Below are 57,671 nucleotides of genomic sequence, written 5' to 3'. Positions count from 1 at the left end.
CCCGCGCCCAGGAGGCCGGCGGTGCCGAGCTGTCCCCCGCGGAGAAGGCGGCCACCCGCGAGGAGCACCTCAAGCTCGCCGAGGGTGCGCTGGTGCGGGCCGACGACCTGGTCGCCGGGTACGTGCCCGGGGTCAACATCCTGCGGGGGTGCGACTTCTACCTGCAGGACGGCGAGCTGGTCGGGATCATCGGTCCCAACGGCGCCGGCAAGTCCACCCTGCTGAAGACCCTCTTCGGGCTCATCCCGGTGCGGTCGGGCGCGGTCACCCTGCGTGGGGAGAACATCACCTCGGCCCCGGCCCACAAGCTGGTGCAGCTGGGTGTGGGCTACGTGCCGCAGAACAACAACGTCTTCCCGTCGCTGACCATCTCCGAGAACATGCAGATGGGCGTGTACCTGCGACCCAAGACGTTCAAGGAGCGGTTCGACTACGTCATCGACCTGTTCCCGCTGCTGGGCGAGCGGCGCAACGGCAAGGCCGGTGCGCTGTCCGGCGGTGAGCGCCAGATGGTGGCGATGGGCCGGGCGCTGATGATGGACCCGTCGGTGCTGCTGCTCGACGAGCCGTCGGCCGGCCTCTCGCCGGCCTACCAGGACGAGGTGTTCATCCGCTGCCGGCGGATCAACGCCACCGGCGTCTCGATCATCATGGTCGAGCAGAACGCCCGTCGCTGCCTGCAGATCTGCGACCGCGGCTACGTCCTGGACCAGGGGCGGAACGCCTACACCGACACCGGCAAGTCGCTGATGAACGACCCCAAGGTGATCGAGCTGTACCTGGGCACCCTCGCCAAGGCCCAATAGCAACCCTGTTCCACCCGGTACGACGCCGGTCGTCCCCACGCGGGGCGGCCGGCGTCGTGCTGTCATGGGGCGGTGACCCGCGAGCAGCTGCTGGCCCGCTACCGCGAGCTCGTCCTCGGCCGGCTCCCGGCCCGCGCCCGGGAGCAGCGGTGGGTGGTCACCGCCGACCACTGCTTCGGCCGGATCGTCCTCGACCACGCCGTCGGCGGCCGCTGGTACGACGTGCTGGACCGCCGCCGCTCCCCCGCCTTCGCGCAGCTGGACGACGACCGGCTGGCCGCCGCGGTCGCCCTGGCCGAGCGGATCGACGCCGAGGGCGACCCCCTGCTGCGCGAGCTGGACCGGCAGAGCCTGGTCTGGCGCGGGAAGCCCACTAAGGCCTCCACGGCGCCCACGGCGTGACCGGCCTCGCCGTCGTCCACCTGGTCCTGGTCGCCGCCTACGCGGGCTTCCAGTGGACCGTGCGGGTCCGCCGGGTACGAGCGCTCCCACCAGCAGCGGATCACCCGGGTGGTCGGCCCGCTGTTCGTCGGCCAGGGCGTGACCACCCTCTGGCTGCTGGTGCTGGCGGCGCGCGGCGACGCCCCCGCCCTGCCCGTGCTGGCCGGCGCGGTCTGCCTCGCCGTCGTCCTCGTGGTGACCGCGCTGGGCGCCGTCCCGCTGCACCGGGTGCTGGACGCCGGCTGGGACGCCGCAGCCCACCACCGGTTGCTCCGGGTCGACTCCGTCCGGGTCGCGGCCGCCTCGCTGGGCGTGCTGGCCGCCGCCTGGCTGGTGCTGGGCTGAGACGCGGGACGGCCCGGCTCCCCCGCGAAGGGGGAACCGGGCCGTCGTCTGCGTGCAGGTGGTGCGGTGGTGCTCCTACGTGACCGAGGTCAGCGCAGTGTCGGACTCAGCGCTCAGCGCTGGGGCCCGATGCCCTGGGCGTTCAGACCCTGGATGATCCGCGACGACTCCTCGAAGCCGATCACCACGATGGCGTCGGGGTTGAAGTCGACCATGCGCTGGATCTCCGAGTCGAAGTTCGCAGCCTGCGGGTCGTAGGTGATCGCCTGGATGTTGTCCTCGGACAGACCGTCGCTGACCAGGTTGTTGACGGTGTTCTCCGACAGACCCGTGCCGTACGGGTCGTTGGTGGCCAGGATGCCGATCGTGTTGTTGCCGTCCTGGCCGATCAGGTCGGCCAGGGCGCGGGCCTGCAGCGTGTCCGGGGGCGCGGTGCGGAAGTACAGCCCCTGGTCGTTGTAGGTCGTGAACTGGTCGGAGGTGTTCGCCGGGGAGAACTCCAGGACGCCGGCACCGGTGATGGTGTCGATGACCGTGAGGCTCACGCCCGAGGACGCCGCACCGATGATCGCGTTGACGCCGGACTGCAGCAGGCGGTCCACGGTCTGGGTGGCGGTGTCGGTCGAGGCGTCACCCGAGTCACCGGTCACGAGCTGGACCGGCTGGCCCAGCACGCCACCGGCGGCGTTGATGTCGTTGATCGCCAGCTGGACGCCGGCGACCTCCGGCGGGCCGAGGAAGGCCAGGTTGCCGGTCTCGGGCAGCAGCGTGCCGATGACCAGCGGGGCGCCGGTGGCGCCGGCGGGGGCGTAGGCCGGGCCCTCGTCGGTGGTGGCGTTGGCCTCGTCACCGGCGATGACGTACTGGTTGTCGGCCGGGTCGATCGCGTTGTCCTCGCCGAACTGCAGGATGCCGAAGCTGGCCTGGGCCGGCTCGCCGGCGTCGGTGAAGCTCAGCGGACCGGTGATGCCGTCGTAGTCGACGTTGCCGGCCGCGTTGATGATCGCGAGGCAGCCCGCGAAGTCGGTGCAGGCGTCGCCGCCCACGGTGATCCCGTTGACGTAGGGACCGAAGGTGGTCGCCTGGTTGGTGCCCGCGGCCTGCGCCGCCAGCGCCGTGATGATCACGGCGTCGTAGGACTCACCGGCGTAGTTGTAGTCCTGCAGGTCGGGGTTGATCTCCAGCAGCCGGTCGGTGAAGTCACCGGCCAGCTCGGTGAGGGGCGTGGTGCCCTTCATGCCGGCCAGGGCACCCTGCTCGGTGAAGTCGGCGCCCAGGGCGTTGCCCATGTTGCCGTCGGTGCCGTAGATGTTGACCTGCTTGGTGCCGCTGTCGCTGTCGCTGGCCGCGGCGTCGTCGCTGTCGCTGCCGCCGCCACAGGCGGTTGCAGCGAGCAGGACGGCACCGGACACGGCGACAGCGCGGGCGAAGGTGCCAGTGCGCATCAAGTGACTCCCAGTGTGGTGGTTCATCGCTCGACCGGAGCCACCGAGGCGCAGGAGCACCCCGACCTGTCCGGTCAGTGGCAGGAACCTAACCGGGAACCGGGACGCGATCGGACTCTGCGACCGCACCGTGATGTGGTTGTGACCTCGGCAACCGCCACGACACACACCGGCCCCGTCTCCACCACCCGGGACGACCCGGAGGATCCCGGGCCCACCCGGGTCAGGAGGTCGCGGGCTCCGCCGGGCCGGCCTCGCCGCTCATGACCAGCTGCGCCAACGCCTTCATCGACGTGCGCTCGTTCATCGCCGTCCGCTGGATCCAGCGGAACGCCTCGGCCTCGGTGATCCCGCGGTCGGCCATCAGCTTGCCCTTGGCCTGCTCGACCACCTTGCGGGCCTCCAGGCGCTCCTTGAGGTCACCGACCTCGGCGTCCAGCGCCGTCATCTCGGCGAACCGGCCCACCGCGACCTCGATCGCCGGCACCAGGTCCGCCTTGGAGAACGGCTTCACCAGGTAGGCCATCGCCCCGGCGTCCCGCGCCCGCTCGACCAGCTCCCGCTGGGAGAAGGCGGTCAGCACGATCACCGGCGCGATCCGCGACGCCGCGATCTGCTCCGCCGCCGACAACCCGTCCAGCACCGGCATCTGCACGTCCAGCACCACCAGGTCCGGACGCAGCTCACGGGCCTGGTCGACCGCGGCCTGGCCGTCGCCGACCTCGCCGACGACGACGTAGCCCTCCTCCTCCAGCATCTCCTTGAGGTCGAGGCGGATCAGTGCCTCGTCCTCGGCGATGAGGACCCGGGTCGGCTCGTTGGTCACCCGGTCACCCTATCGAGACAGCACCACCGCTGCCCGTACGCTCCCCGGAGAGCCCCCGTACCCCAACTGGCAGAGGGAGCGGATTCAAAACCCGCACAGTGTCCGTTCGAATCGGACCGGGGGCACGGTGCGCATTGTCGCCCTGCGGGCTCCCACCGCGGCCACGTGCCGGTGCGGGCTGCGACGAGCCCTCCGCTGCGGCTCCGGCGGGAGGACTTCGTCCTCCGCACCGTCGGCGCAGGGCGCTGCGCGCAGTCCGTCCAGGTCGGGTCACCTCGAGCGCCTCCTCGGGGAGGTCTCCTTCGTCGACCTCCCGTCGTCGGCGCGGCTTCGCCCTGCGGTGGGGCGTTCTGCCGGGGCTCTACGGTTGGGGTGTGACGGGACACATGACACCTGAGGAGTTCCGGCGCTACGGGCACGAGGTCGTGGACTGGGTGGCGGACCACATGGGGCGGGTGGAGTCGCTGCCGGTGCGGTCGCAGGTGGCGCCGGGGGATGTGCGGGCCGCGCTGCCGGCGTCGGCGCCCGAGCAGGGCGAGCCGATCGCCGACGTGCTCGCCGACCTGGACCGGATCGTCGTCCCGGGGCTGACGCACTGGCAGCACCCCGGGTTCTTCGGGTACTTCCCCGCCAACACGTCAGGGCCCTCTGTCCTCGGTGACCTGGTCAGCTCCGCGCTGGGCGTGCAGGGCATGTCCTGGGTGACCAGCCCGGCCTGCACCGAGCTCGAGCAGCACGTCATGGACTGGTTCGTCGAGCTGCTCGGCCTGCCGGAGTCCTTCACCCACGGCAGCACCGGCGGCGGCGTCGTCCAGGACTCCAGCTCCGGGGCCAACCTGGTGGCCCTGCTGGCCGCCCTGCACCGGGCCACCGGCGGGCGCACCGTCCGCAGCGGCGTCGAGCCCGGCGCCATGACCGTCTACGTCTCCGCCCAGACGCACTCCAGCATGGAGAAGGCCGCCCGCATCGCCGGCCTGGGCTCCGACGCCGTCCGGGTCGTCCCCGTCGACGGCGACCTGGCCATGCGGCCCGAGGAGCTGGCCCGCCGGATCGACTCCGACGTCGCCCGCGGGTTCACCCCCGTCATGGTGTGCGCCACCTCCGGCACCACCTCCACCGGCGCGTTCGACCCGCTGGACGCCCTCGGCCCGATCTGCCGGGACCGCGGCGTGTGGCTGCACGTCGACGCCGCCTGGGCCGGGGTGTCGGCCGTCGCCCCCGAGCTGCGCCCCCTGCAGGCCGGGGTGGAGTGGGCCGACAGCTACACCACCGACGCGCACAAGTGGCTGCTCACCGGCTTCGACGCCACGCTGTTCTGGACCGCCGACCGGGCCGCGCTCACCGGCGCCCTCGCGATCCTCCCCGAGTACCTGCGCAACGCGGCCACCGACAGCGGCACGGTCGTGGACTACCGGGACTGGCAGATCGAGCTGGGCCGCCGGTTCCGCGCGCTCAAGCTGTGGTTCGTCGTCCGCTGGTACGGCGCCGAGGGCCTGCGCGAGCACGTCCGCGGAGCCGTCGCCCTCGCCCAGGAGCTGGCCGGTTGGGTCGGGGCCGACGACCGGTTCGACGTCGTCGCGCCGCACCCGCTCTCGCTGGTCTGCCTCAAGCCCCGCTGGGCGCGCGGGGTGGACGCCGACGTCGCGACCATGACCCTGCTGGAGCGGCTCAACGACGGCGGCGAGGTGTTCCTGACCCACACCTCGATCTCCGGGGAGGTCGTGCTGCGGGTGGCCCTCGGCGCCCCGGCGACGCAGCGCCGGCACGTCGAGCGGCTGTGGACGCTGCTCCGCGAGGCGCACGACTGGCTGGCGAACGACTTCGCCGAGGCCGCCGCCACCGCCGAGGCCGCGGCCGCCGAGGCCCGGGCGGCACGCGCGGCCGCCGCAGCGGAGGCGCAGGCCGCCCAGGAGGTCGAGGCAGCCCCGGAGGCCGAGCCCGCCGACCCGGTCGAGTTCAGCACCGTCCCCAAGGCCGTCGAGGCCGAGCGGGACGAGGAGACCTCAGCCGTCGAGTGACCGGATGAGGCCCTCCTGGGCCACGGTCGCCACGTGGGTGCCGTCCGCGGCCCAGATCTGGCCCAGGTTCATCGCCCGGCCCGACGCGGCGGCCGGGCTGTCGGTCTCGTAGAGGAACCACTGGTCGGCGCGGACCGGCCGGTGGAACCAGACCGCGTGGTCCAGCGAGGCGCCCACGTGCTCGCCGCCCCACCCGCCGCCGATCCGGGCCAGCCCCGCCGACAGCAGTGTCAGGTCCGACACGAACGTCAGCGCGGCGGCGTGCACCCCGGGGTCGTCGGGCAGCCGGCCGGTCACCCGGAACCAGGTGTGGCTCTGGGTGTGCGGCGGGGTCTTCGGCGCCGGGTCGAACGGGTCCTCGAGGAAGCGCTGCTCGACCACCCGGGCGAACGCCCGGGCACCCGTGGCCCGCCCCGGGTGCGCGGCGCTGACCTCGTCGATGCCGGGCAGCGACTCGGCGGGGGGCACCTGCGGCATGGGCAGCGAATGCTCGACGACCGGGGCCTCCCCCGCGGTGAAGTCCGCCGTCAGCGCGAAGACGGCGACGTCCTCGCCCTTGCGGGTCTGCCGGCCGACGACGCGGCGCGTGGAGAACGACCGGCCCTCGCGGATCCGGTCGACCTCGTAGCGCAGCTCCTCGTGCGGGTCGCCCGGGCGCAGGAAGTAGGAGTGCAGCGAGTGCACCCCCCGGCCGTCGGGGACCGTGCGGGTGGCCGCGGTGAGCGCCTGGGCGGCGACCTGACCGCCGAACACCCGCTGCAGCGGGCTGCTCGGCGTCCGGCCCACGTACAGGTCGGTGGACCGCTCCTCGAGGTCGAGGACCTCGAGGAGGGCCGCCGCCGGGGACTCACTCACGCATGCGTACCGATCTCGTGGACGCGGATCAGGTTGGTCGAGCCCTGCACGTTCGGCGGGGAGCCGGCGACGACGATCACGCGGTCGCCCTCCTTGAGCCGGCCGATCGACAGCAGGGAGAAGTCGACCTGGCCGACCATGTCGTCGGTGTGCCCGACCTGCGGCACCAGGAAGGTCTCCACGCCCCACGACAGCGCCATCCGGCTGCGCACCCGGGGGTCGGTGGTGAAGGCCAGGATCGGCAGCCGGGTGTGCAGCGCGGCCAGCCGGCGGACCGTGTCACCGGTCATCGTGAAGGCGGCGAGCGCGTCGACGTCGAGGGCCTCGCCGATCTCGCGGGCGGCCTTGACGATCGCCCCGGACCGCGAGCGGGACTGGCGCACCAGCGCGGGCACCCGGACCTCGTCGGTCTCGACCGCGTCGATGATCCGCTCCATGGTGCGGACGGCGGCGATCGGGAACTTGCCCACCGAGGTCTCCCCCGACAGCATCACCGCGTCGGCGCCGTCGAGCACCGCGTTGGCGACGTCGGAGGCCTCCGCCCGGGTCGGCCGCGAGGAGTTGATCATCGACTCGAGCATCTGGGTGGCCACGATGACCGGCTTGTTGCGCTCGCGGGCGGCCTGCACGGCGCGCTTCTGCACCATCGGGACCTGCTCCAGCGGCAGCTCCACGCCCAGGTCGCCGCGGGCGACCATGATGCCGTCGAAGGCCTCCACGATCGCCTCGAGGTTCTCGACCGCCTCGGGCTTCTCCAGCTTGGCGATGACCGGGAGGTCGACGTCCATCTGGCGCATGATCTCGCGGACCAGCTCCGCGTCCTCGGCCCGCCGGACGAACGACAGCGCGATGAAGTCCACGCCGAGGGCCAGGGCGAACCGGAGGTCCTCCTCGTCCTTCTCGCTCATCGCCGGGACGCTGACGGCGACCCCGGGCAGCGAGAGGCCCTTGTTGTTGGAGACCTTGCCGCCCTCGAGCACCAGGCACCACACGTCGGGGCCGTCGACCTCGACCACGGTGAGGGCGAGGTTGCCGTCGTCGACGAGCAGCCGGTCACCGACGCGGACGTCGTTGGCCAGGTTCTTGTAGGTGGTGCCGACCCGCTCGGCGGTGCCCATGACCTCCTCGACGGTGATGCAGACGCGGGAACCGGTCTCCCACACCACCGGGCCGTCGGCGAAGCGGCCGAGGCGGATCTTGGGGCCCTGCAGGTCGGCGAGGACGGCGACCGCGCGGCCCACGGCGTCCGAGGCCTGGCGGACCAGGTGGTAGTTGCGCTCGTGGTCGGCGTGCTCGCCGTGGCTGAAGTTCAGGCGGGCGACGTCCATGCCGGACTCGACGAGGGCGGTGATCTGCTCGGCCGAGCCCACGGCGGGGCCCAGGGTGCAGACGATCTTGGCGCGACGGCTCATGCCGCTCACGCTAGTGCAAGACACGACACCCTCCCGACCCCGGGAGGCGGGGGCGAGAGGGTGTCGGATCAGACGTCCAGGACGTCTATGCGCAGGTCAGCGGAGCGCGACGGCCGTCGGGGTGATCGGTCGGGGCAGCATCGAGGAGCCGGTCAGCCAGCTGTCGACGGCGCCGGCGGCGGCCCGTCCCTCGGCGATGGCCCAGACGATCAGGGACTGGCCGCGGCCCATGTCACCGGCCACGAACACCCCCGGGACCGAGGACATGAACTCCGCGTCCCGGACGACGTTGCCGCGCCCGTCGACGTCGACGCCCAGGCCCTCGACGAGGCCCTCCTTCTGCGCACCGGTGAAGCCCATGGCCAGGAACACCAGGTCGGCGGGGAGCTCGCGCTCGGTGCCCTCGACCTTGGTGAACTTCCCGTCCACCATCTCCACGTCGTGCACCAGGATCGCCTTGACGTTGCCGGCGCCGTCGTCGACGAACCGCTCGGTGTTGACGGCGTAGATCCGGTCGCCGCCCTCCTCGTGGGCCGAGGAGACCCGCATGACCATCGGGTAGGTCGGCCAGGGGTTCTTCGGCCCCCGGGACGACGGCGGCTCGGGCATGATCTCCAGCTGCGCGACCGAGGCCGCGCCCTGCCGGTGCGAGGTGCCCAGGCAGTCGGCGCCGGTGTCGCCGCCGCCGATGATCACCACGTGCTTGCCCTCGGCGTTGATCGGCGGGCTGTCCAGCTCGCCGAGCGCCTGCTTGTTGCCGTAGGGCAGGAACTCCATGGCCAGGTGGATGCCGGCCAGCTCCCGGCCCGGGGCGGGCAGGTCGCGGCCGACGGTGGCCCCGCCGGACAGGACGACGGCGTCGAAGTCCTCGCGCAGCTGGGCCACGGTGACGTCGGAGCCCTCGGCGCCGACCTCGACCCCGGTGACGAACCGGGTGCCCTCGGCGCGCATCTGGTCCAACCGGCGGTCCAGGTGGCGCTTCTCCATCTTGAACTCGGGGATGCCGTAGCGCATCAGCCCGCCGACCGCGTCGGCCCGCTCGAAGACGGTGACCTCGTGCCCGGCCCGGGTCAGCTGCTGGGCGGCGGCCAGCCCGGCGGGGCCGGAGCCGACCACGGCGACCTTCTTGCCCGACAGCTCCGCCGGCGGCTGCGGGGTGACCCAGCCCTCGGCGAAGGCCCGGTCGATGATCTCGACCTCGACCTGCTTGATGGTCACCGGCGACTCGGTCAGGTTGAGCACGCAGGAGCCCTCGCAGGGCGCCGGGCACAGCCGCCCGGTGAACTCCGGGAAGTTGTTCGTGGCGTGCAGCCGCTCGATGGCCTCGCGCCAGTCGTCCCGGCGCACCAGGTCGTTCCACTCGGGGATCAGGTTCCCCAGCGGGCAGCCGTGGTGGCAGAACGGGATGCCGCAGTCCATGCAGCGGGCCGCCTGCGTGCGCAGGGTGGCCGAGGTGAAGGCCTCCTCGCCGCCGGCCTGGCGCTCGAGGTAGACCTCCTTCCAGTCCCGGATGCGGACGTCGACGGGCCGCCGGGGCGGCACGGACCGCTCGAACTTCAGGAATCCGGTGCTGTCAGCCACGAGCTGCCTCCATCACTGCACGGTCGACGTCGTACCCCGCGGCCTCGGCGGCCCGACGGGCCTCCATCGCGCGGCGGTAGTCCCTCGGCATGATCACGCTGAACCGCTCGGACCAGCGGCCCCAGTCGGCCAGCAGCGAGCTGGCCACGGTCGAACCGGTCTCCTCGCGGTAGCGGGTCAGGGTCTCCCGCAACCACAGCGAGTCCTCGGTGGACAGCGACTCGACGTCGACCATCTCGCCGTTGACCCGGTGCACGGCCAGGTCCAGCACGTAGGCGATGCCGCCGCTCATGCCCGCGGCCACGTTGCGCCCGGTCTCGCCCAGGATGATCGCCCGGCCACCGGTCATGTACTCGCAGGCGTGGTCGCCGACGCCCTCGACGATGGCCAGCGCGCCGGAGTTGCGCACGCAGAACCGCTCGCCGACCCGCCCGCGCAGGAAGATCTCCCCGCCGGTGGCGCCGTAGCCGATCACGTTGCCGGCGATGACCGCGTCCTCGGCCGCGAAGCTGGCCGAGGGGTCGGGCCGGACGACGATCCGGCCACCGGACAGGCCCTTGCCGACGTAGTCGTTGGCGTCGCCGAGCAGCCGCATGGTGATGCCCGCGGGCACGAAGGCGCCGAAGGACTGGCCGGCCGACCCCTCGAAGGTGAGGTCGATGGTGCCCTCGGGCAGGCCCTCGCCGCCGAAGCGCCGGGTGACCATCGCGCCGAGCATCGTGCCGACGGTGCGGTTCACGTTGCGCACCGGCAGCTGCAGGCTCACCGGGCGGGCGTCGAGCAGCGCGCCCTCGCAGAGCTGGATCAGCGTCTGGTCCAGCGCGACGTCCAGCCCGTGGTCCTGGCCGCGCATCCGACGGCGCGGGGCACCCTCGGGCAGCTCGGGCAGGGCCAGCACGGGGCTGAGGTCCAGCCCGGCGGCCTTCCAGTGCTCCACCGCGGCGCGGGTCTCGAGCACCTCGACCTGGCCGACGGCGTCGGCGATCGAGCGGAAGCCGAGCTGGGCGAGCAGCTCGCGGACCTGCTGGGCGAGGAACTCGAAGAACGTGACCACGAACTCGGGCTGGCCGGTGAAGCGCTTGCGCAGCTCGGGGTTCTGGGTGGCCACGCCGACCGGGCAGGTGTCCAGGTGGCAGACCCGCATCATCACGCAGCCGCTGACCACCAGCGGCGCGGTGGCGAAGCCGAACTCCTCGCCGCCGAGCAGCGCGGCGATGACCACGTCGCGGCCGGTCTTCATCTGGCCGTCGACCTGCACGGTGATCCGGTCGCGCAGGCCGTTGACCAGCAGGGTCTGCTGGGTCTCGGCCAGGCCGAGCTCCCACGGCGAGCCGGCGTGCTTGAGCGACGTCAGCGGCGCGGCACCCGTGCCGCCGTCGTGCCCGGAGATCAGGACGACGTCGGCGTGGGCCTTGGAGACACCCGCCGCGACCGTGCCGACCCCCACCTCGGAGACCAGCTTGACGTGCACCCGCGCCTGGTCGTTGGCGTTCTTCAGGTCGTGGATGAGCTGCTTGAGGTCCTCGATGGAGTAGATGTCGTGGTGCGGCGGCGGGGAGATCAGGCCGACGCCGGGCGTGGAGTGCCGGGTCCGGGCCACCCACGGGTAGACCTTGGAGCCGGGCAGCTGGCCGCCCTCGCCGGGCTTCGCGCCCTGGGCCATCTTGATCTGGATGTCGTCGGCGTTGACCAGGTACTCGCTCGTCACGCCGAACCGGCCGCTGGCCACCTGCTTGATCGCCGAGCGGCGCAGGTCGCCGTTCTCGTCGGGGGTGAAGCGGTCGGGGTCCTCGCCGCCCTCGCCGGTGTTGGACTTGCCGCCCAGGCGGTTCATCGCGATGGCGAGGGTCTGGTGCGCCTCCTGGGAGATCGAGCCGTAGCTCATCGCCCCGGTGGAGAACCGCTTGACGATCTCGCTGACCGGCTCGACCTCCTCGATCGGCACCGACGGGCGGACGCCCTCCCGGAAGCCGAAGAGACCGCGCAGGGTCGAGGCGTCGCGGGAGAGCTGGTCGACCGCGTCGGTGTACTTCTGGAACACGTCGTACTGCCGCGAGCGGGTGGCGTGCTGCAGCAGGAAGACCGTCTCGGGGTTGAACAGGTGGATCTCGCCCTCGCGGCGCCACTGGTACTCACCGCCCACGGTGAGCTTGCGGTGCGCGACCTCGGTCGGGTTGGACGGGTAGGCGCGGCGGTGGCGCATGGCCACCTCCTCGGCCAGCACGTCCAGGCCGACGCCGCCCAGGGTCGACGACGTCCCGGTGAAGTACTTCTCGACCAGGTCGTGCGACAGGCCGACGGCCTCGAAGATCTGCGCCATCGTGTACGAGCCGACGGTGCTGATGCCCATCTTGCTCATGACCTTCAGGACGCCCTTGCCCATGGCCTTGACCACGTTGCGGACGGCCTGGGCGGGCTGGACACCGGTGAGCAGGCCGTCCCGGATCAGGTCCTCGACGCTCTCGAAGGCCAGGTAGGGGTTGACCGCGGCGGCGCCGTAGCCCAGCAGCAGCGCGACGTGGTGCACCTCGCGGCAGTCGCCGGACTCGACGACCAGGCCGACCTCCATCCGGGTGCGCTCGCGCACCAGGTGGTGGTGGACGGCGGCGGTCATCAGCAGCGACGGGATGGGGGCGCGCTGCTCGTCGCAGTCCCGGTCGGACAGCACGATGACCCGGGCGCCGGCGGCGATGGCCTTGCTGACCTTGGTCTGCAGGTCGCCGATCGCCTTCTCCAGCGCCGCGCCGCCGCCGTTGACGTCGAAGTGGCCGGTGATCCGCACCGCGGCGAAGCCGGGCAGGTCGCCGTCGTCGTCGATGTGCAGGATCTTGGCCAGCTCGTCGTTGTCGATGACCGGGAAGGGCAGCACGACCTGCCGGCAGGACGCCGGGTTGGCCGCGAGCAGGTTGCCCTCGGGGCCGAAGGTGCGGCCCAGGCTGGTCACCAGCTCCTCGCGGATGGCGTCCAGCGGCGGGTTGGTCACCTGCGCGAAGAGCTGGTTGAAGTAGTCGTAGAGCAGCCGGGAGCGGTCCGACAGCGCGGCGACCGGGGTGTCGGTGCCCATCGAGCCGATCGGCTCGGCGCCGCTGGCGGCCATCGGCTGCAGCAGGATGCGCAGCTGCTCCTCGGTGTAGCCGAACAGCAGCTGGCGCCGGACGACGGACTCGTGGCTGGGCCGCGAGCGGCGGCGCTCGGGCAGCGAGGGCAGGTGGATCAGCCCGGCGTGCAGCCAGTCGTCGTAGGGCTGCTCGGCGGCCAGGGCGCCCTTGACCTCGTCGTCGGGGATCATCCGGCCCTGGGCGGTGTCCAGCAGGAACATCCGGCCCGGCTTGAGCCGGCCCTTGGCCACGACGTCGGCGGCCGGGATGTCGAGCACGCCGACCTCCGAGGCGAGGACGACGACGTCGTCCTTGGTCCGCCACCAGCGACCCGGGCGCAGGCCGTTGCGGTCCAGGACCGCACCGATCAGCGTGCCGTCGGTGAAGCAGACGCAGGCCGGCCCGTCCCAGGGCTCCATGACCGCGGAGTGGAAGCGGTAGAACGCCCGGCGGGCGGCGTCCATCTCGGCGTGATTCTCCCACGCCTCGGGGATCATCATCAGCAGCGCGTGCGGCAGCGAGCGACCGGACAGGTGCAGCAGCTCCAGCACCTCGTCGAAGGTCGCGGAGTCGCTGAAGTCGCCGGCGGTGAGCGGGAAGATCCGCTCCAGGCCGAGCTCGGACGCCGGGCCCGCGGGGCCGTCGAACAGGTCGGTGTGCAGCTTGGCCTCGCGGGCCCGCATGCGGTTCCGGTTGCCCTTGATGGTGTTGATCTCGCCGTTGTGCGCGATCGCCCGGAACGGGTGGGCCAGCGGCCAGCTCGGGAAGGTGTTGGTGGAGAACCGGCTGTGCACCAGCGCGATCGCCGAGACGTAGCGCTCGTCGGTCAGGTCCGGGAAGAACGCGGGCAGCTGGTCGGTGGTCAGCATGCCCTTGTAGGTGATCGTCCGGGAGGACAGCGAGGCGAAGTACAGCGAGCTCCCCGCCTCGGTCGCCGCGCGCTCGGCGCGCTTGCGCAGCACGAAGGCACGCCGCTCCAGCCGGGTGACCCCGTGGCTGGTGGTGGCGCCGCCGAAGGCGGTGGCGTCGGCGCGGGCCGCGGTGGCCTCGGCGACGAACAGCTGGGCGAAGTGCGGCATGACCGCCAGCGCGGTGGGGCCGATGTCGGCGCCCTCGGGGTCGATCGGCAGCTCGCGCCAGCCGAGGACGACCAGGCCCTCCTCGGCGGCCAGGCGGGCCACGTCGGCGACCCGCTCGGCGCGCTCAGCGTCGTCCTGGGGCAGGAAGGCCACGCCCGCGGCGTACTCCCCCGCCGGCGGCAGGTCGAAGTCGGCGGTGGCCCGCAGCAGGGCGTCGGGGACCTGGGTGAGGATGCCCGCGCCGTCGCCGGAGTTCGGCTCGGAGCCGGCGGCGCCGCGGTGGTCCAGGTTGTGCAGCGCCGTGAGGCCCATGGCCACGATCGACCGCGAGCGCCGGCCCTGGGCGTCGGCCACGAAGGCCACACCGCAGGCGTCGTGCTCGTTGGCCGGGTCGTAGAGGCCCGAGGCCGCCGGGACGGCCGAGAACGGGACCCGGGTCCCGGAGGGTGCGGTGCCGGACTGCGTGGGGGACATGTCACTCCCGTCGACGGCGGGGGGCCCGCGAGGGGCCCGGCCGGCTGGTCTTGGGCGGGCGGGGGGCAGGACACCGGGTGGTTCGGTGGTTCGACGACGGGGGCCGTTCAGCTGATCGTCGGGGTTCGCGCACCTCGGGCGGTGGGCCCGCGGGCTGTCGTGGCGCGGGGCGTCGCTGGCCCGGTTCCGACGTCGGCTGACCACCCGGGATCGCCGGGAGGCTGCTGGCCGAGAGTACACAGATCCGACATCGTCGCGACACGCCCAGGAGGTGAGGCGAACGTCTCGATCAGGGCTCGGGTTTCCGCGGTTCCGCAGGTGCAGCGCCGGCCGGTTCGTCGTCCTCGACGGTCGGCTCGGCGGCCGCCGTCCCCTCGTCGGCCCTGGCCCGGAACTCGTCGCCCCGGGTCAGCTGCTCCCGGGGGCGGCCACGCTGCCAGACGAGGTAGGCGACCGCCGCGACACCGACGACGACCGCGGTGAACACGTTGAGCCGGACGCCGAAGAACCGCTCGGCGGTGTCGATGCGGAGCATCTCGATCCAGCCGCGGCCCAGGCAGTAGGCGGCCACGTAGAGCGCGAACGCGCGGCCGTGGGACAGCTGGAACCTCCGGTCGGCCCAGACGACGACCGCCGCGGCCGCCAGGTTCCACAGCAGCTCGTAGAGGAACGTGGGCTGGAACGTGGCGAACTGCTCGTAGCCGGCCGGGCGGAACTGCGGGGCGATCTCCAGGCCCCACGGCAGCGTGGTCGGCCGGCCGAAGAGCTCCTGGTTGAAGTAGTTCCCCAGCCGGCCCACCGCCTGGGCGACCAGCAGACCGGGTGCCAGGGCGTCGGCGAAGACCGGCAGCGGGATGCCGCGGCGCCGGCAGGCGATCCAGGCACCCACCCCGCCCAGGGCGATGGCGCCCCAGATGCCCAGGCCGCCCTCCCAGATGTAGAGCGCCCGGACGGGGTCGCCGTCGGCGCCCCAGTAGGGCTCGGGGGTGGTGATCACGTGGTAGAGCCGACCGCCGACGATGCCGAAGGGCACCGCCCAGACGGCGATGTCCAGGACGTCGCCGGGGGCACCGCCGCGGGCGACGAAGCGCTTCTCGGTGATCCAGGCGGCCAGCACGATCCCGGCGATGATGCACAGCGCGTAGGCGCGCAGCGGGAACGGCCCGATCTCCCAGACGCCCTGGCTGGGGCTGGGGATGGAGGCGAGCAGGTCGGCGGTCACCGGCGCCGCACCCCCGCCGCGAGGTCCTCGGACAGCGCGCGCACCCCGGCGGGGCCGTGGCCGTCCAGCAGCTGGCGGACGTAGGCCGAGCCGACGATGACGCCGTCGGCGAACCCGGCGACCTCGGCGGCCTGGTCGCCGTCGCTGACCCCGAGACCGACGCAGACCGCGAGGTCGGGGGCGACCTCGCGGGTCCGGGTGACCAGGGCCTGGGCGGTGTCCCCGACGGTGGACCGGGTGCCGGTGACGCCCATGGTGGAGGCGGCGTAGACGAACCCGCGGCAGGCCGCCAGGGTCATCGCCAGCCGGGCGTCGGTCGAGGACGGCGCGACCAGGAAGACCCGGTCCAGCCCGGCCGCGTCGCTGGCGGCCAGCCACGCGCCGGCCTCGTCGGGGATGAGGTCGGGGGTGATCGCCCCTGCTCCCCCGGCGGCGGCCAGGTCGGTGGCGAACCGCTCGACGCCGTAGCGCTCGATCGGGTTCCAGTAGCTCATCACCACGGGGACCGCGCCGGCCGCGGCGACCGCGGACACCGCGGACAGCACGTCGGCCATGCCCACACCGGCCCGGACGGCGACGTCCACGGCCTCCTGGATGGTCGGCCCGTCCATGCCGGGGTCGGAGTACGGCACCCCGATCTCCACGACGTCCGCGCCGCCCTCGACCGCGGCGACCATGGCCTCGATCGAGGTCGGGACGTCGGGGTAGCCCACCGGCAGGTAGGCGATCAGCGCGGCCCGGCCCTCGGCCTTCGCGGCGCCGATGCGGGTGTCCAGCTGGGAGTTCACAGCGCGTCCCCGTCCTGGACGGTGGTGTGGTCGGCGTCGCCCAGCGGCGGGCCGGGCTCGCCGCCGCGTCCCTCCTCGACCGCGCGCTCGTCGCCGTCGGTGGGGGCGGTGTGCTCGGCCAGGCCGAACCAGGCGCTCGCGGTCTCGACGTCCTTGTCCCCGCGGCCGGAGAGGTTGACCAGCAGCAGCGCGTCGGGACCCATCTCCTTGCCCAGCGTGATCGCGCCGGCCAGGGCGTGCGCGCTCTCGATCGCCGGGATGATGCCCTCGGTGCGGCACAGCAGCGCGAAGGCCTCCATGGCCTGGCTGTCGGTGACCGGGCGGTACTCGGCGCGGCCCATGTCGTGCAGGTAGCTGTGCTCGGGCCCGACGCCGGGGTAGTCCAGGCCGGCCGAGATCGAGTGCGACTCGACGGTCTGGCCGTGCGCGTCCTGCAGCAGGTAGGACCGCGCGCCGTGCAGCACGCCGGGGTCGCCGCCGGTGATCGAGGAGGCGTGCCGCCCGGTCTCCACGCCGTCGCCGCCGGCCTCCAGCCCGACCAGCCGGACGTCGGCGTCGGGCACGAAGGCGGTGAAGATGCCGATGGCGTTGGAGCCGCCGCCGACGCAGGCCAGGACGGCGTCGGGCAGCCGGCCCTCGCGGGCCAGCAGCTGGGCGCGGGCCTCGTCGCCGATGACGCGCTGGAAGTCCCGGACCATCGCCGGGAAGGGGTGCGGGCCGGCGACGGTGCCGAAGACGTAGTTGGTGGTCTCCACGTTCGTCACCCAGTCGCGGAAGGCCTCGTTGATGGCGTCCTTGAGGGTCCTCGAGCCGGTGGTCACCGGGATGACCTCGGCGCCCAGCAGCCGCATCCGGGCGACGTTGAGCGCCTGGCGCCGGGTGTCCTCCTCGCCCATGTAGACCGTGCACTCCAGGCCCATGAGCGCGGCGGCCGTGGCGGTGGCGACGCCGTGCTGGCCGGCGCCGGTCTCGGCGATGACCCGCTTCTTGCCGATCCGCTTGGTCAGCAGCGCCTGGCCCAGCACGTTGTTGATCTTGTGCGAGCCGGTGTGGTTCAGGTCCTCGCGCTTGAGCAGCACCCGGGCGCCGCCGCAGTGCTCGGCGAACCGGGGCACCTCGGTGATCGGCGAGGGCCGGCCGGTGTAGTCGCGGTGCAGCCGCTCGAACTCGACCAGGAACGCGGGGTCGACCCGCATGGCCTCGTAGGCCTCGGACAGCTCGTCGAGGGCGGCGATCAGGGCCTCGGGCACGAAGCGGCCGCCGTAGGGGCCGAAGTGCCCCGTCGCGTCGGGCCACTCCGGGCGCGGCCGGGACAGGCTCGCGTCGGACGGGGGCACGGGGGCGGTGGTGGTCACCGCCCCAGTGTCCCCGGGTTGCTCAGCGGGTGGCGCGGGGGGTGGCCGGGTGCGACCCGGCGGTGACCAGGTCGGCGACGGCCTGCCGGGCGTCCGGGGCGGTGACGAGCCCCTCGCCCACCAGGACGGCGTCGGCGCCGGCGCCGGCGTACTTGATCAGGTCCCGCGGGCCCTTCACGCCCGACGCCGCGACCTTGACGATCTCGGTGGGCAGCCCGGGGGCGATCAGCTCGAAGGTCTCGTGGTGCATCTCCAGCGTGGTGAGGTCCCGGGCGTTGACCCCGATCACCGAGGCGCCGGCCTCCAGCGCCCGGGAGGCCTCGGCCTCGGTGTGCACCTCGACCAGGGCGGTCATGCCGAGGGACTCGACCCGCTCGAGCAGGCCGACCAGCGCGTTCTGCTCCAGCGCCCCGACGATGAGCAGCACCAGGTCCGCGCCGATCGCCCGGGCCTCGTGCACCTGGTAGCTGGAGACCACGAAGTCCTTGCACAGCAACGGGACGTCGACCGCGGCCCGGACGGCGGCCAGGTCGGCCTGGCTGCCGTGGAACCGGCGCCGCTCGGTGAGCACGCTGATCACCCGGGCGCCGCCGTCGGCGTAGCGGACGGCGAGGGACGCGGGGTCCTCGATCCGGGCCAGCTCGCCCTTGGACGGGCTGGTGCGCTTGACCTCGGCGATCACCCCGACGCCGGGGGCGCGCAGGGCGGCGAGGGCGTCCAGGGCGGGGCGGGCGTCTCGGGCGGCGGCCTGCACCTCCACCAGCGGCAGGGCGGCCTGGCGGGCGGCGACGTCCTCGCGGACGCCGGCGACGATGTCCATGAGGACGTTCACGACCGGGTGCTCCGGATCTCGACTACGGCTGTGCTCATCACGCGTGCTCCCTCACCGGTCGGATCGGTGGGGACACCATAGAGAGGTCGACCGGCCACGCGGGCAGCCGGGTCACCGTGCTCCCCCGTCGTCCTCGGTCGGGTCCGTGCCGCCGTCCAGCGCCTTCCACGCCGCCTGGTGGCGGTCCTCGGGCGACTCCGGCCGGCCCGGCCGCACCGGGCGGGCGGCACCGGCCCGCTGGTAGCGCTGGCCCATGCCCGGCCAGCCCCGGCCGCGCAGGGTCACCAGCACCCCGCCGGCCAGCCCGAGCACCCCGGCCACCAGGGCCAGCACCGGCCAGCCGGCGACGACGTGCACGTCGACCTGCGCGCCGCCCAGCCCGACCTGGGACCCCAGGTCGCCGGTGTCGACGTCCACCGAGCCGGTCAGCCCGCGCACCGCGGCCACCGCGACGGCGGCACCGGCGGCGGCCACCAGCACGCCCAGCACCGTGCGGCCCCACCCGCGCAGGGCGAACACCGCGACCGCGGCGGCCAGCAGCAGCAACCCGCAGGCCGGGACCAGCGGCGCGATGGTGCCGCCGGTCAGCACGGCGGCCACCGGCGGCAGCGGCGCCTGCCGGGTCACCGCGACCTCGGCCCACGTCTGGCCACCGGCCGACAGCGCCAGTGCGCCACCGGCCGCGCACAGGACGACGGCAGCCGTGAGCTCCCGTCGGACGTTCGGCGCCTGGGCGGTCCCGGGGGCGGTCTCGGGGGCGGTCACAGCTCGCGCAGCCCCTCGGCCGTGGCGATCGCCGACAGCACCGCCCGGGCCTTGTGCCGGGTCTCGGCCTGCTCGGCGTCCGCGTCGCTGTCGGCCACCACCCCGGCGCCGGCCTGCACGTACGCCGTCCCCCCGTGCAGCACCGCCGTGCGGATCGCGATGGCCATGTCCATGTCGCCGCTGGCGTCCAGGTACCCGACGGTCCCGGCGTAGAGCGCGCGCCGGGTCGGCTCCAGGGACTCGATGACCTCCATCGCCCGCGGCTTGGGCGCCCCGGACACGGTGCCGGCCGGGAAGGTCGCGTCGAACACGTCCAGGGCGTCGCGCCCGGGCCGGACCTGACCGGCCACGGTGGACACCAGGTGCATGACGTGGCTGTACCGCTCGACCCGCATGAAGTCCGCGACCTCGACGGTGCCCGGGACGCAGACCCGGCCCAGGTCGTTGCGGGCCAGGTCGACCAGCATCACGTGCTCGGCCCGCTCCTTGGGGTCGGCCAGCAGCTCCTCGGTGAACCGGGCGTCCTCCTCCGGCGAGCCGCCGCGCGGGCGGGTGCCGGCCGGCGGGTGCACCACGGCGTGGTCGCCGGTCACGGTCACCAGCGCCTCCGGGGAGGACCCGACCACGTCGAAGGGCGACTCGCGGCCGGCGAACCGGAGCAGGTACATGTACGGCGAGGGGTTCGACGCCCGCAGCACGCGGTAGAGGTCCAGCGCGTCGACGTCGGTCGGCCGGCTGAACCGCTGGGACAGCACGGTCTGGAAGACGTCGCCGGCGCGGACGTGCTCGCGGACGGCCTCGACGCCGGCCTCGTACTCCCCAGGCGCCATGTTGCTGGTCACCGCGTCGTAGACCGTCGCCGGGTCGGCGGTGGTCAGCTCCGCCACCCCGGGCGGGGAGGCCCGGGTGAGCGCGGTGGCCATCGCGTCCAGGCGGCCGACCGCGTCGGCGTAGGCCTCGGGGGTGCGGGCGAAGGCGTTGGCGATCAGCAGCACGGTGGCGTCGTGGTGGTCCAGCACGGCCAGGTCGGTCACCAGCGTCATCGCCAGCTCGGGCATGCCCAGGTCGTCCACGGCGGTCTCGGGCAGCCGCTCCAGCCGCCGGACGACGTCGTAGCCCAGGTAGCCGACCAGCCCGCCGGTCAGCGGGGGCAGCCCGGGCGCGCGGGGGGTGCGCAGCCGGCGGGCCAGCGTCCGGACGGCGGCCAGCGGGTCGGCCGGCAGGTCGTCGGTGAACCCGGGCAGCGGGTCACCCAGCCACAGCGCGGCGCCGTCCCGCTCGGTGAGCACCCCGGCGCTGGCGACGCCGACGAAGCTGTACCGCGACCACTGCTTGCCCTGCTCGGCGGACTCCAGCAGCACGGTGCCCGGCCGGTTGCCGGCGAGCTTGCGGTAGACGCCGACCGCGGTCTCGGAGTCGGCCAGCAGCCGCCGGGTGACCGGGAGGACGGGGCCCTCGCCGAGCTGGTCGAACGGGGTCGTCTCACCCAACTGCACGGGACACCTCCGGCGCGGTGACCTCGAGCGGACGGTGGAAGCAGGTGCGCTCCCCCGTGTGGCAGGCCGGCCCGGTCTGGTCGACCAGCAGCAGCAGCGCGTCGCCGTCGCAGTCCAGCCGGACCTCGCGGACGGCCTGGTGGTGGCCGCTGGTGGCGCCCTTGACCCAGTACTCACCGCGGCTGCGCGACCAGTAGGTGGCCTCGCCGGTGGCCAGGGTGCGGCGCAGCGCCTCGTCGTCCATCCAGGCCAGCATCAGCACCTCGCCGGTGTCGTGCTGCTGGGCGACGGCGGCGACCAGGCCGTCCGGGGTGCGGCGCAGGAGATCGGCGACGGAGGGGTCGAGGGCGGGAGGCACGCCGTCCAGTCTCGCAGCCCGCGCGCGGGGCACCGGCTGCCTCCCGGGCACCCCGGGCCGACCCGCGCGGAGCGCATGCCCGTGATGTGCCGTGCCCGCTGCGTTGAACCGCTCCACCGCGCGGCTGGTCGACCCCGCCCAGGAGGACCGCTTCCTGGCCACCCAGCTGCCCGGCCTGCGCCGGGACGTGCTGCTCGTGGCCGGCCTGGTGCTGGTCTACAACGTGGTGTTCTTCGTGGTCAACCTGCTCCGCGGGCCGGCCTGGGGGCTGCTGGGCCTCAGCGACCACGTCGTGCTTGCCGCCGCGGCCGTCGCGGTGATGGCGGCCGTCGGGCGCACCCCGACCTACCGCGCGACCGCCCGGGTCGTGGTGGTGGGCTTCGGGGTCTACGCGCTGGTCGCGCTGGCCCTGGGCGGGGACCGCACCTCCACCGGCTGGCTGCTGCTGAGCCTGCACTCGGCGGCGATCCTCTGCCTGCACGCCCGGCTGCCGTTCCCGGTCACCGCCGTCCTGGCCCCGGCCTGGTCGGTGGCCAGCCTGCTGGCGGCCACCACCGCCGGGGTCGACGGCCGGGACCTGGGGACGGCGGTGTTCCTGGTCGCCACCGTCAACCTGGTCGGCCTCGCCGCCGCCTACCGGGTCTCGGCCCAGGCGCGGTTGCTGTTCGCCCAGACCGAGGCCCTCGAGCGGCTGACCACCCTGGACCCGGTGACCGGGCTGGCGAACCGGCGCGGCTGGGAGGAGGCGCTGGAGCGGGAGTGGGAGCGCTGCGCCCGGGAGGGCACCCCGCTGGGCCTGGTGCTGGTCGACGTCGACCACTTCAAGCAGGTCAACGACACCTTCGGGCACGCCGCCGGGGACCGGGCGCTGGCCGTGGTCGCCGGGCTGCTCACCGCGGCGCTGCGCCGTCCCGGCGACCTCGCCGCCCGGCTGGGCGGGGACGAGTTCGGCCTGCTGCTGCCCGGCACCGACGCCGACGGCACGGCGTCCACCGCGGCCCGGCTGCTCGCCGACGCCCGGCGGGCCCGGGCCGGCGCCCCCGACGGCGACGCGGGGTCCGGGCTCACGGTGAGCGTCGGCGTGCACGCCACGCGCCCCCGCGCCGCCGGCGCCGCGGAGACCGCCGCCGCGGTGTCGGCCGCCGACGCCGCGCTGTACCGGGCCAAGGCCGCCGGCCGCGACCAGGTCGCCGACGCCGGCTGACCGCTGCACCGCCTCGGCGACCCGCTACAGCGCCGCGGCGACCGCCCGGCCCGCGGTCCGGCCGGAGAACAGGCAGCCGCCCAGGAAGGTGCCCTCCAGCGACCGGTAGCCGTGCATGCCGCCGCCGCCGAACCCGGACACCTCGCCCGCGGCGTACAGGCCCGGGAACACCGCACCGCCGGGCTGCAGCACCCGGCCGGACAGGTCGGTCTCCAGCCCGCCCAGGGTCTTGCGGGTCAGCAGGTTGAGCCGGACGGCGATCAGCGGCCCGTTGGCCGGGTCCAGCATCCGGTGCGGCGGCACGACCCGGATCAGCTTGTCGCCGAGGAACTTGCGGGCCGCGCGGATGGCGGTGACCTGGCCGTCCTTGCTGAAGCCATTGGCCATCTCGCGGTCGCGGGCCACGATCTCGGCCTCCACCGCCGCGGCGTCCAGCCGCGGGGTGCCGCCGGTGATCCGGTTCATGCCCTCGACCAGCTCGGCCACCGAGGTCGCCGTCACGAAGTCCGCGCCCTTGTCCAGGAAGGCCTGCACCGGTGCCGCAGCACCCGGGCGGACCCGGCTGAGCAGCAGCTTGAGGTCCTTGCCGGTGAGGTCGGGGTTCTGCTCGGACCCCGACAGCGTGAACTCCTTCTCCACGATCTTCTGGTCCAGCACGAACCAGGTGTGCTCGTGCCCGGTCGTGCCGATGTGCGCCAGGGTGCCCAGGGTGTCGAAGCCCGGGTACAGCGGCACCGGCAACCGCTTGCCGGTGGCGTCCAACCACAGCGAGCTGGGGCCGGGCAGGATCCGGATGCCGTGCCGGGCCCAGATCGGGTCCCAGTTCTCGATGCCCTCGGTGTAGTGCCACATCCGGTCGGGGTTGACCACGCTGGCGCCGGCCGCCTCCGTGGTCAGCAGCATCGACCCGTCGACGTGCGCGGGGACGCCGGACAGCAGCCGCTCGGGCACCGGGCCCAGCCGGGCCGGCCAGTTCTTGCGCACCAGGTCGTGGTTGGCCCCGATGCCGCCGGAGGTGACGACGACGGCCTGCGCGGCGAGCTCGAACTCCCCCGTCGAGGTGCGGCTGGTGGCCACCCCGCGGGGTGCGTCGCTGGGCTCCAGCACGTCGCCGCGGACGCCGGTGACCACGCCGTCCTCGACCACCAGGCCGGTGACCCGGTGCCGGAAGCGGAACTCCACCAGCCCGCGGGCCGCGGCGTCGCGGACCCGGCGCTCGAAGGGCGCGACGACACCGGGGCCGGTGCCCCAGGTGATGTGGAACCGGGGCACCGAGTTGCCGTGGCCGGTGGCGGTGTACCCGCCGCGCTCGGCCCAGCCGACGACCGGGAAGAACCGCACGCCCATCTGGTGCAGCCAGGCGCGCTTCTCCCCCGCGGCGAACTGCAGGTAGGCCTCGGCCCACTGCCGGGGCCAGTGGTCCTCGTCCCGGTCGAACCCGGCGGTGCCCAGCCAGTCCTGGCGGGCCAGCTCCAGGGAGTCGTGCACCCGCAGCCGGCGCTGCTCGGGGGTGTCGACGAGGAACAGGCCGCCGAAGGACCAGTGCGCCTGCCCGCCCAGGTTCTGCTCGGGCTCGGCGTCGACCAGCAGCACCCGCTTGCCGGCGTCGGCCAGCTCGGCGGTGGCCACCAGCCCGGCCAGCCCGGCCCCCACCACGATGACGTCGGCTGTGTCGGTGCTCACGTCGCGAGGCTAGCCGGGGATCAGCGGCCGACCGTGGTCCAGGCCCGCACCGGGGCCCGGCAGGCCAGCACGAGGGCGCCGATCGGGCCCACCGCCATGACCACCGCCCACCAGGTCTCGTCGCCGGCACCCAGGGAGCCGAACAGCACCGCGATCGCCAGCACCACCAGCAGCGACAGCGCGCTCCCGACGGCCAGCGGCAGCCAGCCCCGCCAGCGGCCCAGGACCACCAGCACCGCGCCGACCAGGCAGACCACGGCCAGACCGGCAAGCACGGCGACCGGCCAGACCGGCACGGTGGCGAACCCGGCGTCGGGGTCCACCAGCAGCCAGGCCAGGTAGCCCATCTCCACCGCGGTCAGCACGCCGAAGACCGCCGCGAACGGCACGAGCAGGGGCCTGGCCGGGGTCGTCGGGGGCCGGGGAGCCGCCGGGCGCGCGGCGCGCGGGGAGCGGCGCACCTGCGCGGTCGGTCGCGACTGCTTCGCCATGCCGGGGAGGGTAGGACGGCCGGGACGAGTGATCCACATCGGATCGGGGCAAGGGGGTGGCATGGCAGCCAAGGACAGCAAGAGCACCATCGTCCACTTCGACATCGCGACCGTGGCCGAGAAGAGCGCCGACTTCCGTCGCGTGCTCTGGACCGGCGAGCACTCCCAGCTGGTGATCATGACCATCCCCCCGGGCGGGGAGATCGGCGAGGAGACCCACGACGAGAACGACCAGATCCTGAGCTTCGTCAGCGGGGTCGGCAAGGCCGTCATCGAGGGCTCCACCAAGACCGTGAAGCCGGGTGAGATCGTCGTCGTCCCCGCGGGGACCAAGCACAACTTCGTCAACGACGGCCCCAACCCGTGGGTGCTCTACACCGTCTACGGCCCGGCCGACCACGCCGACGGCGCGGTGCACCACACCAAGGAGGAGGCCGACGAGCTCGAGGAGTCCGGCCAGGACGAGCCGCCGACCAGCTGAGCCCCGAGCACCGGAGACGCTGGGTCGCCGCTCAGCCGCGCGGGGCGCGGCGGGCGGCGACCCAGGCCCGGACCGGCGCCAGCGACGCGAACACCGCGGCCAGCACGGGCCCGGCGGCCAGCGTGACGATCGACCCCAGGTCGTCCTCCGCCGCCCCGTCGACGACCGCGACGAGCACCAGCGCCAACGTCGCGAGCGCGCCGACCACCAGCACCTTCCAGGACCGGCCGGCCAGCAGCAGCACCACGCCGACCAGCACGACGACGAAGACCGCCGCGGGGATCGCGCCGAGCACGGCCCCCCGCCAGTCCTCGTAGCCCAGCGACAGCAGGCCGACGAACACCGCGAAGAACGCCACCGGCAGGGCGCCGAGCAGCCCGCACAGGGCCGCCACCCCGGCGGGGATCGGCGGGACCTTGCTCACGGGGGACGCGGTCATGGCGCAGACGGTAGGTCGTGCCCGCACCCCGCCCGGACGGCGCGCCGTCAGACCGGCGCGACCGCCCCGCCCGAGGACCGCCGCCACGAGGCGTGCAGGCCGGCGTAGACGCCGTCCACCCCGACCAGGTCGGCGTGCGCACCGCGCTGCACCACCCGGCCGGCGTCGACCACCAGGATCTCGTCGGCCCGCTCCGCGGTGGACAGCCGGTGGGCGATGGTGATCGTCGTCCGGCCGTCGGTGAGGGTGTCCAGCGCCCGGGTCAGCCGGGCCTCGGTGGCCGGGTCGACCGCGCTGGTGGCCTCGTCGAGCACCAGCAGGTCGGGGTCGGCCACGTAGGCCCGGGCGACGGCGACCAGCTGCCGCTCCCCGGCCGACAGCGACTCACCGCGCTGGCCGACCTGGGTGGCGACCCCCTCGGGCAGGCCCTCGACCCACTCGCCGAGGCCGAGCTCGTCGAAGGCCGCGTGCACGTGCGCGTCGGTCATGCCGGGCTTGCCGTACCGCACGTTGTCGGCGACCGAGGCGTCGAAGAGGAAGCCGTCCTGCGGCACCATGACGACCCGCTCGCGCAGGGACGAGAACGCCACCCGCGCCAGCGGGACGCCGCCGACGAGCACCCGGCCCTCGGAGGGGTCCATGAGCCGGGTGAGCAGCTTGGCGAAGGTGGTCTTGCCCGAGCCCGTCTCCCCCACCACGGCCACCCGGGTCCGCGGGGCGATCTCCAGGTCGACGTCGTCCAGCGCCGGGCGGGCGCCGGGGGCGTAGCGGAAGACCACGTGGTCGAAGCGGACGCCCAGCGGACCCGGCGGCAGGGTCTCGCCGTCCTCGGGGTCCTGCACGTCGGGCCGGGTGTCCAGCACGTCGAGCACCCGGCGGAAGCCGGCGACGGCGTTCTGCGCCTCGTTGAGCACCTCGCTGGCGGTCTGCACCGGGGCCACGAAGAGGGTGACCAGGAACAGGAAGGCGATCAGCGTGCCGGCCGAGATCTGGCCGCCGACGCCGAGCAGGACGCCGACCACGACCACCGCGGCGTTGGCGACGGCGGCGACGAACTCGCCGCTGACGTACACCCCCGCAGTGGTGCGCTGGGCCTGGACGGAGGCCTTGTAGTGCCGGTCGATTGCGGTGTCGATGCGGGCCGCCGTCCGGTCGCGGATGCCGTAGGCGCGCACCGTGGGGGCGCCGACGACGGACTCGCCGACCGCGGCCAGCACGTCGCCGACCCGCTCGCGGACGACGCCGTACACCGCGGCCAGCCGCTGGGAGAACCACTTCACCGCGAAGCCCAGAGGGATGAAGCAGACCAGCACGAGCAGGGTCAGCTGCCAGGAGTAGACGGCCATGACGACGGTGGCCACGACGAGCTGGCCCAGGCTGACCAGGCCCAGCACGCCGCCCCACTGCATGAAGACCGACAGCTGGTCGACGTCGCTGGTGACCCGGGAGACCAGGTTCCCGCGGCGCTCCCCCTGCTGGTGCAGCACGGACAGGTCGTGCACGTGCCGGAAGGCCCGCACCCGCAGGTTGGCCAGCGCGGTCTCGGTGGTCCGGAACAGCCGGACGTTCATCCGGTAGACCGCGACGGCGGTGACCACCACGACCAGGGCGCAGATCGCGACCAGCTCGCGGACCAGCGGGATGTCCGGTCCTCCGGCGGCACCCAGGCCGCGGTCGAGGGTCTGCTGCACGGCGATCGGGACGACCACCCGGCCGGCGGTGGCCACCAGCGCCAGGGCGAAGGTGGCGGGCAGGCCGCGGCGGAACTCCGGCATCATCCGCAGGCCGCGCCGCAGGGTGGCGGTGGCGGACTCGGTGCCGCGGTCGTCGAGGGCGCGGTCGTCGGTGGCGGTGCTGGCGGTCATGCCTGCGCCCCCGCCGGCTCGGGCTCGGCCGGGGTGATCTCGTCCGGCGGTTGGTAGGCCTGCACCAGCCTGGCGTACCCGGGCACCCGGGCCAGCAGCTCGGCGTGGCTGCCGCGGGCGACCAGCCGGCCGTGCTCGATCCAGACCACCTCGTCGGCCAGGCCGATGGTGGCCTGCCGGTAGGCCACGACCACGACGGTGGCCGGGGTGTCGGTGGTGCGCAGGGCGTCGAGGATGCGTGCCTCCACGCTGGGGTCCACGGCGCTGGTCGCGTCGTCCATCACCAGCAGGCGGGGACGGCGGACGACCGCGCGGGCCAGCGCGAGCCGCTGGCGCTGGCCGCCGGACAGGCTGGCCCCGCGCTCGCCGACCTTGGTGTCCAGCCCGTCGGGCAGCCGGGCCACGAAGTCCTCGGCGGCGGCCACCCGCAGCGCGGCGTGCACCTCGTCGTCGGTGTAGTCGCCACCCAGGGTGATGTTGCCGCGGACGGTGTCGTCGAAGAGGAAGGTGCCCTGGGCGACGAAGGCGGCCTGGGTGGACACCTCGCCCTCGCGCAGGCTGCGCAGGTCGACCCCGTCGAGCAGCACCTGCCCGTCGTGCGGGTCGACCAGGCGGACGAGCAGCCCGGCCAGCGTGGACTTGCCGGAGCCGGTGGGTCCGACGACGGCGACGGTGCGTCCGGCGGCGACCTCGAAGGTCACCCCGTGCAGCACCTGGTTGATCGTGCCCTCGGCGTCGGCGTGCCCGAAGTCGACCGCCTGGACGCCGACCCCGGCGCCGGCGGTGCCCCCGGCCGCGGCGTCGGGCCCGTGCGGGGTCTCGCCCTCGGCGGTGAGCACCGGGGTGACCCGGTCGAAGCCTGCGGTGGCCCGCGGCAGGTCGGCGAGCACCCAGCCGATCGCCCGGATCGGCAGGGCGAGCAGGGTGAACAGGTAGGCGATCGAGACCAGGTCGCCGGCGTTGGTCGCGCCGTTGGCCACCTGACCGGCCCCGACCAGCAGGACGGCGAGGGTGCCCAGGTTGGGCAACGCCTCCATCAGCGGGTCGAACAGCCCGCGGACCCGGCCGACGGCGACCAGCCCGTCGCGCAGCTCGTCGGCGCTGCCGGCGAAGCGGGTGGTCTCGTCGGCCTCGCGGCCCAGGGTCTTGACCACCAGGGCGGCGTCGAAGGACTCGTGGGCGATCTCGGAGACCTCGGCCCGCAGCTGCTGGGCGCGGGCCATGCGCGGGCTCATCACCTGCGAGTAGAGGGCGTTGGCCAGGAACACCAGCGGGAAGACGACCAGGCCGACGATCGCGAGGAGCGGGTCGGTGAGGAACAGCGCGACGACGGTGATGGCCACCATCACCAGGGCGCCGCAGGCGAAGGGCAGCGGGGCGACGAAGAACCAGCTGGCCTCGACGTCGGAGTTGGCGTTGCTCAGCAGCTGACCGGTGGGGTGCCGCTGGTGCCAGGACAGCGGCAGCCGCAGGTAGGCACCGGTGACCCGGCGGCGGTAGTCGGCCTGCAGGCGGTAGCTCATGATGCCGGCGAACAACCGCCGGCCGATGATGCCGACGATCTTGAGCAGCGCGACGCCGAGGATGGCCGCGGCCGCCAGGGCGAGGGCCCCGGCGGTGACCGAGCCGCGCTCGAAGCTGGGGAGGACGAGGCGCTCGGTGATGCCGCCGATGACGTAGGCGCTGGCCACGGTCATGGCGCCGTAGAGGCTGCTGCCGAGGACGGCCAGGGTGAACATGCCGCGCTGCTCGCGGATGGCCAGGCCGATGTGCCGGAAGCCGCGGCGCATGACCTTCTTCTGCTCGCGGTCGCTGCGCACGACGGTGTTCTGCGCGCGGGGTCGCGGGGTGAGGGCGGGAGGGGTGGTCTCCACAGCCCGGGTGGTGGGTGTGGCGGTGGTGCGCGGGGGCACGCTTCTCCCTCTGGTGGTGCTGCTGGGTGTCAGCTGAGACTACTCGCGGTCGTTACCTCGGCTACGCGATTTGGTCAGCCCGGTACAACGGGGTGGTGGCCGACTCCCCCGCACCCCTGTCCCGCACCGAGCGCGCCGCCCTGGCCGACCTGCTCGCCGAGCTCGGCCCCGACGAGCCGACCTGCTGCACCGGCTGGACGACGGCCGACCTGGCCGCCCACCTGGTGGTGCGGGACCGCCGGCCCGACGCCGCCCCCGGCGCGGTCCTGGGCGGTCCGTTCGGCCGGTGGACCGAGCGGGTGATGGACCGGACCCGGCGCAGCACGTCGTGGCCGGAGCTGGTGGCGCAGGTGCGGACCGGCCCGCCGGTCTGGGTGCCGACGTCGTGGGGTCCGGTGGACCGACTGGTGAACGGGTCGGAGATGACCATCCACCACGAGGACGTGCGGCGGGCCCGGCCGGACTGGGCGCCGCGGGAGCTGCCCCGGTCGGCGCAGGACGAGCTGTGGGCGCAGGTGGGCTTCCTGGCCCGGACCCGGCCGCGCTCGGACCGCGGGCTGCAGGTGCGGCGGACCGACACCGGTGAGTCCCGCACCATCCGCGAGGGGTCGCCGGTGGTCACCGTCGCCGGCGAGCCGCTGGAGGTGCTGCTGTGGGCCAGCGGCCGGGAGGACGTGGCCCGGGTCGAGGTCTCCTAGACCGGGTGGTCGGTCCCGTGCCGCACGGGGACACCGGCGCCGTCCAGGGCGGCCTTGACGTCGCCGATGCGCAGGTCGCCGAAGTGGAAGACGCTGGCGGCCAGCACCGCGTCCGCCCCGGCGGCGACGGCCGGGGCGAAGTGCTCGACGGCGCCGGCACCCCCGCTGGCGATCACCGGCACGGTGACCTCGCGGCGGACCTGTCGGATCAGGTCGAGGTCGAAGCCGGCCTTGGTGCCGTCGGCGTCCATCGAGTTGATCAGCACCTCGCCGACGCCGAGCCGGGCGGCCTCGACGACCCACTGGACGGCGTCCCGGCCGGTGCCGCGGCGGCCGCCGTGGGTGGTGATCTCGAAACCGGAGTCGGTGACCGCGCCGTCCTGGCACCTGCGGGCGTCCAGGGACAGCACCAGGACCTGGTTGCCGTAGCGGTCGGCGATCTCGGCGATCAGCTCGGGCCGGGCGACGGCCGCGGTGTTGACGGCGACCTTGTCGGCGCCGGCCCGCAGCAGCTTGTCCACGTCGTCGGCGCTGCGGACGCCGCCGCCGACGGTGAGCGGGATGAACACGCTCTCCGCGGTGCGCCGGACGACGTCGTAGGTGGTCGCCCGGTCCCCGGAGGAGGCGGTGATGTCCAGGAACGTGAGCTCGTCGGCGCCCTCGGCGTCGTAGACCCGGGCCATCTCGACCGGGTCGCCGGCGTCGCGCAGCCCGACGAAGTTGACGCCCTTGACCACGCGGCCGGCGTCGACGTCCAGGCACGGGATGACCCGCACGGCCAGGCTCACGACCCGAACCCCACGAACGCGTCCGCCTCGACCTCGACCAGCATGGCCGGGTCGATCAGTGCGCTGACCTGCACCATGGTGGTGGTCGGGCGGGCCCGGCCGAAGAACTCCCCGTGCACCCGGCCCACCTCCTTCCACGCGGTGATGTCGGTGAGGTAGATCCGGGTGCGGACGACGTCGTGCACCGAGGACCCGGCGCCGTCCAGCGCGTCCACGACGTTGGTCAGCGCCTGGCGCATCTGGGCCGCGGCCCCGCCCTCGACCACCACGCCGTCCACGCTGCCGGTGGTGCCGCTGACCCACACCAGCTCGCCGGCGCGCACGACGCGGCTGTAGCCGACGACGTCCTCGTAGGGGCCGCCGGACCCCAGGCGCCAGGCGATCACGCCGTCGCGACCTGCTCGGTCAGGGCGAGCGCCTCGGGCAGGGTGAACTGGCCGGCGTAGAGCGCCTTGCCCACGATGGCGCCCTCGACGCCGACGGTGACCAGCCCGGCCAGCGCCCGGATGTCGTCCAGGCTGCTCACGCCGCCGGAGGCGATCACCGGGCGGTCGGTGGCCGCGCAGACCTCGCGCAGCAGCTCCAGGTTGGGGCCCTTCAGCGTGCCGTCCTTGGTGATGTCGGTGACCACGTAGCGGGCGCAGCCCTCAGCGTCCAGGCGGGCCAGGGTCTCGTAGAGCTCACCGCCCTCCTGGGTCCAGCCGCGCGCCGCCAGCCGGGTGCCGCGGACGTCCAGGCCGACGGCGATCCGGTCGCCGTGCTCGGCGATCGCCCGGGCGCACCACTCCGGGGACTCCAGGGCAGCGGTGCCCAGGTTGACCCGCCGGCAGCCGGTGGCCAGGGCCGCCTGCAGCGAGGCGTCGTCCCGGATGCCGCCGGAGAGCTCGACGTCGACGTCCAGCTCGCCCACCACACGGGCCAGCAGCTCGCGGTTGGATCCACGGCCGAAGGCGGCGTCCAGGTCGACCAGGTGCACCCACTCGGCGCCGTCCCGCTGCCACGTCATCGCCGCCTCGAGCGGGTCGCCGTAGGAGGTCTCGCTGCCGGCCTCCCCCTGGACCAGGCGCACGGCCTGGCCATCGGCGACGTCGACGGCGGGGAGCAGCTGCAGCTTCGGCACGACCACAGCCTAGGGAGCGTCTCCGACACCGCTGCGGAGCCCACTGGGCCCGACCGGTCGCCGGGGGGGCAGCGTCACCGACGGCGGGCTGCCCCGGCGGGCCGCCCTGCCGCCCACCGGCCCGACCGGGGTGCGCCCGGCGACCCTTACCGGACGGCGCACTGCGTGGGCCTGCCGCTGCTGTCCACCGACAAGGCCGCCTGGCGCGGCGCCCCGCTCATCACAGGCGCCGACCGGGCCGACGTCGAGCGGCAGGGTCGGGGTCAGGAGCTGCGCCGGGTGCGGGGCGAACACGCCCGCACCCGGGAGGTCACCCCTCAGGACGTCCCCGACTTCCTTCGCACCCGCCGCGTATCCGCGTGCCGCTGACCTCCGCGGGGCGGACGACCCTGGCGTCGACCCCCCGGTATCGGTGCCGGCCGGCTCGCCACCGGTGCGCGCGGAGGGCAGGGCATCGCCGCGCCCCTGCCCCGCGCGGACAGCTCCACCCAGCCCTGATCACAACTCCCCGCAGTTGACGCACTACCCATCTGACCTGCTCGTTTGCCTAGCCGGGTGGAGAGCGAGGCGGTATGATTCGATCAGGTGTTCGGAGCGTGAGAGGAGGTCGGTAAGTGGGTCTGGACTCCGGCACACCGCCGCGCACGACGCCCTCGGGGTGGGTGCCCGAGGCGTTGCCGCCCGGTGCGCTCGGGGCCGACCGAGCACCGGCCAGCTCCTCGGTGGCGGCAGCCCGGCGACTGCCCGAACCCCCACCGGACGACGTCGCCGCGGTGATCGACGCACTGCTGACAGCCGTCGATGCCGAGCTGAGCAGCGCGACGTCGGCGCAGCTGCTGGACCGTGCCCGCGGACTGGCCAGGGCGCAGAACCTGATCACCACCGAGCTCGCACGGGTCGTCGCCCACGCCGAGACCCACGAAGCCGCCTCCGCAGACGGCCTGACCGGCATGCGGCCCTGGCTGCGCGGACACGTCGGAGCCACCGGCCCGGAGGCCGCGGCGGTGCTGGCCGCAGGTCGGGTGCTGGAGCGGATGCCGGTCCTGGCCGCTGCAGCCGCCGAGGGCGCAGTCAGCCACGGCCAGCTCGGCGTCATCGGGCGGATCCTCACCGCCGACGTCTGGGCCACCGGTGAGGCCGCCGGGATGGACATGACCGCCGCCGACCAGGCCGTCACCGACACGATCACCGGCGACCACCCCCGCACCCTGACCCAGGTGTGCCAGCGGATCGCCGACCTCATCGACCCCGACGGCCCCGCACCCGCCGACCCCACCGCCGGCCGGTTCCTGCGGATCACCCGCCGGGCCGACGGGTCCCGCACCATCCGCGGATCCCTCGACGCCGCCGGCGGGGAGAAGGCCGAAGCCGCCCTCGAGTCGATCGCTGCATCCAGCCGCTGCGACGGTGACCTTCGCACGTCCGAGCAGCGGTCAGCCGACGCCCTCGTGCAGCTCGCCGACCTGCAGCTGGCCGCGGGGAACCTGCCGGTGCTGCGCAAGGTCAAGCCGCAGCTGACCGCCCTCATCCAGCTCGAGGACCTGGCCGACCCGACCGGCGTCGCCGCCGCTGCCACGCTCGGCTCCGGAGCGACCGCCTCATCCCTGGTCGCCCGCCAAGCCGCCTGCGACGCCGACATCGCCCGCATCGTCCTCGGCCCCGACTCCCTCCCCCTGGACGTCGGCCGAGCTCAGCGCCTGGTCCCGGCCCACATCCGCCGAGCCGCGGAAGTCCGCGACGGCGGCTGCGTCTTCACCGGCTGCCACGCCCCCGCCTGGTGGTGCGACGCCCACCACCTCGTCCACTGGATCGACGGCGGCGACACCTCGCTCGACAACACCGCTCTGCTCTGCGAACGCCACCACACCCAGGTCCACCACGGCTTCGCGCTCAGCTGGGACCCGGGCACGGGCCGATGGCGCACCCATCGCCCCGACGGCACCGAGATCCTGACCGGGCCGCTCACCGACACCCGCGGCGACCCGCTCCCCGACCTGCACACCGCCGACCCACCCCTGTTCCCGCCACCGAGCTGGCCCGGGGCAGGCTGAGCCGCATGGAGTTCGCGGAGGTGCTGCGCCGGCGGCGGATGGTGCGCGACTACGACCCCGACCGGCCGGTGCCGGGCGAGGTCCGGGAGCGGCTGCTGGCGCACGCCCTGCGCGCACCGTCGGCCGGGTTCAGCCAGGGCTGGGCGTTCCTGGTGCTCGAGTCCCCCGAGGAGCGCGACGCCTTCTGGACGGCGACCACCGGCGACGGCGCCCCCGACGGCTGGCTCACCCGGATGCGCCGCGCCCCGCTGCTGGTCGTGCCGTTCAGCCACAAGGCCGCCTACCTGGACCGGTACGCCGAGCCCGACAAGGGCTGGACCGACCGCGACGAGGCCCGGTGGCCGGTGCCCTACTGGGACGTCGACACCGGCATGGCATCGCTGATGATGCTGCTCACCGCCGTGGACGAGGGCTTGGGCGCCTGCTTTTTCGGCGTGCCCCCCGAGCGGGTGGCCGGGCTGCGCGCGGCGTTCGGCGTCCCCGAGGCGTACACGCCGATCGGCTGCGTCTCGGTCGGCTACCCGGGTACCGAGGACCGCCGCTCGCCGTCGCTGCGCCGGGGCCGGCGCGGGGTGGACGAGGTCGTGCACCGCGGCCGCTGGGGCGGCACCGGCGCACACTGAGCCCGTGGTCGCGCCCCGAGGTCTGCAGCGCGCCGGACGACGGTCCAACCTGGCCCTGCTCGGGCTGCTGCTGGTCGCCGGCGGCACCGGGGTGCTGGGCTTCGCCGTCGGCACCCCGACCGCCGGGCGGGTGGTCGCGGTGGCGCACGGCGCGGCCGGGCTCGGCCTGCTGCTGCTCGTGCCGTGGAAGACCGTCGTCGTCCGGCGGGCCCGGAGCAAACCGCCAGCACTGCGCGCGCCCTCGGCGGCCTACTGGCTCACCGGCCTGGTAGCCGTCTGCGTGGTCAGCGGGGTGCTGCACGCCGCCGGGGCCGCCGGCATCTGGGCGACGTCGGGCACCCCGATCGCCGCGCTGCAGGTGCACGTGGGCACCGCCATCGGCGTCGTCGTCGTCCTGGTCGCGCACGTCTGGGGCCGGCACCAGCGACCGCGGCCGGTCGACCTCAGCCGGCGCACGCTCCTGGGTGCCGGCGCGCTGGCCGGCGGGTCCTACGTGCTGTGGACGGCGACCGAGGGCATCTGGCGGCTGACCGGCGTGCCCGGCGCGACCCGCAGCGGCACCGGGTCCTACCAGCGCGGCACCGACGACCCCCCGGCCATGCCCGTCACCCAGTGGGCGTCGGACACCGTCCCGGAGTCCACGGCCACCGAGGTCCGGCTGACCGGAGGCGGCCGCACCGTCGCCGTCCCGGTGGACGACCTGGACCGCGGGGACACCGTGCGGGCCACGCTGGACTGCACCGGCGGCTGGTACGCCGAGCAGGACTGGCGCGGGACCACGCTGCACCGCCTGGTCACCGAGCAGCTCGGCGAGGGCATGCTCGACGACGACGGGCACTGCATCCGGCTCACATCGGTGACCGGCTTCTCCCGCCGGATCCCGGTCCGCGACGCCCGGACGACCCTGCTGGCCACCCACGCCGCCGGGCGACCGCTGTCCTCCGGGCACGGGGCACCGGCCCGGCTGGTCGCACCCGGACGGCGCGGCGTCTGGTGGGTGAAGTGGGTGGACCGGGTCGAGGTGCTGGACTCCCCGTGGTGGCTGCAGCCCCCGTTCCCGCTGCAGTAGGGCTCAGCCCAGCGTCTGCAGCCAGTTGGTGAGCAGCGCGGCACCGGCGTCCCCGGACTTCTCCGGGTGGAACTGGGTGGCGGTCAGCGCGCCGTTCTCCACCGCGGCGACGAACCGGTCGCCGTGCTCGACCCAGGTCACCGCAGGCGGCTTCAGCGGACCGGTGTCCTCGCGGCCCAGCGGGAAGTCGCGCACGCCGTACGAGTGCACGAAGTAGAAGCGCTCGTCCTCGATGCCGGCGAACAGCGTCGAGCCCTCGGCCACCTGCACGGTATTCCAGCCCATGTGCGGCAGCACCGGGGCGCGCAGCTCCTCCACGACGCCGGGCCACTCGGCGCAGCCCGCGGCGTCGTAGCCGTGCTCGATGCCGCGGTCGAAGAGGATCTGCATGCCCACGCAGATGCCCAGCACCGGCCGGCCGCCGGCCAGCCGCTTGCCGATCAGCTTGGGGCCGTCGACGGCCCGCAGGCCGGCCATGCAGGCGGCGAAGGCGCCGACACCGGGGACGACGAGGCCGTCGGCCTCCAGCGCGACGTGCGGGTCGGCGGTCACCGTCACCTCGGCGCCCACCCGGGCCACCGCGCGCTCGACCGAGCGCAGGTTGCCCGATCCGTAGTCCAGGACGACGACGTTCTTCACCCGCCCAACGCTACCCACGCCCCGCCACCGGACGGCGGTCACCGCCAGGGCAGCACCGTGAGCTCGGGCCACTGCGCCTGCCAGCGCGCCGCCTTGGCCTCGTACACGTGCCGCGGTGCCAGGACCGGGTTCGGCCGGACCACCAGGCCGAACAGGTCGTCGAAGCCGTGCGGTGCGTAGACCTCCCCGGTCCGCACCGACACCCCCACGCAGCAGCAGACCGCCGCGAAGTGGTCGACGGCGTCCCGGCAGTCGGTGAAAGGTCGTGGGGCCGGGGAGCCGAAGTGCTCGGCGTACCAGAGGTGCACCCGGGCCTCGTTGCGCACCTCCACCGGTACCGGGGCGTCGGCGAACACCTCCCCGGCCCGTCGGATGACGACGTCCTCGGCCTCCCAGGACAGCAGAAGGACCCTCGTGCCCCCCACCACTCGCAGGCTCGCGGCGGGCCCCTGCACGAGGGCCGAACAGAACCCCGGCGGTCAGCCACGCGTCCGGGAGCTCCAGCTCCCCCGCCCGGTCCAGCACCCCGGACACGGTGGGGTCGGCGAGCACCAGCTCGAGGAAGCGTCGTTCGTCACCCATGCCGACTCTCCCCTCACGTCAGGGTAGGTTCGGCGACGGTGCGGCCCCGCGACCGCGCGGTGCGGCCGGCCTCCCCCTGACCCGAGAACGGTGCCATGACGTCTGCCCTGCTCCCCCGCACGACCCCCGACTGGGTCGCCGCCGTGAAGGACCCCCGCCGGCTGCGGGTCGAGGTGCTCGCCGGTCTCGTCGTCGCCCTGGCACTGATCCCCGAGGCGATCAGCTTCTCGATCATCGCCGGCGTCGACCCGCGGGTCGGCCTGTTCGCCAGCTTCACCATGGCGGTCACCATCGCCGTCGTCGGCGGGCGACCGGCGATGATCTCGGCCGCCACCGGCGCCGTCGCCCTGGTCATCGCGCCGCTGGTGGCCGACCACGGCCTGCCCTACCTGATCGCCGCCGTGCTGCTCGGCGGCGTGCTGCAGATCGCCCTGGGCCTGCTCGGGGTCGCCCGGTTGATGCGCTTCGTGCCGCGCAGCGTGATGGTCGGCTTCGTCAACGCCCTGGCCATCCTGATCTTCGCCGCGCAGGTGCCGCAGCTGGTCGACGTCCCCTGGCTGGTGTACCCGATGGCCGCGGTCGGCCTGCTGATCATCTTCGGCCTGCCCCGGCTGACCACCGCCGTCCCCGCGCCGCTGGTGGCGATCGTGGTGCTGACCGCCACCGCGGTGGCCGCGGGCATCGACGTGCCCACCGTCGGCGACCAGGGCGCCCTGCCCGACAGCCTGCCCGCGCTGCTGCTGCCCGACGTGCCGTACACCCTGGAGACGCTGCAGATCGTCTTCCCCTACGCCCTGGGGCTCGCCGTCGTGGGCCTGCTCGAGTCGCTGATGACCGCGACCCTGGTCGACGACCTCACCGACACCCGGTCGTCGAAGACCCGGGAGTCCGTGGGCCAGGGCGTGGCCAACCTGGTCACCGGCGCCTTCGGCGGCATGGGCGGCTGCGCCATGATCGGCCAGACCATGATCAACGTGCGGTCGGGAGCGCGCACCCGGGTGTCCGCCTTCCTGGCCGGGGTCTTCCTGCTCGTGCTGGTCGTGGTGCTCGGCGACGTGGTGGCCGTCATCCCGATGGCGGCGCTGGTCGCGGTGATGGTCTTCGTCTCGATCGCGACCTTCGACTGGCACTCCCTGCGCACCCTGCGCCGCATGCCGCGCAGCGAGAGCGCGGTGATGCTGGTGACCGTGGCGGTCGTGGTGGCCACCGACAACCTGGCCATCGGCGTCGGGGTCGGCGTCCTCACCGCCTGCGTGCTCTTCGCCCGCCGGGTGGCGCACCTGGTCACCGTGACGCCCGGTCCGGTCGAGGACGGCGTGCGCACCTACACGGTCAGCGGGGCGCTGTTCTTCGCCTCCAGCAACGACCTGGTCGGCCGGTTCGACTACGCCGGCGACCCCGCGCGGGTGGTGGTGGACCTGTCGGCGGCCCAGGTGTGGGACGCCTCCAGCGTCGCGGCGCTGGACGCCGTCGAGCACCGCTACGCCGCCCGCGGCACCACCGTCGAGCTGGTCGGGCTCACCGGCGACGCCGGGCACTGGCACCGCCGGCTGGCCGGCCAGCTGGGCGCGGGGCACTGATGGGCCACGGCATGCTGCAGATCGGCGAGGTGGCCGACCGGATCGGTCTGTCGCTGCGGACCATCCGGTACTACGAGGAGGTCGGCCTCGCCGTCCCCTCGGCGCGCTCGGAGGGCGGCTTCCGGCTCTACACCGAGGACGACGTCGAGCGGCTGCGGGTGATCATGCAGATGAAGCCGCTGGGCTTCTCCCTGGAGGAGATGCGCGAGCTGCTGCAGGTCCTGGACGACGGCGGCCCGGCCGACCGGCTGGCGCACTACCGGCAGGCGGCGGCCGAGCGGGTGGCCGGGCTGCGCGACCGGCTGGCGACCGCGGAGGCGTTCGCCGACCGGCTCAGGACCTGAGCAGGGCCCGGCTCAGAAGCGCAGGACGCCCGAGGCGATGGCCAGGGCGGCGGCCAGCACCAGGACGCCGGTGAACACCAGCTGCCCGGTCGTCCGGCCCTTGACCGGGTCGTCGGCGCGGAAGATCGAGTAGGCGCCGCCGAGCAGGAAGAGCCCGATCGCGATGAGCCCCGAGGCGAAACCCACCGGTTACAGCGCGCCCTTGGTCGAGGGCACGTCGGTGACCCGGGGGTCCAGCGCGACGGCGGTGCGCAGCGCGCGGGCCAGGGCCTTGAACTGGCCCTCGACGATGTGGTGGGCGTCCCGGCCGGCGTAGAGCACCCGGACGTGCAGGGAGATGCGGGCGTTGAACGCGAAGCTCTCCAGCACGTGCTTGGTCAGCGAGGTCGGGTAGTCCGGCCCGATCATCGGGGTCATGCCCTCGGGCTCGGCGTGCACGAAGTACGGCCGGCCGGACAGGTCGACGGCGGCCTGCACCAGCACCTCGTCCATCGGGATGGTCGCGTCGCCGTAGCGGGTGATGCCGCGCTTGTCGCCGAGGGCCTCCGCGAACGCCACGCCCAGGGCGATGGCGACGTCCTCGACGGTGTGGTGGGCGTCGATGTGCAGGTCGCCGTCGGCCTGCACCCGCAGGTCGATGCCGCTGTGCTTGCTCAGCGCGGTGAGCATGTGGTCGTAGAACCCGACCCCGGTGGCGATGGAGCTGGTGCCGGTGCCGTCGAGGTCGACCTCGACGACCAGCTTCGTCTCTTTGGTGGTGCGCTCGACGCGGGCGGTGCGGCTCATGGTGGTCATCCTCCCAGGCCCTCGGCCGACAGCTCAGCCCACCTGGTCGACGGCCTCACCCAGGGCGGTGAGGAAGGCGTCGGTCTCCGCCGGGGTGCCCGCGGTCACCCGCAGCCAGCCGGGCAGCCCGACGTCGCGGACCAGCACGCCCCGGTCCAGCAGGGCCTGCCAGACCGCCGGGGCGTCGGCGAAGCCGCCGAACAGGACGAAGTTGGCGTCGCTGGGCACGCTGGTCAGCCCGAGGCCGGGCATCGCGGCGACGATCCGGTCGCGCTCGTGCGTGACGGCGTCCACGGTGGCCAGCAGGGCCTCGGTGTGCGCCAGCGCGGTGCGGGCGGCGGCCTGCGTGAGGCTGGACAGGTGGTAGGGCAGCCGGACCAGCTGCAGCGCGTCGACCACGGCCGGGTCGGCGGCCAGGTACCCCAGCCGCAGCCCGGCCATCCCGAACGCCTTGCTCATCGTGCGGCTGACCACCAGCCGCGGCCGGCCGGCGAGCAGGGTCAGCGCGGACGGCGTGCCCGGGCGGGCGAACTCGGCGTAGGCCTCGTCGACCACGACCACGCCCTCGGTCGCCTCGTACAGCGCGGTGACCGTGGCCAGGTCGACCGCCGTCCCGGTGGGGTTGTTCGGGCTGGTGACGAAGACGACGTCCGGGCGCAGCTCGCGCACCTGTGCGACCGCGGCCTCGGGGTCGATGGTGAAGTCCGCCCGCCGGTGGCCGTCGACGAAGGTGCCGCCGGTGGCCGCGGTGATCAGCGGGTGCATCGAGTAGGACGGCGTGAAGCCCAGCGCGGTGCGCCCGGCGCCGGCGAACAGCTGGCTGAGCTGCTGCAGGATCTCGTTGGACCCGTTGGCCGCCCACACCTGCGCAGGCGTCACCGCGGTGCCCGACCGGGAGAGGAACGCGGCCAGGTCGGTGCGCAGCGCCACGGCGTCCCGGTCGGGGTACCGGTTGAGGTCCAGCGCCGCCGCGCCGAGCGCCGCGCCGAGGTCGGCGAGCAGCGCGTCGGGCAGCGGGTACGGGTTCTCGTTGGTGTTCAGCCGGTGCGCGGCGGGCACCTGCGGCGCGCCGTACGGCGACCGCCCCTCGAACTCCGGCCGGACGGGCAGCCCGGTCACTTCTGCCGGACGGCGACGGCCGCCGCGTGGGCGGGCAGGTCCTCAGCGTGCGCCAGGACGTCGACGTGCCGGGCGACGTCGGCGAGGGCCTGCTCGTCGTACTCGACCAGGTGGATGCCGCGCAGGAAGGTCTGCACGCTCAGCCCGCTGGAGTGCCGGGCGCAGCCGCCGGTGGGCAGCACGTGGTTGGACCCCGCGGCGTAGTCGCCCAGGGAGACCGGCGCCCAGGGCCCGACGAAGATCGCCCCGGCGTTGCGCACCCGCAGCGCGATCTCGCGCGGGTTGCGGGTCTGGATCTCCAGGTGCTCGGCGGCGTAGGCGTCGACGACCGCGAGGCCGTCGTCCAGGTCGTCGACCAGCACGATGCCGGACTGGCTGCCGGCCAGGGCGGTGTCGATCCGGTCGCTGTGCTTGGTGGCGGCCACCTGGCCGGGCACCAGCTCGAGGACGGCGTCGGCCAGCGGCTCGCTGGTGGTCACCAGGACCGCACCGGCCAGCGGGTCGTGCTCGGCCTGGCTGATCAGGTCCGCGGCGACGTGCACCGGGTCGGCGGTGTCGTCGGCGAGCACGGCGACCTCGGTCGGGCCGGCCTCGCTGTCGATGCCGATCAGGCCGCGCAGCAGCCGCTTGGCCGCGGTGACGTAGACGTTGCCCGGCCCGGTGACCAGGTCGACCGGCTCGCAGGCACCCGCGCCGTAGCCGAAGACGGCGATGGCCTGGGCCCCGCCGACGGCGTAGACCTCGGTGACGCCGAGCAGGGCGCAGGCGGCCAGCACGCCCTTGTCGGGCAGGCCGCCGTTGTCGCGCTGCGGCGGCGTGGCCACCGCGATCGACTCGACCCCGGCGATCTGGGCCGGCACCACGTTCATCACCACGCTGGACAGCAGCGGGGCCAGGCCGCCGGGCACGTACAGGCCCACGCGGCGGACCGGGACCCAGCGCTCGGTGACGGTGCCGCCGGGGACGACCTCGGTGGTGACGTCGGTGCGCCGCTGGTCGGCGTGCACCTTCCGGACCCGGGAGACCGCCTCCTCCAGCGCCTCGCGCAGCAGCGGGTCGCAGGTGGCGAGCGCGTCGTCCAGGGCGGCCTGCGGGACGGCGAAGTCCTCGGCGTCCACGCCGTCGAGCCGGGCGGTGATCTCGCGGACCGCCTGCGCCCCGCGCAGCCGGACGTCCTCCAGCAGCGGGCGGACCACCGCCTGCACGCTCTCGACGTCGGTGCCGGCCCGGGGCAGCAGCCCGGACAGCTCGCGGACCCCGGGCAGCTGGGATCCGCGCAGGTCGATGCGGGTGAGCACGGGTACCTCCGGGTGACGACGACGGACCTGCCCAGGGTAGTTGCGCGACGACGGGCCCCCGGGTGCCCACCCCCGTAGGGTTCGGCGCGTGGGCGAGCTGATCCCGTTGTTCCCGTTGGGGAGCCCCTTGTTCCCCGGCGTCGTGCTGCCCCTGCAGATCTTCGAGCCGCGCTACCGGAGGCTGGTGGCCGACCTCGTCGCCCGGCCCGAGGGCAGCGGGCCGCGGTCCTTCGGCGTGGTCGCCATCCGGCAGGGCTGGGAGGTCGAGCGGGTGGCACCGACCGAGGCGCTGTTCGACGTCGGCTGCACCGCGGTCGTCCGGGCGGTCACCCCGCAGGCCGACGGCGGGTACCGGCTGGTCACCGTGGGCGCCGACCGGTTCCGGCTGCTGGACGTGGTGGTCGCCGACGACCCGCCGTACCTGCAGGCCGAGGTGGAGTGGCTGGGCGAGGAGGAGGCGGCCGAGGAGGCCGCCGGCGACGCCGACGGCCTGACCTCGACCGACGGGTCTCCGACCCGCGCCGAGGCCGACCTGGCCGCGTCGGTCGCCCAGGGGTCGCTGGACCTGCTGGTCGGCAACGTCTCCGAGCTGTTCTCCCGGTACGTGACCGAGGTGGCCGTGCTGCGCAGCGGCGGCCGTCCGATCGAGCTCGACGACGAGGAGGAGGCCGAGCTGCTGGCCGACCTGGGCCTGGACGGCGTCGAGGACGGCGAGACGGCCGGGTCGGCGGCGGCCGCGCTGCTGGACCAGGTCGGGGACGACGCCCGCGCGCTGTCCTACCTGGTGGCCTCCGCCGCGCTGCTCACCACCGAGGACCGGCAGGCCCTGCTCGCCGAGTCCGCCACCCGCCGGCGGCTGGCGGCGGAGTCCCGGCTGCTGCGCCGGGAGCTCACGCTGCTGCGCGAGCTCGGGGCTGTGCCGGTGCCGCTGCAGTCCTTCGCCACCCCGATGACCCCCAACTGAGCCAGAGCCCGGCCGCGGCCGGGCCCGGCCTCAGTTGATGCAGCTGGTGTCGGCGGCGGTGCGCTCGGGGTTGACGTAGGACCCGGGCACGACCGGCTCGGTGGTCGGGGCGGGGGCCGCCACGGCCTCCCCGACGGCCTCGAAGTCGGTGCCCAGGGTCAGCGTGACGGTGCCCTCGACGAGGCTGTCGTCCACGGTCAGCGCGGCGCCGGGCACCTGGGCGGCCAGCACGGCCGCGGCCGCGTCGTCGCCGGTGGCGTGGGCGATGGTCGTCGTCCGGGTGGCCTCGGCGTTGCCGCCGCTGCTGGCCGCGAACCCGGACTCGGCGAGTGCCGCGGCCGCACCGGCGGCGGCACCGGCGACCCCGGAGCCGTTCAGCACCGACACCGTGACGTCGGCCGGGGCGACGGTGGCCGGGGCCTCGGTCACCGGAGCGCCCGGGTCGGCGACCGGCTCGGGGTCGGCGGTCAGGTTGGCGAAGAAGTCGGTGAGCACCGGGGCGTCGGGCAGCCGCAGCACGGAGGTGCCGTCGACCTCGCCGTCGGTCAGGCCGGGGATGGTCTGGAAGGTGATGCTGCCCGGCTGCACGTTCTGCATCTGGGCGGCGAGGGTGAAGATGTCCAGCCCCTGGTCGAGGGTGACGCTGGTGCCCACCTGCTCGACGATCTGCCGCTGCTTGGTCGGGTCCAGCAGCGTGTTGGACGACAGCACGTTGCGCAGCATCCCGGCGATGAACACCTGCTGGCGGGCCACCCGGTCGAAGTCCGAGGACCGCTCCCCCACCCCGTGCCGCTGCCGGACGAAGAGCAGGGCCTGCGCGCCGCTGAGGGTCTGCGGGCCGGCGTCGAAGTGCGCGCCGGTGACCGAGTCGTCGCTCGCGGCGCACAGGTCGACGTCGACCCCGCCGACGATCTGGGTGAGGTTGATGAACCCCAGCAGGTTGATCTCGGCGTAGTGGTCGATCTGCAGGCCGGACAGCGAGCTGATGGTCTGGATCAGCAGCCGCGCCCCGGCGGACCGCTTCTCCTCCTCGGTCGACCGCTCGTCGACGCTGTCGTAGCCCAGGCTGTAGGCCGAGTTGAGCTTGCCCCGACCCTGCCCGGGGATGGCCACGTACATGTCGCGCGGGAAGGACACGAAGGACGCCGCGGACCCGTCGGCCGGGATGTGCACCAGCATCATCGTGTCGGTGTTGTTCAGTCCGTCGGGGTTGCCGGTGGCGTACTCGTCGACCTGGTCGGCGGTCAGCCCCGCACGGGAGTCCACGCCCACGAGGAGCATGTTCATCTCCTGGCCGGCGTGGGTGTTCCCGTTGACGTCGGAGTTGCCGGTCGTCGGGATCGCGTCGGTGCGGTTCACGCTGGCCTCGGCCACGCGGATCAGGTACCAGCCCCACCCGCTGCCGGCGACCAGGACGACGCTGAGCACCCCGGCCATCAATCGTGCGGCGACGGCGAGCCGGCGTGTGCCGGTCCGCCCGGTCGACCCGGCCCCGGGCGACCGGCCCAGCCGGGGGTCCAACCGGGCCGGCAGCGCCGACCGCTCCTCGGGGCTCATCGGGGGACCCGGACGGGCTCGGCCGGCGAGGACGGGGGGACGGACCATGACTGCACGGAACCGAGGGTGACAGCATGGGAGCTGTGGGTGACGGAACGACGCGGGTCGGCGCCGTACCGTTCCGTCACTCGGGGACCGCAGGTCCCAGGCGTCCCTCCGCGGTCGGTCCGGCGGGGTGCGCCGGGTGCGGGTCCTCGCGGCCCAGGTCATCACGGCCCAGGTCATCACGGCCCAGGTCATCGCGGCCGGTGAGCACGGTGGCGACCAGGTAGACCAGCACCGCGGCGAACGGTCCGATGGCCAGCGAGGCCAGCATGTTCAGGTCCAGCGCGGTGGTCACCTCCCGCCCCACGGTGGTCAGGTCCTCCCGGGACGGGCCGCGCCCGAGCAGCGCGCCGAGCTGCCAGGCGGTGAGCGAGGCGGCCAGCATGCCGGCGGCCAGCGACACCAGGGTGACCACCCCGCGCCGGCGGACCAGCGTCCAGCCGACCAGCCCGGCCAGCAGCCCGAGACCGCCCAGCAGGAGCACGTAGACGCCGTCGTCGCCCATGAACAGCTCCGGGTCCACCAGGCCGCCGCCGGTCACCGCGACGTCCCCCGCGGCGGAGGTGACGGTGAACTGCGCCCGGGGGGCCAGCCACAGCCAGAGCAGGCCGGCGCCCAGCCCGAGCACGGCGAGCAGCAGCACGGTCAGCACGCCGCCGCGGACGTCCTCCCGGCTGCCGCGCAGCCCGGGGACGCCCGTTGCGACAGCGGGCGGACGGGGACCCTCCGGCCCGGTCAGGAGGTCAGCGCTGGTCACGGCCGCGATGCAACCACACGGACCTCAGAGGATCGCGACGCTCGTCGGACCCAGCAGCGCCTTGATGTCGCCCATCAAGGCGGTGCTCGGCCGGACGGACAGTCGCTGGTCCAACCGCAGGACCGTCTCCCGCTGCCCGTTGATCAGCTTGAGCTGCACCTCGGTGGTGCCGGGGTGGCTGCCCAGCACCTCGCGCAGCCGCTCCACCACCGGCGGGGTGCACCGGGCGGCCGGCATCGAGACCAGCACCGGACCGCGCGGGCCCTCGGTGAGCTCGGGGATGGTCACCTCGGACCCGAAGATCGAGGGTGTGTCGTCGCGTCGGGAGATGCGGCCCTTGACCACCACGATCTGGTCCCGGGCGACCTTGTCCTGCACCTCGAGCCAGGTCTTGGGGAAGAACAGCACCTCGATGCCGGCCTCGAGGTCCTCGACGGTGGCGATCGCCCAGGGTGCGCCCTGCTTGTTGGTGCGCGGGGAGACCGCGGTGAGGATCCCGGCGACGGTGACGTTGGCGCCGTCCTCGACCCCGCCGGCCAGGATCTCGGCCAGCGAGGTGTCGGCGTGGCTGGTCAGCACGTGCTCCACGCCGTGCAGCGGGTGGTCGGAGACGTAGAGGCCGAGCATGTCGCGCTCGAAGACCAGCCGCTCGGCCTTGGACCAGTCGGCGGTGGGGATCGGGATGTTCAGCGCGGCCGCCAGCGGGTCGTCGGCGCCCAGGTCGTCGCCGCCGCCGAACAGGTCGAACTGGCCCTCGGCCTCGCGCCGCTTGAGCCCCATCGCGGAGTCGACGGCCTGCACGTGGATGGCCGCGATGCCCTGGCGGGAGTGCCCCAGGGAGTCGAACGCCCCCGCCTTGGCCAGGGACTCGATGACCTTCTTGTTGCAGGCCACCGTGTCGATCTTGCGCATGAAGTCGGCGAAGTCGCGGAAGGCGCCCTTCTCCTCGCGGGCCTTGACGATCGAGGCCACCACGTTGTGCCCCACGTTGCGCACCGAGGCCAGGCCGAAGCGGATGTCGGCGCCGACGGCGGTGAAGTCCCAGGAGGACTCGTTGACGTCCGGGGGCAGCACCTTGATGCCCATCCGGCGGCACTCGGCGAGGTAGATCGGCCGGCGGTCCTTGTCGTCGCCGACGCTGGTCAGCAGCCCGGCCATGTACTCGGCCGGGTAGTTGGCCTTGAGGTAGGCCGTCCAGTAGGACACCAGGCCGTAGGCCGCCGAGTGCGCCTTGTTGAAGGCGTAGTCGGCGAAGGGCACCAGGATGTCCCACAGCGTCTTCACCGCGGCCGCGGAGTAGCCGTTGGCCTTCATGCCGGCCTCGAAGCCCACGTACTCGGCGTCCAGCACCGACTTCTTCTTCTTGCCCATCGCGCGGCGCAGCAGGTCTGCGGCACCCAGGGAGTACCCGGCCACCTTCTGCGCGATCGCCATGACCTGCTCCTGGTAGACGATCAGGCCGTAGGTCTGGCCGAGGATCTCCTCCAGGGACTCGGCGAGCTCCGGGTGGATCGGCACGATCTCCTGCTGGCCGTTCTTGCGCAGCGCGTAGTTCGTGTGCGAGTTGGCGCCCATCGGACCGGGCCGGTAGAGCGCGCCGACGGCGGAGATGTCCTCGAAGTTGTCCGGGCGCATCAGCCGCAGCAGCGACCGCATCGGGCCGCCGTCGAACTGGAAGACCCCGAGCGTCTCGCCCTTGGCCAGCAGCTCGTAGGTCTTGGGGTCGGTGAGCTCCTTGCTGAGCTCGTCCAGGTCGATGGCCGGCTTGCCGTTGATCACGATGTTGCGCAGCGCGTCGTCGATGACCGTGAGGTTGCGCAGGCCCAGGAAGTCCATCTTGAGCAGCCCGAGCGTCTCGCAGGTCGGGTAGTCGAACTGCGTGATGATCGCGCCGTCGGCCTCGCGCCGCATGATCGGCACGCTGTCGATCAGCGGGTACCGGCCGATGATGACCCCGGCGGCGTGCACGCCCCACTGCCGCTTCAGGCCCTCGAGCTTGCGGGCCTGGTCGACCACCTCGGCCGCGCCGGGGTCGGACTCGTAGCGGGCCCGGAACTCGGCGGCCTCCTTGTAGCGCGGGTGGCTCGGGTCGAAGACCCCCGTCAGCGGGATGCCCTTGCCCATCACGTCCGGCGGCATGAGCTTGGTGAGCTCGTCGCCGACGGAGAAGGGCCGGTCCAGCACCCGGGCGGCGTCCTTGATCGCGGCCTTGGCCTTGATCGTGCCGTAGGTGACGATCTGGCTGACCCGCTCCTCGCCGTACTTGTCGGAGACGTAGCGGATCACCTCGCCGCGCCGGCGCTCGTCGAAGTCGATGTCGACGTCGGGCATGGAGACGCGCTCGGGGTTCAGGAACCGCTCGAAGATCAGGCCGTGGGCCAGCGGGTCCAGGTCGGTGATGCCCATGGCGTAGGCGGCCAGCGAACCGGCGGCCGACCCACGACCGGGCCCGACGCGGATGCCGTTGTCCTTGGCCCAGTTGATGAAGTCCGCGACCACGAGGAAGTACCCCGGGAAGCCCATCTGGACGATGATCCCGACCTCGTAGTCGGCCTGCTTGCGCACGTGGTCGGGGATGGTGCCGCCGGGCCAGCGCTTGTGCAGCCCGCGCTCGACCTCCTTGATGAACCAGGAGGTCTCGTCCTCGCCCTCGGGCAGCGGGAACCGCGGCATGAGGTCGGCACCCTCGGTGAAGGTGACCTGGCACTGCTCGGCGACCAGCAGGGTGTTGTCGCAGGCCTCGGGCATCTCGCTGAACAGCGAGCGCATCTCGGCGGCGGACTTCAGGTAGTAGCCGTCGCCGTTGAACCGGAAGCGGTTGGGCTCGTTGAGCCGCGAGCCGGTCTGGATGCAGAGCAGGGCGTCGTGGGCGTCGGCGTCCTCGCGGTGGGTGTAGTGCAGGTCGTTGGTGCCCAGCAGCGGGATGCCGAGGTCCTTGGCGATCTCCAGCAGCGCCGGCTTGGTCTGCTTCTCGATCGACAGGCCGTGGTCCATGACCTCGGCGTAGAAGTTCTCCCGGCCGAAGATGTCCTGGAAGTCCGCGGCGGCCTGCCGGGCCCGGTCGACCTTGCCCGCCCGCAGCCACATGTTGACCTCGCCCGACGGGCAGCCCGTGGTGGCGATGAGGCCCTTGCCGTAGCGCTCCAGCAGGTCCCGGTCGAAGCGCGGCTTGCGGTACTGGCCCTCGAGGCTGGCCAGCGACGACAGCCGGAACAGGTTGTGCATGCCCTCGGTGGTGCGGGCCAGCAGCGTCATGTGCGTGTAGGCGGCCTTGCCCTTGGACGACGCGCCCTCGCCGTCCTCGTCGGCGATGGCGCCGAACTCGAACGGGGAGCGGTCGAAGCGCGACCCGGGCGTGTAGTAGCCCTCCATGCCGATGATCGGCTTCACGCCGGCGGCCGTGGACTGCTTGTAGAAGTCGTAGGCGCCGAAGACGTTGCCGTGGTCGGTCATGGCCAGCGCCGGCATGCCCTGGGCCGCGGCGGCCTTGGTCAGCTCGGGCAGCTTCGCCGCGCCGTCGAGCATCGAGTACTCGGTGTGCACGTGCAGGTGCACGAAGTTCTCGCTCGAACCACTGGGCACGGATGCGCTCCTCACAGGTCGGTGGTGCAGGTGCAGGTGGTGCTGACCGGCGGGGAAGGCCGTGTGCGGACCGGTGCGGTGTCTCGGGGGTGGCGCCCGGGGTGTGGCCCCGGGTGCACCCCCGATCCTCGCACTGCTGGCTGTCTACTCCGAGGGTCCGACAGAGTCGCGCTGGTCTCCCTGCGTGTCCCGCCGCGCGCCACGGGCCGGCCGCAGGGGCGGGAGCGCCGAGGAGGGCACCAGCAGGAAGCGCAGGTCGACCGCGGCGTGCAGCAGCACCGGCAGCAGCAGCGACCCGGTCTGCAGGTAGAGCGCGGCGAACACGCCCCCCAGGACGCCGGTGAGCAGCACCCCGGCCAGGCCCTGGTAGGCGTGCGCGGCGCCGAAGGCGACCGCCGCGACGACCACCAGCCAGCCCGACGCCAGGCCCGGGACGACGGCGGCGACCACCGCGAGGAAGAAGCCGCGGTAGAGCCATTCCTCGCAGATCCCGGCAGTGGCGCCCACCACGGCGAACAACCGGCGCTCGCCGGCCGACCGGGGCAGCAGGGCCACCGTGGACTGCACGGCGGGCTCGCTGTGCCGGCCCTCCCCCGGGCGCGGGCCCGGCGGCGGCTGCGCGGCGAGCGCACCCGAGCGCAGCGCCCGGGTCGACACCACCACGAAGCCGACCAGCAGCAGGCAGGCTCCCCCGGTGACCCACCCCGGCCAGGCCTTCGGCCAGCGCAGCCCGAGCTGCCCGCCGTCGACGTCCGGGGCGGCCAGGAAGACCACCAGGACCAGCAGCGACAGGCCCCACTCCAGGATCAGCAGCCGGACGTAGAAGGACCGCCGGGCCCGGGCGTCGGTGCGCATCCGGTCCTCGAACCGGCGGTGCAGCACGTGCCCGACGACCGGCTCGCCGACGACCAGGTACCCCGCCACCACGACCGCGGCCAGGGCGGCCGGGCCGAAGTCGGCGAGGGTGTCGGGCAGGCCGGTCACGTGCGGTGGGGAGCCCTCAGGACTCGTCGCGCAGCCGGCCCAGCGCGCCGGCGAGGTCGGCGGGGTACGTGCTGGCGAACTCGACCCAGCGGCCGTCGGCCGGGTGGGCGAACCCCAGGCGCATCGCGTGCAGCCACTGCCGGGAGACCCCGAGCCGGGCGGCCAGCGTGGGGTCCGCGCCGTAGGCCATGTCGCCGACCAGCGGGTGCCGCATGGCCGAGAAGTGCACCCGGATCTGGTGGGTGCGGCCGGTCTCGAGCTTCACGTCGACCAGGGAGGCCGCGGGGAAGGCCTCCAGGGTGTCGTAGTGGGTGACCGACGGCCGCCCGGTGCTGACCACGGCGAACCGCCAGTCGTGCTTGGGGTGCCGGTCGATCGGGGCGTCGATGGTGCCGCGCGACGGGTCGGGGTGCCCCTGCACGAGCGCGTGGTAGCCCTTGTCGACCGTGCGCTCCTTGAACGCCTGCTTGAGGAGGGTGTAGGCCCGCTCGCTCTTGGCCACCACCATCAGCCCGGTGGTGGCGGCGTCCAGCCGGTGCACGATGCCGCGCCGCTCCTCGGCCCCGCTGGTCGAGATCCGGTACCCGGCGGCGGCCAGGCCGCCGACGACGGTCGGGCCGTCCCAGCCGGGGCTGCCGTGCGCGGCGACGCCGACGGGCTTGTCGACCACGACCACGTCGTCGTCGTCGTGCACGATGCCCATCCCGACCACCTCGCGCGGCGGGGCGGGCTCACCCGGCGGCGGGGGCAGCTCGACCTCCAGCCAGCTGCCGGCGGTGAGCCGGTCGCCCTTCCCGCGGGCGCGGCCGTCGACGAGCACCCGGCCCTGGTCGGCGAGGTCGGCGGCGGCGCCGCGGCTGAGGCCGAACAGCCGGGCGAGGGCCTGGTCGACCCGCTGGCCCTCCAGGCCGTCGGGCACCGGGAGCTCGCGGTGCAGGCTGGCGGTCATCCCGCCATTGTGACCGACGATCAGTCGTCGGCCGGCCGCACCGCGGGGACGTCGTCCTCGCTGGCGTCCTTGCTGTCGTGCTTGCTGTCGTCGGGGCGTCCGCGGGAGCCGTCGAACTCGATCCCGCGGACGGCGAGCACCGCACCGAGGATCCCGCCGCAGACGATCGCGGAGTCGGCGACGTTGAAGATCGGCCACACCCGGCCGTAGGGGTCGAACAGCGACAGGAAGTCCACGACGCCACCGCGGAGGAACCCGGGGTCGCGGAAGACCCGGTCGACCAGGTTGCCCACCGCGCCGCCGAGCACCAGGCCCAGGGCGACCGCCCAGCCGGTGCTGAACAACCGGCGCGCGGCCCGGACGATCACCACCACGACCACCGCCGCGATCAGGCTGAACACCACGGTGGCGCCCTCGGCGAAGGAGAACGCAGCACCGGTGTTGCGGGCCTCGGTGAGGTAGAGCGCGCCGCCGAGCAGCCGCAGCGGCGGCCGGTCGGACAAGGTGGCGACCACGGTCAGCTTGGTGACCAGGTCCAGCGCGAGGATCCCCGTCGCCAGGCCGACCAGCAGCAGCGTGCGCGGCCGGCGGGGGGACGCCGGGGTCGGCTCGGTCGGGCTGGAGGGTTCCGCGGGCACGGCACGACGGTACCCAGGGCGACGCCCACCTCCGGCCGGGTACGGACCGGCCTCCCCCGGGAGGAGCATGGCGAGGGTCACACCGCCCGGGTGAGGTGCCCGGCGCCGGGTGGGACGACCATGGCAGGGACGAGCGGTGATCCCGCTCCCCCTGAACGCATCGCGCGGCACCGACCGCCGCGCGGGACCACCAGGAAGGCTCCTGTGACCAGCGCCGCCAGCTCCACCAGCTCCGCACCGGGCGAGTACGCCCACCCGGTCATCCCCGACACGTCGCGCCCCGACGTGGTCCTGGTGGGCGGCGGTGTCATGAGCGCGACGCTGGCCGCCCTGCTGGGCATCGTGGCGCCGCACTGGTCGATCACGCTGTTCGAGGCCGGCGACAAGGTCGCCGCCGAGAGCTCCGACGGCTGGAACAACGCCGGCACCGGGCACTCGGCGCTGTGCGAGCTGAACTACACCCCGGCGGGCAAGGACGGCACGGTCGACGCGACCAAGGCCAACCAGATCAACGAGCAGTTCCAACTGTCCCGGCAGTTCTGGTCGCACCTGGTGCGCACCGGGCTCACCGACTCGCCCAAGCACTTCATCACCCCCGTGCCGCACATCAGCTTCGTGCACGGCACCGAGGGCCAGGACTACATGCGGGCCCGGCACGCGGCGCTGACGGCGTCCCCGCTGTTCGCCGAGCTCGAGCTGACCACCTCGCAGGACGAGCTGGCCGGCTGGGTGCCGCTGATGATGGAGGGCCGCGACCCGGCCCAGCCGGTCGCCGCCACCCGGTCCACCGCGGGCACCGACGTCGACTTCGGCTCGCTGACCCGGCTGCTGCTGGACCAGGCGACCAGCCGCGGCGTGGCCGTGCACACCGGCACCAGCGTGCAGGACCTGGAGCGGACGACGGACGGCCGCTGGAAGGTGACCGCCCGGCACCACGCCAGCGGCGAGGAGTTCACCGTCAACGCCGGGTTCGTCTTCGTCGGCGCCGGCGGCGGCGCGCTGCCGCTGCTGCAGCGCGCGGACATCCCCGAGATCAAGGGGTTCGGCGGCTTCCCGGTGTCCGGGCTCTTCCTCCGCTCCAAGAACGAGCAGCTGGCCGCCCGGCACCAGGCCAAGGTCTACGGCCAGGCCGCCGTCGGCGCCCCGCCGATGTCGGTGCCGCACCTTGACCTGCGGCTGATCGACGGCCAGCAGTCGCTGCTGTTCGGGCCCTACGCCGGGTTCTCGCCCAAGTTCCTGAAGTCCGGCTCCTGGCTGGACCTGCCCCGGTCGGTACGGCTGGGCAACATCGGCTCGATGCTCGGTGTCGCCCGCACCCAGACCGCGCTGACCCGCTACCTGGTCGGCCAGGTGCTGCAGCGCCCCTCGGACCGGCTCGAGGCGCTGGAGGAGTTCGTGCCCACCGCCGAGGGCGACGACTGGGAGATGATCCACGCCGGCCAGCGCGTGCAGGTCATCAAGCAGGACGCCAAGGGCCGCGGCGTGCTGCAGTTCGGCACCGAGCTGATCGTCGGCGGCGAGGGCACCATCGCCGGCCTGCTGGGCGCCTCCCCCGGCGCGTCCACCGCCGTCGCGGCGATGCTGGACCTGCTGCGCCGGGCGTTCCCCGACCAGCACGCCGACTGGGAGCCCCTGCTGCGCGAGGCCATCCCCTCCTACGGCCGCACCCTCGCCGAGGAGCCGGCGCTGCTGGCCGAGGTCCGCGAGGAGACCACCCGCACGCTGCAGCTCACCGGTCCGGTGGAGCTGGCCGGCGCCCGCTGAGGCGCCGGCCGGCCCGCCGGCCTAGCTGACGACGGGGTTCACCGGGGTGTCGATGACCTCGCCCGGCCGGGCCCCGGGCAGGAACTGCTGCCACTCCCCCGACACCAGCGTCGGCCGGGGCACGACCGCAGCGCCGTCGGCGAAGTAGGTCGTGGCCAGCACCATCCGCGGCGCGGTGGTCCGGTTCGGCCCGGCGGTGTGGAAGCACAGGCTGGAGTGCACCGAGACCTCCCCCAGCTCGAACGGCCCGTCCTCGACCGAGACCTCGGCGTCGGCGAAGGCCTGGGACACCGCGCGGTCGTAGCTGGCGTCGGTGGTGGAGAACGGGACGTCGTCCACCAGCCGGTGCAGGTCGACCCCGCGGGCGAAGGACAGCGGACCCATCTCCCGGGGCGTCTGCTGCAGCGGCATCCACACCGTGGCCACCCGCTGGCTGTCGATCGGGAAGTGGTGGTCGTCGAAGTGCCACGGCGTCCGGCCGCACGCGGGCTCCTTGGCCAGCACGTTGTCGTGGTAGATCCGCACGTCGGCGACGTCGAGCAGGTCGGCGACCAACCGGCCCAGCCGGCGGGCCAGCACGAACTCGGCGATCTCCCCGGACCGGGTCCACATCAGCTCGTCGCTGGTGAACCGGCCCGCCGGGCGGTCCCGGCCGCCGGCGGCCAGGTGCTCGACCAGCAGGCGGCGCAGGCGGCCCACCGCGGCCGGCGGCAGCACGCCGCGCAGCTTGACGAAGCCGTCGCGGGCGAAGGTGGCCCGCTGCTCCGCGGTGACCGGGTAGGTCTCGGCGAGCAGGGCGGCCAGCTCGTCGGCCGGGGGCTCGGGCAGGGCGGCGGGCTCGGCCAGCTCGAGCAGGGGGCCGTCGTCCCCGCCGCCGTCGGCCAGCGTCAGGTACCAGTCCCACCAGGCGTTGTTGTCCCCGGTCCAGGCAGTGTCCAGCCCGTCGCGCTCGGCGTGCGTCTGGCTCACGTTGCCGCTCATGCGTGGCGCACCGTGATCAGCGAGACGGCGTGGTCGAACACCCAGCGGCCGTCCTCGACGCAGGAGGCCAGGTAGCCACCGAGCACCGGGTCGGCCTCCATGGCCTCCAGCGACACCGAGTCGTCGAAGACGCAGCGCTGCAGGAAGCCCTCCGCGGTGGCCCGGTCGTCCAGGGCCACCGAGGTGCGGTAGGTCAGCAGCTCCTCGGACACGGTCACCGGCAAGCCGGCCAGCGCGGCCACCACCTGCTCGGCGGAGGTGTAGGGCACCCGGACGCCGTCGGGGTCGAAGGACCCGCGGAACGCCTCGTCGACGACCAGGTAGTGCGAGGCGGTGGTGGCCTGCGCGACGACCCCGAGCCCGCCCGGGGCGATGGCCTCGACGAACCGGGCCATCCCGGGCCCGACCTCGTCGGGGGCCAGCGCGTACAGCCCGTGCGTGCTCCAGACCAGGTCCCAGCCGCCGGGCCGGACGACGAGGTCCTGCACGGTGCACTCGTGGTCGGCGGCACCGACGAACGGCGGCGCCAGGGTGCCGCGGGCCTCGTCCAGGCTGAACCGCGACGGGTCCAGCAGGTCGGTCTCGACGACCAGCTCGCCGGCCAGCGCCGCGACGGCGGGGGTGGCCAGCAGGGCGGTGGGGAACTTGCCGCTGCCGCAGGCGACGTCCAGCAGGGTCAGGCGGTCCCGGCCGGCGGCCAGGTCGCGGAAGATCCCGGCCCAGTCGCGGGCCGCGGCCAGCTGGCGGTAGTCCTCGGTGGCGAGGGCGTAGAAGGCCTCCATGCCGCGGCGGCCGGCCTCGGACCAGTGCGCGAGGCTCGCCGCGGACGTGGCGGAGGAGGGAGCCGAGGTCGGGGCGGGTGAGGGGGTGGTGGGAGCAGGGTGCACCTGCGCAGCCTGCGCCCCGGCCCCGGCCGGTGTCCACCCGGGGTCGTCAGCAGCATTTCCGCAGATGGTGCCGGATCGGGCTGTGGTTCAGTCGCCCGGTGACCACCATCGCCGCACCGCTGGAGCTGCTGCGCAGCACCCTCGCCGGGCGGCCGGCCCTGCCCGCGCTGTCCGCTCCCGCCTACGCCCGGGCGCACCGCACCTACGAGGCGCACAGCGACCAGCGCGGGCTGCTGGCCACCTGGCTGGCCGACGCGGTGACCGGGGCCCTGCCCGGACCCGGTGCGCGCACCGTGCTCAGCGTCGGTCCCGGCGACGGCAGCGTCGACGCGCCCCTGGCGCAGACCCGGGTCCCCGGCCGCGGTCCGCTGCGCTGGGTGGTCGCCGAGCCCGACGCCGTGGTGGGCGAGCGCTGCCGGGCCCGGCTGGCCGAGGTGGTGGCGCCCGGCGGCAGCGTCGTGCTGCACGCCGGCCCGTTCGCCACGGTCGCCGACGCGGTCGGGCCCGAGCTGGTGGACGTCGTCCTCGCCGTCCACTCGCTGTACTACGTGCCCGACCTCGCCGCCGCCGTCGCCGCGGCCGCCGACCGGCTGGCCCCGGGCGGGTCACTGGTGGTGCTGCTGGCCCCGCTGGAGGCGCTGTGCCTGCTCACCGAGGCCGTCGACCCGGGCAGCCACCGGTGGTGGAGCGACGACCTGCCGGCCGCGCTGGCCGCTGCCGGCCTGCACGGGACGACGGTGCGGCTGGCCGGCCGGCTGGACACCACCGCCTGCTTCGACCCGGCGTCGTCGACCGGCCGCGAGGTGCTGGACTTCCTGGTCGGGGCCGACTGCGGGGACCTGGACGACGCCGCCCGCGGCGTGCTGCTGGACGCCGTGGCCGCGATCGGCACCCGGGACGGCGACCGCTGGACCGTGCCGCACCCGGTGGACGCGGTCGTGGCCACCCGGGTCTGACCCCGGCTCACCGCACGGCCGGCTCGGCGACGGCCGCCGGGGCCGGCAGGGCGGCCCCGGCGAGCACCAGCACCGCGGCGACGCCGAAGGCCGGGAGCACGCCGACCGGCAGCAGCGCCGAGGACAGCGGGGCGCCCACCGCCTGACCCAGCAGCAGGGCGACGAAGAACGCCGAGACGGCCGGGCCCGGGGTGCTCGAGACCCGGTCGGCCCAGGCGATGAGCACCGTCGTCCCCACCGTGGAGCCGAGCCCGAAGGCGGCGGCGGCCAGGAAGGGCACCGGGCCCACCGGCGGCAGCGCGAGGCCGACCACGCCGGCGGCGGTGAGCGCGAGCGCGGCGGTCCAGGCCGGGGCCACCCCGGCGCGCAGCCAGCGGGGGGCGAGCACCGCGGCGCCGGTCGCCCCCGCGCCCAGGGCCACCCACACCCACAGCGCGGTCGGCCCGGCCAGGCCGCCGGCCTGCAGCACCGACCGCCCGTGGGTCCAGACCGCGGCGCTGCCGGCCCCCAGCAGGGCGGCACCGGCCAGCGGGGCCACCCACCGGCGGCCGGCGTCGACCGGGACCGCCGGACCGGTCTCGGGTGTCCCGCGCGGGGCCAGCAGCAGCACCACGACCGTGACGACGGCGGTGGCCGCGCCGGCCATCCACCAGGCGGTCTGCCACCGGTCGCCCAGCAGCAGGGCCAGCAGGGCCGCCGCGACCAGGCCGGGTCCGGTGCCGGCGTTGACGACGGCCTGGGCCCGGTCCTGCTGCGGCCCGGGGACCGCCCGGCCGACCAGCACGACCAGGCCCGGGGACGCCGCACCCGCCCCGGCGCTCCCGAGCACCACGGCGACGGCGAACACCGCGGCCGACCCCGCCGTCCAGACGCCCAGGGCGCCCACCGCGGCGACCGCCCCGGCGCCGGCCACCACGGCCCGGGGCCACCGCTGGCAGCAGCCGAACGCGACCGCCGCCGCCAGGCAGTAGGCCACCGAGGTCGCGCCGGACACCACGCCGACCGCGCCGGTGGACAGCCCGAGGTCGCGCTGCACCTCGGGCACCGCCAACCCGAAGGCGTAGCGGACCAGGCCGTAGGTGCAGGCGACCAGGGCGGTGCCGGCGAGCACCAGGAGCACGGGGCGTAACGATCGTTTCATCGAAACGGACGTTACAGTGCTCCCGTGACCCCGCGATCCGGCGCCCGCGAGCGCCTGCTCGGTGCGGCCGAGACGCTCTTCGCCGACCAGGGCGTCGCGGCGACCCCGGTGGACCAGGTGCTGGCCCGTGCCGGGGTGGCCCCGGCGACGCTGTACGCGCACTTCGGCAGCAAGGCCGGGCTGCAGGCCGCGGTCCTGGACGCCCGGCTGGCCCGCTGGGACGCCGCCTGGGCCGCGGCGGTCGACGCCGCCCCCGACGACCGGGGCCGGCTGCTGGCGGTGTTCGACGCGCTGGACACCTTCGCCCGCGGCGGGGCGCCGTCCCGCTGGTGCACCTTCCTGGCCACCGCGGCCGGCGCCCCCGCCGACGACGCGACCGCGGCGGCGGCGATCGCGGCCGACACCGAGCTGCTGCGGAGCAGGCTGACCGAGCTGGCCGGGCCGGTGGCCGGGGACGGCGCCGCGGAGCTCGCCGAGCACCTGCTCGTCGTGGTCAG

Annotated in this window: 53 protein-coding genes and 1 tRNA gene (2 of these 54 cut by a window edge); 18 read left to right on the top strand and 36 right to left on the bottom strand. The window is 74.2% G+C overall.

Translation table 11 applies throughout. The features are described from left to right. The 3 genes from UXQ13_RS04605 to UXQ13_RS04595 all read left to right on the top strand — a co-directional run. A protein-coding gene (locus tag UXQ13_RS04605) for an ABC transporter ATP-binding protein (RefSeq protein ID WP_225231920.1) crosses the window boundary here: on the top strand, positions 1–806 show its 3' portion. The gene continues 46 nt to the left of window position 1, outside the view; 806 of the gene's 852 nt are visible here — the last part of the coding sequence; its start codon lies off the left edge, out of view; the stop codon is at positions 804–806. Positions 807–878: 72 nt separating this feature from the next. After that, positions 879–1,208, top strand: a complete 330-nt coding sequence (locus tag UXQ13_RS04600) for a hypothetical protein (protein WP_225231921.1) — start codon at positions 879–881, stop codon at positions 1,206–1,208. Between the two features lie 108 nt (positions 1,209–1,316). After that, a complete protein-coding gene (locus tag UXQ13_RS04595; protein WP_336391871.1) occupies positions 1,317–1,592 on the top strand; it encodes a hypothetical protein in 276 nt (91 codons plus the stop codon). Between the two features lie 113 nt (positions 1,593–1,705). On the opposite strand, the gene UXQ13_RS04590 is transcribed toward UXQ13_RS04595, so the two are convergent. Next, entirely contained in the window at positions 1,706–3,037 is a 1,332-nt protein-coding gene (locus UXQ13_RS04590; RefSeq protein WP_225231923.1) for an ABC transporter substrate-binding protein, read from the bottom strand. Between the two features lie 223 nt (positions 3,038–3,260). Next, positions 3,261–3,863 (bottom strand): ANTAR domain-containing response regulator, encoded by a 603-nt coding sequence (locus tag UXQ13_RS04585; RefSeq protein ID WP_225231924.1) that lies wholly within the window; start codon positions 3,861–3,863, stop codon positions 3,261–3,263. Positions 3,864–3,914: 51 nt separating this feature from the next. On the opposite strand from UXQ13_RS04585, the gene UXQ13_RS04580 reads away from it, so the two are divergent. Together UXQ13_RS04580 and UXQ13_RS04575 are read left to right on the top strand one after the other, a co-directional pair. Continuing rightward, a tRNA-Leu gene (locus UXQ13_RS04580) sits at positions 3,915–3,988 on the top strand. Between the two features lie 249 nt (positions 3,989–4,237). Next, on the top strand, positions 4,238–5,881 hold the full coding sequence (locus tag UXQ13_RS04575) for a pyridoxal phosphate-dependent decarboxylase family protein (RefSeq protein ID WP_225231925.1): 1,644 nt from the start codon (positions 4,238–4,240) through the stop codon (positions 5,879–5,881). Here UXQ13_RS04575 and UXQ13_RS04570 read toward each other — a convergent pair. The 11 genes from UXQ13_RS04570 to hisI form a co-directional block, all read right to left on the bottom strand. Beyond that, positions 5,867–6,736 (bottom strand): acyl-CoA thioesterase, encoded by an 870-nt coding sequence (locus tag UXQ13_RS04570; RefSeq protein ID WP_336391870.1) that lies wholly within the window; start codon positions 6,734–6,736, stop codon positions 5,867–5,869. The genes UXQ13_RS04575 and UXQ13_RS04570 overlap by 15 nt on opposite strands. After that, on the bottom strand, positions 6,733–8,148 hold the full coding sequence (pyk, locus tag UXQ13_RS04565; protein WP_225231927.1) for a pyruvate kinase: 1,416 nt from the start codon (positions 8,146–8,148) through the stop codon (positions 6,733–6,735). The genes UXQ13_RS04570 and pyk overlap by 4 nt, the downstream gene beginning before the upstream one ends. A gap of 96 nt (positions 8,149–8,244) precedes the next feature. Further along, positions 8,245–9,729: a glutamate synthase subunit beta gene (locus UXQ13_RS04560; protein WP_225231928.1), complete on the bottom strand. Its 1,485-nt coding sequence runs from the start codon at positions 9,727–9,729 to the stop codon at positions 8,245–8,247. After that, entirely contained in the window at positions 9,722–14,380 is a 4,659-nt protein-coding gene (gene gltB / locus UXQ13_RS04555; protein WP_225231929.1) for a glutamate synthase large subunit, read from the bottom strand. Before gltB ends, UXQ13_RS04560 begins: the two co-directional genes overlap by 8 nt. A 289-nt stretch (positions 14,381–14,669) precedes the next feature. Continuing rightward, positions 14,670–15,602: a prolipoprotein diacylglyceryl transferase gene (gene lgt, locus UXQ13_RS04550; RefSeq protein WP_225231930.1), complete on the bottom strand. Its 933-nt coding sequence runs from the start codon at positions 15,600–15,602 to the stop codon at positions 14,670–14,672. Further along, complete coding sequence (gene trpA, locus UXQ13_RS04545; protein WP_225231931.1) at positions 15,599–16,390, bottom strand: tryptophan synthase subunit alpha; 792 nt, start codon at positions 16,388–16,390, stop codon at positions 15,599–15,601. The genes lgt and trpA overlap by 4 nt, the downstream gene beginning before the upstream one ends. Then, a complete protein-coding gene (gene trpB / locus UXQ13_RS04540) occupies positions 16,387–17,745 on the bottom strand; it encodes a tryptophan synthase subunit beta (RefSeq protein ID WP_263639341.1) in 1,359 nt (452 codons plus the stop codon). Before trpB ends, trpA begins: the two co-directional genes overlap by 4 nt. 22 nt (positions 17,746–17,767) lie before the next feature. Further along, a complete protein-coding gene (gene trpC, locus UXQ13_RS04535) occupies positions 17,768–18,577 on the bottom strand; it encodes an indole-3-glycerol phosphate synthase TrpC (RefSeq protein ID WP_225231932.1) in 810 nt (269 codons plus the stop codon). A 111-nt stretch (positions 18,578–18,688) separates the two neighbouring features. Then, entirely contained in the window at positions 18,689–19,342 is a 654-nt protein-coding gene (locus tag UXQ13_RS04530) for a Trp biosynthesis-associated membrane protein (protein ID WP_225231933.1), read from the bottom strand. Continuing rightward, positions 19,339–20,838, bottom strand: a complete 1,500-nt coding sequence (locus UXQ13_RS04525) for an anthranilate synthase component I (RefSeq protein WP_225231934.1) — start codon at positions 20,836–20,838, stop codon at positions 19,339–19,341. Before UXQ13_RS04525 ends, UXQ13_RS04530 begins: the two co-directional genes overlap by 4 nt. After that, complete coding sequence (hisI, locus tag UXQ13_RS04520; protein ID WP_225231935.1) at positions 20,825–21,196, bottom strand: phosphoribosyl-AMP cyclohydrolase; 372 nt, start codon at positions 21,194–21,196, stop codon at positions 20,825–20,827. The genes UXQ13_RS04525 and hisI overlap by 14 nt, the downstream gene beginning before the upstream one ends. A 91-nt stretch (positions 21,197–21,287) precedes the next feature. Between hisI and UXQ13_RS04515 the strand changes: the two genes are divergently transcribed. Then, complete coding sequence (locus tag UXQ13_RS04515; protein WP_225231936.1) at positions 21,288–22,400, top strand: GGDEF domain-containing protein; 1,113 nt, start codon at positions 21,288–21,290, stop codon at positions 22,398–22,400. 24 nt (positions 22,401–22,424) lie between these two features. Here the strand turns inward: UXQ13_RS04515 and UXQ13_RS04510 are convergent, their stop codons facing one another. Beyond that, the gene (locus tag UXQ13_RS04510; protein ID WP_225231937.1) at positions 22,425–24,083 is read right to left on the bottom strand and encodes an FAD-binding dehydrogenase; all 1,659 of its coding nucleotides are present in this window, start codon (positions 24,081–24,083) and stop codon (positions 22,425–22,427) included. A gap of 20 nt (positions 24,084–24,103) precedes the next feature. After that, the gene (locus UXQ13_RS04505) at positions 24,104–24,574 is read right to left on the bottom strand and encodes a hypothetical protein (RefSeq protein WP_225231938.1); all 471 of its coding nucleotides are present in this window, start codon (positions 24,572–24,574) and stop codon (positions 24,104–24,106) included. Positions 24,575–24,635: 61 nt separating this feature from the next. Between UXQ13_RS04505 and UXQ13_RS04500 the strand changes: the two genes are divergently transcribed. After that, complete coding sequence (locus UXQ13_RS04500) at positions 24,636–25,055, top strand: cupin domain-containing protein (RefSeq protein ID WP_225231939.1); 420 nt, start codon at positions 24,636–24,638, stop codon at positions 25,053–25,055. A gap of 31 nt (positions 25,056–25,086) precedes the next feature. Here the strand turns inward: UXQ13_RS04500 and UXQ13_RS04495 are convergent, their stop codons facing one another. From UXQ13_RS04495 to UXQ13_RS04485, 3 genes are read right to left on the bottom strand one after another with little or no spacing between them, the layout of a single operon-like run. Then, on the bottom strand, positions 25,087–25,494 hold the full coding sequence (locus UXQ13_RS04495; RefSeq protein WP_225231940.1) for a hypothetical protein: 408 nt from the start codon (positions 25,492–25,494) through the stop codon (positions 25,087–25,089). Positions 25,495–25,541: 47 nt separating this feature from the next. After that, a complete protein-coding gene (locus tag UXQ13_RS04490) occupies positions 25,542–27,359 on the bottom strand; it encodes an ABC transporter ATP-binding protein (protein ID WP_225231941.1) in 1,818 nt (605 codons plus the stop codon). Continuing rightward, a complete protein-coding gene (locus tag UXQ13_RS04485) occupies positions 27,356–29,233 on the bottom strand; it encodes an ABC transporter ATP-binding protein (RefSeq protein ID WP_225231942.1) in 1,878 nt (625 codons plus the stop codon). The genes UXQ13_RS04490 and UXQ13_RS04485 overlap by 4 nt, the downstream gene beginning before the upstream one ends. A 134-nt stretch (positions 29,234–29,367) precedes the next feature. Here UXQ13_RS04485 and UXQ13_RS04480 point away from each other — a divergent pair, with 134 nt between their 5' ends. Further along, positions 29,368–29,970, top strand: coding sequence for a TIGR03085 family metal-binding protein (locus tag UXQ13_RS04480; protein ID WP_225231943.1), 603 nt, complete (start codon positions 29,368–29,370; stop codon positions 29,968–29,970). Here UXQ13_RS04480 and hisF read toward each other — a convergent pair. Genes hisF through priA form a run of 3 tightly spaced genes read right to left on the bottom strand, consistent with a single transcriptional unit; the run spans position 29,967 to position 31,878 of the window. Then, positions 29,967–30,758 carry an imidazole glycerol phosphate synthase subunit HisF gene (gene hisF / locus UXQ13_RS04475; protein WP_225231944.1) on the bottom strand — a complete coding sequence of 264 codons (792 nt, stop codon included), beginning with the start codon at positions 30,756–30,758 and terminating at the stop codon, positions 29,967–29,969. The two genes, UXQ13_RS04480 and hisF, sit on opposite strands and share 4 nt — an antisense overlap. Then, the gene (locus tag UXQ13_RS04470) at positions 30,755–31,144 is read right to left on the bottom strand and encodes a RidA family protein (protein WP_225231945.1); all 390 of its coding nucleotides are present in this window, start codon (positions 31,142–31,144) and stop codon (positions 30,755–30,757) included. The genes hisF and UXQ13_RS04470 overlap by 4 nt, the downstream gene beginning before the upstream one ends. Then, entirely contained in the window at positions 31,141–31,878 is a 738-nt protein-coding gene (gene priA, locus UXQ13_RS04465; protein WP_225231946.1) for a bifunctional 1-(5-phosphoribosyl)-5-((5-phosphoribosylamino)methylideneamino)imidazole-4-carboxamide isomerase/phosphoribosylanthranilate isomerase PriA, read from the bottom strand. Before priA ends, UXQ13_RS04470 begins: the two co-directional genes overlap by 4 nt. Before the next feature lie 165 nt (positions 31,879–32,043). Between priA and UXQ13_RS04460 the strand changes: the two genes are divergently transcribed. From UXQ13_RS04460 to UXQ13_RS04445, 4 genes are all read left to right on the top strand, one after another. Continuing rightward, complete coding sequence (locus UXQ13_RS04460) at positions 32,044–32,247, top strand: hypothetical protein (protein ID WP_225231947.1); 204 nt, start codon at positions 32,044–32,046, stop codon at positions 32,245–32,247. Between the two features lie 245 nt (positions 32,248–32,492). Next, on the top strand, positions 32,493–33,929 hold the full coding sequence (locus tag UXQ13_RS04455) for an HNH endonuclease signature motif containing protein (RefSeq protein ID WP_336391869.1): 1,437 nt from the start codon (positions 32,493–32,495) through the stop codon (positions 33,927–33,929). A 5-nt stretch (positions 33,930–33,934) separates the two neighbouring features. Then, on the top strand, positions 33,935–34,552 hold the full coding sequence (locus tag UXQ13_RS04450; RefSeq protein WP_336391868.1) for a nitroreductase family protein: 618 nt from the start codon (positions 33,935–33,937) through the stop codon (positions 34,550–34,552). Positions 34,553–34,556: 4 nt separating this feature from the next. Beyond that, positions 34,557–35,621: a molybdopterin-dependent oxidoreductase gene (locus tag UXQ13_RS04445; RefSeq protein ID WP_225231950.1), complete on the top strand. Its 1,065-nt coding sequence runs from the start codon at positions 34,557–34,559 to the stop codon at positions 35,619–35,621. A gap of 3 nt (positions 35,622–35,624) precedes the next feature. Here UXQ13_RS04445 and hisH read toward each other — a convergent pair whose 3' ends face one another. Together hisH and UXQ13_RS04435 are read right to left on the bottom strand one after the other, a co-directional pair. Further along, positions 35,625–36,260, bottom strand: a complete 636-nt coding sequence (hisH, locus tag UXQ13_RS04440) for an imidazole glycerol phosphate synthase subunit HisH (RefSeq protein ID WP_225231951.1) — start codon at positions 36,258–36,260, stop codon at positions 35,625–35,627. A gap of 38 nt (positions 36,261–36,298) precedes the next feature. Beyond that, the gene (locus tag UXQ13_RS04435) at positions 36,299–36,685 is read right to left on the bottom strand and encodes a nucleotidyltransferase family protein (protein WP_225231952.1); all 387 of its coding nucleotides are present in this window, start codon (positions 36,683–36,685) and stop codon (positions 36,299–36,301) included. Positions 36,686–36,937: 252 nt separating this feature from the next. On the opposite strand from UXQ13_RS04435, the gene UXQ13_RS04430 reads away from it, so the two are divergent. Continuing rightward, positions 36,938–38,422: a SulP family inorganic anion transporter gene (locus UXQ13_RS04430; RefSeq protein WP_225231953.1), complete on the top strand. Its 1,485-nt coding sequence runs from the start codon at positions 36,938–36,940 to the stop codon at positions 38,420–38,422. A gap of 11 nt (positions 38,423–38,433) precedes the next feature. Then, positions 38,434–38,766: a MerR family transcriptional regulator gene (locus UXQ13_RS04425; RefSeq protein ID WP_225231954.1), complete on the top strand. Its 333-nt coding sequence runs from the start codon at positions 38,434–38,436 to the stop codon at positions 38,764–38,766. Between the two features lie 12 nt (positions 38,767–38,778). On the opposite strand, the gene UXQ13_RS04420 is transcribed toward UXQ13_RS04425, so the two are convergent. The 4 genes from UXQ13_RS04420 to hisD are packed head-to-tail and all read right to left on the bottom strand — an operon-like array spanning position 38,779 to position 41,969. Further along, positions 38,779–38,952 carry a hypothetical protein gene (locus tag UXQ13_RS04420; RefSeq protein ID WP_225231955.1) on the bottom strand — a complete coding sequence of 58 codons (174 nt, stop codon included), beginning with the start codon at positions 38,950–38,952 and terminating at the stop codon, positions 38,779–38,781. A 3-nt stretch (positions 38,953–38,955) separates the two neighbouring features. Further along, positions 38,956–39,552: an imidazoleglycerol-phosphate dehydratase HisB gene (hisB, locus tag UXQ13_RS04415; RefSeq protein WP_225231956.1), complete on the bottom strand. Its 597-nt coding sequence runs from the start codon at positions 39,550–39,552 to the stop codon at positions 38,956–38,958. A gap of 33 nt (positions 39,553–39,585) precedes the next feature. Further along, entirely contained in the window at positions 39,586–40,671 is a 1,086-nt protein-coding gene (locus UXQ13_RS04410) for a histidinol-phosphate transaminase (RefSeq protein WP_225231957.1), read from the bottom strand. Beyond that, positions 40,668–41,969, bottom strand: a complete 1,302-nt coding sequence (hisD, locus tag UXQ13_RS04405) for a histidinol dehydrogenase (protein WP_225231958.1) — start codon at positions 41,967–41,969, stop codon at positions 40,668–40,670. Before hisD ends, UXQ13_RS04410 begins: the two co-directional genes overlap by 4 nt. A gap of 88 nt (positions 41,970–42,057) precedes the next feature. Here hisD and UXQ13_RS04400 point away from each other — a divergent pair, with 88 nt between their 5' ends. Next, positions 42,058–42,933 (top strand): LON peptidase substrate-binding domain-containing protein, encoded by an 876-nt coding sequence (locus UXQ13_RS04400; protein WP_225231959.1) that lies wholly within the window; start codon positions 42,058–42,060, stop codon positions 42,931–42,933. Between the two features lie 30 nt (positions 42,934–42,963). Here UXQ13_RS04400 and UXQ13_RS04395 read toward each other — a convergent pair whose 3' ends face one another. The 6 genes from UXQ13_RS04395 to lspA all read right to left on the bottom strand — a co-directional run bounded on the left by UXQ13_RS04395 (position 42,964) and on the right by lspA (position 51,445). Continuing rightward, complete coding sequence (locus UXQ13_RS04395) at positions 42,964–44,490, bottom strand: LCP family protein (protein WP_225231960.1); 1,527 nt, start codon at positions 44,488–44,490, stop codon at positions 42,964–42,966. Between the two features lie 124 nt (positions 44,491–44,614). Beyond that, positions 44,615–45,292 carry a DUF2567 domain-containing protein gene (locus tag UXQ13_RS04390; protein WP_225231961.1) on the bottom strand — a complete coding sequence of 226 codons (678 nt, stop codon included), beginning with the start codon at positions 45,290–45,292 and terminating at the stop codon, positions 44,615–44,617. A gap of 24 nt (positions 45,293–45,316) precedes the next feature. Further along, positions 45,317–48,874, bottom strand: a complete 3,558-nt coding sequence (gene dnaE / locus UXQ13_RS04385) for a DNA polymerase III subunit alpha (RefSeq protein ID WP_225231962.1) — start codon at positions 48,872–48,874, stop codon at positions 45,317–45,319. 144 nt (positions 48,875–49,018) lie between these two features. Continuing rightward, positions 49,019–49,858 carry a CPBP family intramembrane glutamic endopeptidase gene (locus UXQ13_RS04380; protein WP_225231963.1) on the bottom strand — a complete coding sequence of 280 codons (840 nt, stop codon included), beginning with the start codon at positions 49,856–49,858 and terminating at the stop codon, positions 49,019–49,021. A 16-nt stretch (positions 49,859–49,874) separates the two neighbouring features. Next, the gene (locus UXQ13_RS04375; RefSeq protein WP_225231964.1) at positions 49,875–50,807 is read right to left on the bottom strand and encodes an RluA family pseudouridine synthase; all 933 of its coding nucleotides are present in this window, start codon (positions 50,805–50,807) and stop codon (positions 49,875–49,877) included. Positions 50,808–50,827: 20 nt separating this feature from the next. Beyond that, the gene (gene lspA / locus UXQ13_RS04370; RefSeq protein WP_225231965.1) at positions 50,828–51,445 is read right to left on the bottom strand and encodes a signal peptidase II; all 618 of its coding nucleotides are present in this window, start codon (positions 51,443–51,445) and stop codon (positions 50,828–50,830) included. Between the two features lie 204 nt (positions 51,446–51,649). Here lspA and UXQ13_RS04365 point away from each other — a divergent pair, with 204 nt between their 5' ends. Next, positions 51,650–53,209: a malate:quinone oxidoreductase gene (locus UXQ13_RS04365; RefSeq protein WP_225231966.1), complete on the top strand. Its 1,560-nt coding sequence runs from the start codon at positions 51,650–51,652 to the stop codon at positions 53,207–53,209. 21 nt (positions 53,210–53,230) lie between these two features. Here UXQ13_RS04365 and UXQ13_RS04360 read toward each other — a convergent pair whose 3' ends face one another. Both UXQ13_RS04360 and UXQ13_RS04355 read right to left on the bottom strand, forming a co-directional pair. Next, positions 53,231–54,190 (bottom strand): phytanoyl-CoA dioxygenase family protein, encoded by a 960-nt coding sequence (locus UXQ13_RS04360; RefSeq protein WP_225231967.1) that lies wholly within the window; start codon positions 54,188–54,190, stop codon positions 53,231–53,233. After that, positions 54,187–55,077, bottom strand: coding sequence for a class I SAM-dependent methyltransferase (locus UXQ13_RS04355; RefSeq protein ID WP_225231968.1), 891 nt, complete (start codon positions 55,075–55,077; stop codon positions 54,187–54,189). Before UXQ13_RS04355 ends, UXQ13_RS04360 begins: the two co-directional genes overlap by 4 nt. 98 nt (positions 55,078–55,175) lie before the next feature. On the opposite strand from UXQ13_RS04355, the gene UXQ13_RS04350 reads away from it, so the two are divergent. Then, a complete protein-coding gene (locus tag UXQ13_RS04350) occupies positions 55,176–56,033 on the top strand; it encodes a methyltransferase domain-containing protein (RefSeq protein ID WP_336391867.1) in 858 nt (285 codons plus the stop codon). A gap of 7 nt (positions 56,034–56,040) precedes the next feature. Here the strand turns inward: UXQ13_RS04350 and UXQ13_RS04345 are convergent, their stop codons facing one another. After that, positions 56,041–57,153 carry an MFS transporter gene (locus tag UXQ13_RS04345; RefSeq protein ID WP_336391866.1) on the bottom strand — a complete coding sequence of 371 codons (1,113 nt, stop codon included), beginning with the start codon at positions 57,151–57,153 and terminating at the stop codon, positions 56,041–56,043. A 45-nt stretch (positions 57,154–57,198) separates the two neighbouring features. Here UXQ13_RS04345 and UXQ13_RS04340 point away from each other — a divergent pair, with 45 nt between their 5' ends. Further along, positions 57,199–57,671, top strand: the 5' portion of a protein-coding gene (locus tag UXQ13_RS04340) for a TetR/AcrR family transcriptional regulator (RefSeq protein ID WP_336391865.1). It continues 91 nt past the right edge of the window; the window shows 473 of its 564 coding nt (coding positions 1–473); it begins with the start codon at positions 57,199–57,201; its stop codon lies off the right edge, out of view.

The organism is Klenkia terrae (assembly GCF_037083865.1).
GTDB lineage: Bacteria > Actinomycetota > Actinomycetes > Mycobacteriales > Geodermatophilaceae > Klenkia > Klenkia terrae.
The sequence above is the reverse complement of the archived record's forward strand: the minus strand, read 5'-3'. Positions and strand labels throughout refer to the sequence as shown.

Bases quoted from the DNA above. Each gene is read 5' to 3' on its own strand.
- UXQ13_RS04450 (WP_336391868.1), top strand. From the start codon at position 33,935: ATGGAGTTCGCGGAGGTGCTGCGCCGGCGGCGGATGGTGCGCGACTAC.
- UXQ13_RS04500 (WP_225231939.1), top strand. From the start codon at position 24,636: ATGGCAGCCAAGGACAGCAAGAGCACCATCGTCCACTTCGACATCGCG.
- UXQ13_RS04375 (WP_225231964.1), bottom strand. From the start codon at position 50,807: ATGACCGCCAGCCTGCACCGCGAGCTCCCGGTGCCCGACGGCCTGGAG.
- UXQ13_RS04395 (WP_225231960.1), bottom strand. From the start codon at position 44,490: ATGAGCCCCGAGGAGCGGTCGGCGCTGCCGGCCCGGTTGGACCCCCGG.
- UXQ13_RS04490 (WP_225231941.1), bottom strand. From the start codon at position 27,359: ATGACCGCCAGCACCGCCACCGACGACCGCGCCCTCGACGACCGCGGC.
- pyk (WP_225231927.1), bottom strand. From the start codon at position 8,148: ATGAGCCGTCGCGCCAAGATCGTCTGCACCCTGGGCCCCGCCGTGGGC.
- UXQ13_RS04590 (WP_225231923.1), bottom strand. From the start codon at position 3,037: ATGCGCACTGGCACCTTCGCCCGCGCTGTCGCCGTGTCCGGTGCCGTC.
- UXQ13_RS04495 (WP_225231940.1), bottom strand. From the start codon at position 25,494: ATGACCGCGTCCCCCGTGAGCAAGGTCCCGCCGATCCCCGCCGGGGTG.
- UXQ13_RS04360 (WP_225231967.1), bottom strand. From the start codon at position 54,190: ATGAGCGGCAACGTGAGCCAGACGCACGCCGAGCGCGACGGGCTGGAC.
- hisB (WP_225231956.1), bottom strand. From the start codon at position 39,552: ATGAGCCGCACCGCCCGCGTCGAGCGCACCACCAAAGAGACGAAGCTG.
- UXQ13_RS04425 (WP_225231954.1), top strand. From the start codon at position 38,434: ATGCTGCAGATCGGCGAGGTGGCCGACCGGATCGGTCTGTCGCTGCGG.
- UXQ13_RS04505 (WP_225231938.1), bottom strand. From the start codon at position 24,574: ATGGCGAAGCAGTCGCGACCGACCGCGCAGGTGCGCCGCTCCCCGCGC.
- gltB (WP_225231929.1), bottom strand. From the start codon at position 14,380: ATGTCCCCCACGCAGTCCGGCACCGCACCCTCCGGGACCCGGGTCCCG.
- UXQ13_RS04430 (WP_225231953.1), top strand. From the start codon at position 36,938: ATGACGTCTGCCCTGCTCCCCCGCACGACCCCCGACTGGGTCGCCGCC.